This window comes from Jeongeupia chitinilytica, from assembly GCF_014652315.1.
Classification (GTDB): domain Bacteria; phylum Pseudomonadota; class Gammaproteobacteria; order Burkholderiales; family Chitinibacteraceae; genus Jeongeupia; species Jeongeupia chitinilytica.
Genome location: NZ_BMYO01000004.1, coordinates 164,624 through 221,066, shown reverse-complemented (window position 1 = coordinate 221,066; position 56,443 = coordinate 164,624). Strand labels below are relative to the sequence as shown.

Genomic DNA, 56,443 nt, shown 5'->3' with positions numbered 1-56,443 from the left:
GTAATCGAAACGATATTCGAGTGTTTGGAAAACGGTTTTCCGGATATGGAAAATGAACTCGACTGGAACGACCTGAAGTTCTTCCTCGCCGTCGCACGTGGCGGCGGGCTGACGCCGGCCGCGCAGGTTCTGGGGACCAGCGCATCGACGGTGTCGCGGCATGTCGACGCGCTCGAGGCACGGCTGGGCGTGCGCCTGTTCATGCGCCAGCAGCGCGGTTACCTGCTGACCGACGAAGGCAGTGCGTTGTTCGGGCAGGTGGCCGAGGTCGAGCGCGCGACACAGGCGGTCGAACGCCAGCGGGGCGGGCTGGGGGACGCGGTCTCGGGGCTGATCAAGGTGGCGACGTCGGAAACGCTGGGCAACCACCTGCTGGCACCGAACCTCGCCGGTTTTGCCGCACGGCATCCGCGGGCGCAGGTCGAGCTGGTGGTCAGCCGCCATCTCGCCGACCTGAGCCGGCGCGAAGCCGACCTGGCGCTGCGGATGATGGAGCCGGACGCTCCGGTCATCGGCACCGACTACATCGCCCATGCGCTCGGCAAGGTGTACTTCGGCCTGTATGCGGCGCCTGCGCTGCTGAGCGCACATCCGGACTGGCGCACCATGCCGTACATGACCTGGGACGAATCCTGGGCCCATTACTCGATGGGCAACTGGCTGGTCGGACAGTTCGGCGGCCGCGAACCGCTGCTGCGCGCCAACAACCTGCAGGCGCAGTACGCGGCGGCACGGTCCGGCCTCGGGCTGGTGATGCTGCCGCGGTTTCTCGGTGATGCCGATCCGTTGCTTCGGCCGGTACCCGGCACGCCGGTGCCGGCCGGGCGCGACCTCTGGCTCGTGTATCACCGCGACCTCAAGGCGAGCCGGCGGGTGCAGGCGATGCGGCGCTATATCGGGGAGCTGGTGGCAAGGCTCGCCGGCGCCGCACGACCGGGCCCGTGATCCGCGCGTTTGCCGTGCCGTCCGGCGCGCATTGCCGATACGCACAGTCCCGCTGTCATCGGCACATCCCGGTCGCGTGGCTTGCGGGCTAGAGTCGCAGGGAAATCCAAGTGGAGGCGACAATGAACATTCTGCCCTGCGTGCTGGGTCTGCTGCTGTCGGCCATGGTGCATGCCGCGCCGATTCCGGCCGATGAAAAACCGGTGCAGAAGGTGCGCACCGGTTTCATCGAGGGCTGGAACCAGGTGCCGCTGAAACGGCTGGAGGACCAGGCCGCACGCTATCGCGGCACGTATTACCTTGAAGGCCTGCACAACACCAGGCGCATCGCCCTGACCTTCGACGACGGCCCGAGCAGCTACACGACGGCCTTGCTCAAGGTGCTCGACAAGCATCAGGTCAAGGCGACGTTCTTCTTCCTCGGCGCCCAGGTCGAGACGGCGCCGGAGACCGCGCGCGCCGCGCTGAAGGCCGGTCACACGATCGCCAATCACAGTTACGACCATCCGTACCTGACCGGGCTGACCCCGGCGCAGCTGTGGGACGGGCAGTTCGGTCGCAGCCAGCGCATCTTCAAGGAGAAGCTCGGCGTCGTGCCGGCACTGCTGCGCCCACCCTACGGCTTCATCGACGACAGCCAGATCGCGCTGCTCGCCGCCAGGCGGCAGAAGCTGATCCTGTGGTCGATCGACACGCAGGACTGGTACGTCGCGCAGCGGCTCGGCGCCGCCAACGCGCTGTACAACACGGTGATGAACACGGTGCACCCGGAGGCCATCGTGCTGATGCACGACGGTGGCGGCAACCGGGCCGGCACGGTCGAGGCCGTCGACATGCTGATTCCGGCGCTGAAAAAACAGGGTTACGACTTCGTCACGGTCGACCGGCTGATCGGCACGCCGGCGTATCTGGCCACGACGCAATAGGTCGCAAGACGTCCCGGCCGGCGCCGACGTGTTGCGCTGACGGCGGGGCATCCGCTGCTTATGATCGGGGCATCCTGTTGCCGGAATCCGCTCAATGCCCGAAATCCACCTAAGCCAGCCGGTCGATGCCGATGTCCTTACGCCGCACTGGCTCACCGGGCAGGTGATCCATCCGGGGCTCCGGCTGGCGCTGGGGGTCGAGCATGCCGGCGCGTGGCGGGCGGCCGAGCCGGACGAGCCGCGCTTTGCGCTCAGCCTGATCGAGGCCGGCTCGGCGTTGATCGAGTGTGCCGGCGTATCGACACTGGTTTCTGCGCCGATGGTCGTCCTGCTCGACGAGCGGACCCGCCCGCGCGTGCAGCAGGCGCAGCAGCTGCGCTGCGTGACCGTGTATTTTCACCCGCTCGCGGTCAATGCCGCATTCGACCTGGCCACCGTGCGGGGCGAGACGGCCAGCCTGTCCGACAGTACCCGGCGCGATCTCTACCTGCTGGGGCCGTTCCTGGCCGGGGCGACGCTGCTGGCGCTGTCGCCGGCGGCCGCACTGCGGGTGCGCGACGGATTGCGCCAGCTCGAGCGCGAGGCGCGCACGCAGGACGAGTGGAACTGGCCGTGCCGGACGCGCGCCTTTCTGATCGAACTGCTGTTCGTGTTGCGGCTGCAGGCCGAAACTCCGACGCCGGCACTGGCGGGCGAGGCATCGCGGCTCGACCAGGCGCTGCTGCTGGTGCATGAGCGCTTTGCGAGTGCGTTTACGCTCGACGATCTGGCGCGCTGGGTCGGCAGCAATCGCACCTCGGTGAACCGGCATTTCCGCGAGCGGGTCGGCCAAAGCGTGCGCAGCTACGTGATCGCCTTGCGCATGGCGATGGCGACGCGGCTGCTGCGCGAAACGGCGCTGCCAGTGGCCGAGATCGTCGGCCGGGTCGGCTACGACAACCAGAGTCATTTCTCCCGCGCCTTCCGCGCCGGCACCGGCATGACGCCGACGCAGTACCGCGACACGTACGGCTGGCTGCGCTGATATTGCCGTTTTGCACAATCATCGTGCCGATCGGCGCTGTGACGCGGCTTGGGCCGCGCCTATCGTGGGGCCTCGTCCATCCGAGGGAGTAAACGTCATGCTGAAAAAAATCTGCTTGCCGGCCATGCTGGGCCTGATGCTGAGTTTGCCGGGGCATGCCGCCGACGCCGGCAAGCGCGTGCTGCTGGTCGTCGCGTCTTACAAGGTCAAGGCATCCGAGTACACCGACACGCGCGCGGCACTCGAGAAGGCCGGCAACAAGATCGTCGTTGCCAGTACCGGGCTCGACCCGGCGTGGACCGACACGTCGCTGCAGATCAAGCCCGACCTGAAAATCGCCGACGCCAAGGCTGGCGACTATGACGCGGTGGCGATCATTGGCGGCGAAGGCTCGGCGCTCGAATTGTGGGATGACGCGCCGCTGCACCAACTGGTGCAGAACGCCGCCAGGGCCGACAAGATTGTCGCGGCGATCTGCATGGCACCGGGTGCGCTCGCCAAGGCCGGGCTGCTCAAGGGCAAAAATGCCACCGCCTACCCGCTGCAATCGGCATTCGGCGTGCTGAAGGCGGGCGGTGCGACGTATCTGGAGCAACGGGTCGTCGTTGACGGCAAGATCGTCACCGGCCGCAACCCGGAAGCCGGCCCCGAGTTCGGCGCCACGCTCGCCGCGCTGCTGGCGTCGCGGTAAGCAGGGGCGGCGCAAGCCGCTCCTTCTATTTGAGCGTGTCGAACTCGACCAGCAGCGTGGTCTTTTCGTCGTTGAGCCAGAGCTGGCCGTCCTGGATCGTCACCTGCAGGCGCATCGTCCGTTCGGCCATGGCGCCGAGTGCGGCGAGCGTGTCGTTGTCGATGGCCAGCACGTGCAGGTTGTCGAACCGGGTAAAGCCGCCGGCCATCGGCGCCCACCAGGTGTCGGCGAAACGCGGGCCGCCGTAAGCGTAGACCCAGGCCTCGCCGGCGCGCTGTGCGGCGCGGCGGATGCGCTTTTCGTCGGGCTGGCCGAGCTCGATCATCACCTCGATCTCGTCGACGAGGTTCTTCTGCCACAGCGCCGGTTCCTCGTCGTCGCTGATGCCCTTGCCGAAGGCCAGCGTCTCGCTGGCGTGGCGTGCAAAGGCCACCAGACGCAGCATCAGCCGTTCCGGCGTTTCCGACGGATGCTGGGCCACGGTGAGGGCGTGGGTCTCGTAATAACCGCGATCCATGTCGGCGATATTGAGTTCGGCTTTGTAGATCGTGGCCTTGAGCGCCATGGCGGTTCCGTGTGGTGGAAAGGGGAAAAGGCGCGACAGTTTAGTCCAGCGCAAACGAATCGGCGAGAAAAGGGGCGTCGGGGAGCCGGGCGGCGGGTGCGGTTCCCCGAAAATCGGCATAAAATCGTGTTTTTTCACGGACGACGGTTGTCCGGTATCTCAACCCGTGGGGCAAGCAATGAATCTGGCGGATGTGCAGGCGAAGTATCAGGCGTTCAAGGAACTCGGTCTCAAACTCGACATGTCGCGCGGCAAGCCGGCACCGGAGCAGCTCGATCTGTCGCTGCCGCTGCTCGGCGCGCTCGACGGTTTCAAGACCGCTGACGGCACCGACACCCGCAACTACGGCGGCACCGTGGCCGAAGCGCGCGCGCTGTTCGCCAGCCTGCTCGAAGTCCCGGCCGGCCAGGTCGTCGTCGACGGCAGCGCCAGCCTGTCGCTGATGCACGATGTGCTGATCTACAGTGTGGTCTACGGCCAGCCCGGCCATGCGCCCTGGGCGGGCCAGAACCCGGCCTTCATCTGCCCGGTGCCGGGCTACGATCGTCACTTCGCGATCTGCGAAGCGCTCGGCATCCGCATGATCAACGTGCCGATGCTCGAGACCGGTCCGGACATGGACGAAGTCGAGCGTCTCGTCGCGTCGGATGCCAGCATCAAGGGCATGTGGAACGTGCCGAAGTACAGCAACCCGGGCGGTGTGGTGTACTCGGACGAAACCGTCCGCCGTCTGGCTGCCATGAAGACCGCTGCACCGGACTTCATCCTGATGTGGGACGATGCCTACCGCTTCCACCACCTGACGGCCGAAAACATCGTCAACGCCAACGTGATCGACGCTTGCGCCGCTGCCGGCAACGCCAACCGCGCGTGGGTCTTCGCGTCGACGTCGAAGGTCACTTTCGCCGGCGCCGGTCTGGCCGCCGTGGCCAGCTCGGCCGACAACATCGCCTGGTGGACCAAGAAGTCGGGCATCCGCAGCATCGGTCCGGACAAGGTCAACCAGCTGCGCCACGTGCGTTTCCTTCAGGACCGTGCCGGTCTGGAAGCGCTGATGGTCAAGCACCGCGACATCCTCACGCCGAAGTTCGACGCCGTGCTCGAGCGCTTCGAAGCCATCCTCGGCGGTATCGAAGGCGTGAGCTGGACCTACCCGAAGGGCGGCTACTTCATCGATCTGGTGACGCCGAACGGTTTCGCCAAGCAGACCGTCGAACTGGCCAAGGCCGCCGGCATCACGCTGACCCCGGCCGGAGCGGCCTTTCCGTACGGCAAGGACCCGAAGGATGCGCACATCCGCATCGCGCCGAGCTTCCCATCGCTGAAGGAAATCACCCAGGCGGCCGAAGGCATCGCGCTGGCGCTGCGCCTCGCGATCGGCCGCTGAGCGCCGTCTCTCGCTCGCAAACGCCGTCCTCCGGGACGGCGTTTTTTTTTTGCCGCCGTTGCGCTGTCGCCGAAATGCATGCCGCTGCCGTCGCCGATGCCGGGAGGGCGGATTATGCTTCCGGCATGGATGAATCCCCGCTCTGGACCGCCGGTTTCCGGCATTTTCTCGGCCCGAGGCTGATGCCGCTGGCCGTGCGCGACGGCCCGCCGCCACCGCCGGCCGACGTCGACCGTTTCGCCTTCTGCTTCGTCTCGGCCGGCTCGGCCCGGGTGAGCATCGGCGGCGCCAGCCAGCTGGTCGCCGCACCGGCGGCACTGCTGCTCGACGAAACGCTACGACCGGCATTCGACGCCGCCCGGGGCCTGCGTTGCGACAGCGTCGTGTTCCATCCCGGCGTGGTCAACGATGCCTTCGAGCCGGCGGCCCTGCGTGCCGGCACTTACGTCGGTACGGCGATGCAGGATGCCGACGTGCTCGATCCGTTCGTCTGCACTTCGCCGCTGCGCCGCTGCATGGCGCTGTCGCCGGCCATGGCCGCGCAGACGGCATCTACACTGGCGCAAATGCGCGCACTGCTCGCCAGCCAGGACGACCCGCGCTGGCCGTGCCGGACCCGTGCGGCGTGGATCGGGCTGCTGTTCGGCCTGCGCGCGAGCTGGGAGGCCAGCGATCCGGCGCCGCTGCTGCCCGCCGACGCGCGCATCGCCCGTGCGCTGCAGTGGGTGCACGACCATTACGCCGAAACCTTCACCGTCGACGCACTGGCCAGGATCACCGGCTGCAACCGCACGACGCTGAACGACGGTTTCCGTGCGCATACCGGCCACAGCGTGCGCGCCTATGTCGTCACGCTGCGGATGCGTGCGGCCTCGCAGCTGCTGCGCGATACGCTGATCCCGGTCGGCGACGTGATGGCGAGGGTCGGCTACGACAACCCCAGCCATTTCAGCCGGACATTCCGCACCGTCACCGGCATGTCACCGGGGGCCTACCGGCAGCGCGAGTGCTGGATGAACTGAACGGCTAGTCCGCGTACTGCGCGCGGTCGACGATGCGCTGGCCAAGGTCGCGGGCGCGGATGGCTGCCGCCGGATCGCCCTGCAGCGCTGCCGCCCGGTACCAGTGCCAGGCCTGGCCCAGATCGCGCGGCACGCCGTCGCCGCGCTCGTACAGCGTTGCAACGATGTACTGTGCGCCGATGTTGCCGCCTTCGGCCGCCCGCTCGTACCAGCGTGCGGCCCGGCGCATGTCGAGTGGCGCGCCCCGGCCGAGAAAGTACTGCGTCGCCAGATTGACCTGGGCATCGGTGTGGCCCTGCCGCGCCGCCCGCTCGAACCAGCGGGTGGCTTCGGTCAGCGACCGGGGCACGCCGCGGCCCTGTTCATACAGCCGGCCGAGCGCGAACTGGGCCGGCGCCGAGCCCGATTCGGCCGCAAATCGCAGCCAGCGTACTGCGGCCTCGTCGTCGCGGGCGATGCCTTCGCCGTTGAGCAGCAGCATCGCGACGTTGTACTGCGCTGTGGTGTCGCCGGCGCGTGCGCCGGCCTCGAAGCGGCGTGCCGCCTCCGGGTAGTCGCCATGGCGGTAGGCATCGACGCCGGAACCGGCGGCCGCGGCCAGCGCCGAGCAGAATGACAGCATCAGCAGGATACGCATCTCAACCCCCTACGCGGCAGGGTGCCGCGGCTGCCGGCAGGTCGCAGTGCGACGGCAAGGGCGGGAGGCAGCATTATCGGTTTCGAACTGGCGGTTGCCGGCCCTGCGCGACACCGCGGACACGTGCGGACCGGTCGGATCGGGGCTGGAGCGTGCGTGCTTGATTCAGTCTATGCAGCACCTTACAGCGGCTGCCGCGGTGTTTTCCGCTGCTTCGGCGAGACAAGACCGACGGTCGCGAAGGCCGGGTTTTGCCCCGTTTTGTCTGTCACTTCGCCATGGGCCGCCTGACCGGACTCTGGCCGGGTTTTGGCGCGTCGTCAGAGGCCGTCAATCTCCCGTCAAATGGCGCGGCGACACCGGACCGGTAGCGCTACGATGCCGGCGTTGCAATAGGGGAATCACCGCTTGTTGCGCCGCACCAGCGTCATGCCGCCGGCGTTATGATCGACGGATGAACCGAACGGAGACGGACGATGGCCCCGGACATCAGGCTCAACGAATACCCGCAGCGCCGCCTGCTGAACGACGAAGCCCATGCACGGCCGTTCGAGCCGGCAACCACGCCGGGGCAGGTCAGCTATATCGCCTACCTGAACCGCAACGTCTCGGCCGAGCAGGAGCGCTGGCTGGTCGGTGAACTGTGCGCCTGGTTCGGCGCTGCGGCGCCGGAGGCCGGCCAGGTGCACTTCTCGGTCGACCTGGGGCCGTTGCGCTTCAAGTGGGCGCGGCATACCGAGTTCTCGTCGTTCACGTTTTCGCGCTACGGCGCGACCGGCGAACCGTTTGCCGACAGTGCGCTCTCGCTATTGCCGGCCGACTGGCTGGCGCAACTGCCCGGCAACGTGCTGCTGGCGACGCATGCGGTGCTGCTGGCCGATGCCGATCTGCCGGTGCCGCTCGAAGAAATCGGCGCACGCTACTTCGGTGGTCACGACCTGATCGGTGCGCAGATCGGCGAGGGCAGCGGCACCGCATGCACCGATTTCCGCATCCATGCCGACGGCTTTGCCCGCTGCCTCGTCATCGACCACAGCATGGGCCGGCGCCAGGCCGGGAGGATGCTGCAGCGACTGTTCGAGATCGATACCTACCGGATGCTGGCGTTTCTGGCGCTGCCGGTCGCCAAGAGCATTTCGCCCGAACTGAACGACGCCGACCGTGAACTCGCCGAGCTGACCACGGCGATGTCGAGTGCGCGTCAGGATGATGAACCGGCCTTGCTCGACCGGCTGACCAAGCTTGCTGCGCGGATCGAAAGTGCACTGTCGCTGACCGACTACCGTTTTTCCGCGGCGCATGCCTACTACGAACTGGTACGCCGCCGGGTCGGCGAACTGCGTGAGCTGCGCATCCAGGGCGTGCAGCCTTTCCACGAATTCGTCGAGCGCCGGCTCGGCCCGGCCATGGAAACCTGCGAATCGGTTGCCCGCCGCCAGCGCGTGCTTGCGGCACGGGTTGCGCGGGCCTCGTCGCTGCTGCGCACCCGAGTCGACATCACCCACGAAAAGCAGAACCAGGCGCTGCTCGAATCGATGGACAAGCGCGCCCACCTGCAACTGCGGCTGCAGGAAACGGTGGAAGGATTGTCGGTCGCGGCGATCACCTATTACACGGTCGGCCTGGTCGGCTATGCCGCCAAGGGACTGAAGACGCTCGGCGTACACGTCAACCCGGAACTGGTGACCGGCATCGCGATTCCGGTCGTCGCCCTGCTGGTGGCGCTGGGATTGCGGCGGATGCGCAAGGCGCTGATGCACGAGGGGTGATCAGTTCACCAATCCGCTTCCCCCGCACTGGACATTGATCAGTGTGACGTCGGCATAGTTGAGGCGAACGCCCAGTGTATTGAGCAGGTTGGTGATGACCGGATCGAGCGCCATGGTCAGCGGGGAGAGGATCACACCGAGCAGGCCACCCACAACGCCACCCAATGCACCGAGGACGCTGCTCAGCGTACCGCTGAGAAACGACGACAAGGTCCCGAGACCTGCGCCGCCGTAGTAACTCATGGGTGGGTCGGTCGGCAGGTCGGCGTTGCTGCTCACATGGAAGCTCAGACTGCCGGCCGGGCCGCCAAGGCAGTTGCCGGCCCCTTGGCAGGCGACACTTGGTTTGACGCCGATGACGACATCCGCCGCGCCACCGCTGGTGCACTGGACCGATTCCAGCCATGCAGTTGCGCTTGCGACGGTCAGCGTTAACGGTACGTCGATTTGCGGCAGCAGTGCCGGTTTGATTCCCAGAACCAGACCGATCCGGGTTTGCGCAGTCTGCGCCTGGGTCCGCCAGTTGCCCTGACTGTCCTTGCCGGGTTGGCCAACGGCCAGCACCGGTGGTTCGATCAGCGTCAGGCCGAGGTCGGCAGTGACCGTAACGACGCCCAGCGGCAAATTGATCTGTTGTCCCAGATCCAGAAAATGGCTCTGACTCGATTGCTGAAGTGCAGTGTTGAGAAGATTCAGGACATTGATCTGGGCGTTCATGGCGGTCGTCTTGTCGGCGAGACCGAGGCTGAGCAACCCCGGTTGTGAGGGGGTGTCGATGAGTTTGAAGTTGCCGCCGCTACCGGAGAGGTTGAGCGTTTGAAGCAACGATGCGGTGGCAGGACTTTGGGTATTCAATGCGCTGATCGCGGCGAGTCGCAACTGTTCATAGCTGACCTGCGTGCCGACCAGCTGGTCGTAGCTGCCAACAGCAAGCGCGGTGGCCAGCTGACCTACCGAAAGACTGGCGTCGGCGAGAGTTTGGTAACTGGCGACCGACAATGAAATAGGCTTGCCGAGCAGCGTGGTGAACAGCGTGTTCAGCGCACTGCGTTTGGTGCTATCTATTTTTGCCAATCCGCTGCCTACGGAAAAGGCTGCACTGGCACTACTGATCGCCGTGGCCTCGGCATTGACCAACTGAGTACCGGGGATGAAAAACAGCTTGAATGCCGTATTGCTTACAACGACGCGGGCCGCGTCAACGGGGCTCGCCGGGAGTGCGCCGGTCTGACCGGGCTGCCAGTGTCCGGTGGTCAAGCTCAGTGTGCGGGTTGCATCCGGCGTAAAGCCGTTACCGTTGGCGCTCGCGAGCGCTGCCGCTTGCGGATTGCGGAACAACGATTGCGCTGCGGCCATCGCCGCCATATCTGCGACCTTTTGCAACTCTCTGCGTTCGGCATAGATCCGGCCGATGTCGATGGCACCGAGCGCGGCTACGGCCAGCATCAGCAGGCCGACAACGGCAATGATCATGCCGCCGCGTTCCTTGTACATCAGCGAGTCCCGCTAGTCTTTACATCGCTGACGTCGACACCCGGCATCGGTGTTTCGAAGCTCTTCTGGTAGCGCTGATAGGCCTTGACTGCCTCTTCGGAGCGCGCCGGCAGCGGCGATGCGGCAGTGCCGCTGACCTGAAGGGCGAGCCAGGCACGGGTGGCGTCACCGATACGGTATTCGGGCTCGTCGGCGAGTGCGCTTGCCGATGCGAGGAGGACGAACAGGGGCCAGTATTTCATCGTGTTCTCCTAAGGCGTGGGGCTCAGCGTCTGCGCCAGTTGCAGACCGTCGGCCGGCTGTTGCCACAACCGCGCTTCGCCCTGGATGCGCAGGGCGACCTCGGTGGGGATGTCCGGATCGACGGCGCCGGTGCTGAGCTGCCGGTACAGGGCGAGGTTGGCGCGGAAGCGCGGTTCGTTCGGCGCGAGTTCGACCGCGCGCGACAGTGCTTGCGCCGCGGTGTCCCAGTCACCGCGCATCAGCGCCAGATAGCCGAGGTCATTCCAGATGAAGGGATTGGTTGGCGCATCGTGGCTGGCGGCGTCGAAGTGGCGCCGGGCCTCGTCCCACTGCTGACGGCCGGCGTAGATCAGCGCAAGGCCGTGCTCGGCTGCGGCACGCTGCGGCCCCTGCAGCAGTTGTTCGTAGTGGCGCAGTGCGGCGTCGGTGTTGCCCGTGGCCCGCTCGGCCCGGGCGCGCAGCAGCTGTGTTTGCGGGTCGGTGCCGTATTTGCCTTCCAGCGCATCGAGGTGGGAAAGCGCGGCATAGTTCGAGTTCTGCTCGAGCAGCGTCGAGACCAGCGCGACATAGGTGCCGCGCGCGTCGGCCGTTTTGGCCGGTGGCTGCGTTGCCGCAAGCCGGGCCTGATTGTCGAGCATCTGCTGCTGCGCCTGTTGCGGATTCTGGGCGCACGCTGCGAGCGCGATGACAAGAAGCGGGGCGAGGGGGCGGATCATCAGCGGCCTCCGGCGTGTTGCAGGGTGTGGACGAGCGAGAGCATGCCGGGTCCGGCCAGGAGGATGAACAGCGCCGGAAACATGAACAGCACCATCACACCGGTCATCTTGACGGTGAGCTGGCCGATCAGCGTTTTCAACTGCATGCGCTGCTGTTCGAGCAGCCGCTCCCCGAATTTGGCCAGCGGCTCTTCGGCGGCTCCACCATAGCGTTCGAGCCGGTCCATCAGTTGCGCCAGCGCGGAGAAGTCGGCGGACGCGAACAGGGTGGCAAGCGGTTCGAGCGATTCGCGCCGGTCGCGGCCGCCCTGATAGCGCTGGTTGGCCAATGCGAGTTCCGGTGCCAGCACCGGCAGTACCAGGCGGAATTCGTCGGCAACGACCAGCAGCGACTGGCCGACGCCCATGCCCGACCCCTGCAGCATGCGCAGCAGGTCGATCAGCAGCAGCAGTTCCTTGCTGGCCGAGGTCACGCGCTGGCGGACCCGGATGCGCAACAGGCGCTCGGGCAACAGGACGCCGACGATGGTGGCGCCGGCCGCGCCCAGCAGCGTGAAATTGTGCTGCACGCCGAGCACGGCCACGACAAGCGCACCGAGCAGTACCGGCAGTGCGATGCGGAAAACGAGATAGTTGTAGTAGTCGGTTTCGTTCCGGAACCCCGCGGCGGACAGGAGCTTGCGGGTCGGCTGCATGTGGCGCAGTGCTTGCGGATCCTGCACCAGCCGACGGGCCAGCCTGCTGAGCCGCGAGCGCCGTTCGGACTGCACCGGGCTGGCGCGGAGTGGCAGGCGCTGGAACAGCTGGCGTTCGATGCGCAGGTCGCGGACCAGGACCAGTCCGGTCAGCACGACGGCCAGCAACAGGAAGATCCAGGCGAGCAGGAAAACGGCATTGAGCATGTCGGTCACTCCTAGACGCGCTTGGCCAGCCGGTAAAGGAAGAATGCGCCGAAGACCTGCAGGACCACGACGACCATCAGCATCCGCTGCCCGCTCGGATCGTTGAACAGCACGCTCATGTAATCGCGGTTCAGCATGCCCATCACCACGCCGATGGCCAGCGGTGCGAGACCGAGCACCCAGGCCGACAGCCGGACTTCCGAGGTCAGCGCCAGCAGCTCCTCGTGCGCTGCCTGTCGCGCGCGCAGCACCGTCGCGATGCGGTTGACCAGTTTTTCCGGCTGCCCGCCGTAGTGCATCGCCACCTTCATCGCGGCGGCCAGCAGGTTGAATTCGCTGATCCGGTACGACGTGGCCACTTGCCGCAGCGCCGCATCGAGTTCGATCCCGGCCGAGTGCAGCGCCTGCGCCCGCTGGAGCATCTTCGCGAGGGGGCTGGGCGTGTCGTCCAGAATCTTGCCGAAGGCCAGCGGCAGGCTCTGGCCGACGGAGGCGAGCCGGGCGAGTCCGTCGAGCAGTGCCGGCAGTTGCAGGATGGCGCGCTGGCGTTGCTGGGCCGCGCGATAGGCCTGCAGCCCGACCAGCAGCGCCAGTGCCAGGGCGGCAGCGATGAGCCCGGCCGGACCGGCCAAAAGGTGCTGGGCGATCAGGCCGGACAACGGCAACAGCAGCAGCCACGCGGCCCAGTAGCGCGGCAGCTCGTCCTGTCGCGCCAGCAGCCAGAGCTGCCAGCGGGCCCGGACGCTGCGGGTCGGCAGTGCCGGGTCGCCCGTCTGGCCGCGACGGGCCAGACGCCGCTGCAGCACGCGCTCGCGCCGGTCGATCAGCCAGAGGCAGGCTGCGGCACCACCGAGGCAGAGGATGCCGGCGAGCACGAGCAGGCTAAGCATGGATGCGCTCCCAGGCGAGCAGCTTGCCGTTGTGGATGCGCGCGTCGGTGCGCTCCCAGTGCGGCGCCGGCGACGCCGAATAGCGGAACAGTTCCTGCATCGCCACCATGTCCTGATTCATGCCGGTGACCTCGGTGACCGCGAGCATGCGCCGGCGACCGTCGGCCAGCCGGCCGACCTGGACGATCAGGTCGACGGCACTGGCCACCTGGCGCCGCAGGCTCAGATCGCTGCCGGTGAAACCGGCAAAACCGGCGAGCATTTCCAGCCGGTACAGCGCGTCGAGCGCCGAGCTGGCATGCAGCGTGCCCATCGAACCGTCGTGGCCGGTGCTCATGGCCTGAAGCATTTCCAGGACCTCGGCGCCGCGGACTTCGCCGACGACGATGCGGTCGGGGCGCATGCGCAGGCTGTTGCGCACCAGATCGCGAATCGTCACCTGTCCGGCACCTTCATAGCCGCCAGGCCGGCTTTCGAGCTTCACGACGTGCGGGTGCTGCAGGTCGAGCTCGGCGGTGTCCTCGATCGTGATGACGCGCTCGCCGGCCGGGATGTAATTCGACAGCACGTTCAGCATCGACGTCTTGCCGCTGCTGGTTCCGCCGATCACCAGCAGGTTGCAGCGCTGGCGGACGGCATAGGCGAGGAAGTCGAGCAATTCGGGCGACAGTGCGCCGGCCTCGACCATCCGCTCGCCGGTGTAGAAGCCGCTGTGGAACTTGCGGATCGAGACTGCAGCACCATCGACGGCAAGCGGCGGGATGATGGCATTGAGGCGGCCGCCGCTGGGCAGGCGGGCATCGACCATCGGGCTCGATTCGTCGAGCCGCCGGCCGAGCGGCGCCAGCAGGCGACGCAGGAAGCCGACCAGATGCTCGTTGTCGCGGAAGCGCACCGCCTCCTTGGTCAGCACGCCGCGGCGCGAGACGACGACCGAGTGCGGGCCGTTGATGAGGATGTCCTCGACCGAGTCGTCGTTGAGCAGGTCCTCGATGGGGCCGTAGCCGATCAGCTCCTTGATCAGCGCATCGGCAATGGCGGTGACTTCGCGCTCGTTGATCGCCACCTGCCGGCTGGCGACGAAGAGGCTGACCTCCTGCCGCACCACCCGGATCAAGCGGTCTCGCGGCCAGTCGGCAAAGCTGCTGCCGAGCTCGGTGATCCGGTCGATCAGGAAATCGTGCGCCGCGTACTGGATGCGCTCGAACTCGGGGCTGCCGAGAAAGCCGCTGGTCGATGCGGTCATGCCGTTTCCGTTTTCACGAACAGCCGGGACAGGCGCAAGCTCAGCGATTCGGCGTGCTTGCCACCACCACCGAGCCCGAGTTCGGCGAGTAGCTGTGTTGCCAGGGAATCCAGCTCCCGCCCGAGTTTACCCTGCGACGACAGCGGCTTGCCGAAACTCTGCGCATCGTTGAGCGCGGCCGCATCGTGCGGTAGCACGGCGGCCAGTGGCAGGCCGAAGCGGTGGGCCAGGTGTTCGGCGTTGACGGCGCGATCGCCGGCATAGCGGTTGATGACCACCCGCCAGTTCGACGTGCCGAAACCGGCCGCCTCGCACTGGCTCAGGTAGTCGAGGCTGGCCTTGAGGCCGCTGATGCCCTGTTCGCACACCAGCAGCACGGAATCGGCGCTGCGCACCAGATGCTGCGCGAGCAAGGGATCGGGGCTGAAGCCGAGGTCGACGACGACGACACGGAAGTACGAACGCAGGATCCGGAACAGCCGCAAGGCGTCGGCGGTTCCGATCTCGTTGCGTTCCTCGATGCCGGCAGGCAGCGGCAGGACGGCGAGCCCCTGTGCATGGCGGGAAAACGCCGTCTGCAGCATCATCCGGTCGAAGCGGGCCAGATTGTGTACGGCGCCGAGCATGTCGAGTTCCGGCTCGAGGCCGAGGTAAAGGCTGCAATCGCGTACCGGCGCACCGCAATCGAGCAGCAGCACTTCATCGTCACCGAGCCTGGCCTTCATGCGCAGAGCCAGCTCGGTCGCCACACTGCTGGTGCCCATGCCCTGACGTGCGCCGACGAGGGCAATCAGCGGGCAGCCGTTCTGCTGCGGCTGGCCGTCGTCGTGCTGGCACAGCGTGTCGTAGACGATGCTGCTGGCCAGCGCGAGGTTGCCGACATCGATGAACTCCTCGACCCCGGCCTTGAGTGCCGAGTGCATCGCGGCTTCGGTCGGTGTGCCGACGCCGATCAGCGCGAGCGAGGGATAGAACTCGGCCAGCTGCTTGGCGACGTCGTGCGATTGCGTGCTGTGCTCGTCGAACACCAGCAGCACCGCATCCGGGCCGAGCAGGCTGACTTCGCGGATCAGGTCGCCGATATCGCCATGGCGCGACAGCACGACGCCGATTGCCGTCAGGGCACGGTCGAGCCGGTCGGCCAGCAGCGTGTCGTCCGAATACAGCAGGAAGGTGTAGGCGCCACTGCCGATGGCGGAGCCGAGCGGTGTCTGGGCCATGTTCATTGCGAGAACCCCGTGAGTTGCCGATCCTTGCCGAGGCCGACCAGCCAGAGCTGCCAGATCGAAGTGGTGATGCCGCTGTTTTCGCCGGGCAGCGGCGGCTTGCTGGCGTCGCGGGCGATCGGCGAAACGAGATGGGGGGTGACAACGATCAGCAGTTCGCGATCCTCGCGCTCGTCCTCGAGCCGTTTGAAGAAGGCGCCGAGAATCGGGATGTCGCCAAGGCCGGGGACCTTGTCGACGTTCTTGCGCAGGTTGCGCGACACCAGTCCGCCAATGACGAAGCTCTCGCCGTCGCCGAGTTCGACCGTGGTGTCGGCGCGCCGCGTGACCACCGACGGTACGGCGGTGCCGTTGAGCAGGATGGCGCGCGAATAGTCGAGCTCGCTGGCTTCCGGTGCGACCTTGAGGGCGATGCGCTGCTTGTTGATCACCGTCGGCGAGAAGGCGAGGCCGATACCGAACTTCTTCCATTCGATCGACACCGTCCCCAGTGTCTGCGCGACCGGGATCGGCAGTTCGCCGCCGGCGAGAAAGGTGGCCGTCTGGCCGGACAGCGCGACCAGGCTCGGCTCGGCCAGCACCTGCACGTAGCCGTTCGATTCGAGCAGGCTGAGCGCGCCGCTGATGTCCCAGTTGCCGGTGACCTTGCGGGCGATGAGGTTGAAGGCCGAGGCAATCGGCGCCGAGCTGTCGAAGTTCAGCAGATCGCCGTTCTGCGTTACCTTGTTGAGCGAACCCGGCGTGAACGAACCGAACGAGAAGCCCGAGCTGGTCTTGAGTACGCTGAGGTTGAGCCCGACCGCGGCCAGCGTGTGCCGCGAGAACTCGACGACACGGATGTCGACCTGTACCGCGCCGCCGGAGGGCAGCACGGTCCGGTCGTTGATGTCCTTGCCGAGCCCGCCGACAAACTGGCTGTGCCGGGCAACGTCGTCGATCTCGCCGTCAAGCATCTGGCGACTGCCGTCGCTGTGCCAGTTCACGCCGGGGCTGGTGTCGCTCGGCGCGCGCGCACTGACCTTGACGTTGATGCGCCGCGGCTGAGACTGACCCTGCTGCCAGAGCAGAATGGTGGTTTCACCGGGCGTTCGCCCCTCGACCAGCAGGCTGTCCCGCTGTTTGGGGGTGAGCACATCGGCGATGTTCGGGTTGGCGACGGCGACCCGCTGCAGCTTCTGGATCGGCACAACCTGCATGTCGCCGACGTGGATGCTCAGCGTGCCCTCGTCGGCGTGTGCGACCGCGGCAACCAGCATCAGTCCGGTGCAGGCCAGCATCAGGCCGTTATGGTTGTCCCTTGCCACGGATCACCTCCACGCCGGATTCGTTGTTGTTCTGTGCTGCCTGGACAGGCGCGGCGCGCTCGGCCGTGGCAACCTGCCGGACCGGCGGGGGGGCGACCGTGCGCAGCGGCAAGGCGCGCGTCGGCGAGCCGGCGAGCTCGGCCACGGTGCGTACGGCTGCGGTATCGGTTGTCGCACCGGGCGCCCGCAATACCAGCGTCAGCTGGCCATGCTGCTGGCCGAGAATCAGGTCGCCGACCGAGCCCGCCGGAACGGCCAGTACCGCAGAACGGGCCTTGTCGTTCTGCCCGCCATCATTGCCGGCGGGGAGCGCCGGCTCGTTCCTGGCGCCGACGGCCTTGGGGCCGAAGGCAAGCACGCGGATGTCGGACAGCAGCCGGTTGGCCTCGCTGTGCAGTACTTCCTGGTCGTCGCGTCGCAGCGCCACGTAAACATCGACACGATCGCCCGGCTGGAGCCGGTTGCCGACCGCCTTGACCTCGTCGACCGCCAGCGCCAGCGCGCGCTCTTCCGGCCCGAGCATTTCGGCAAAACCGGGCACCGAAAAGTCGCCTTCCGTGAGCACGGCACCGGCGCTGATGCTGTGTGCAGGCAGGCGGCCGATCGCGGCTTCGGCCGTGGTCAGGGCTCCGGGCATTGCGACGGGCTGCTGGCTTGTCCGCACCTGTTCGACGGTCACGGGCTGACCGGGAATCAGGTTGGCGCTGGCCTGCACGACGGCATAGTGCTGTGCTGGCGGGGGGGCCGGCTGGTGCGATGCCGACCAGCGCGCCCCCATTGCAAAGCCCATGAGCGCGAGGCCGGCGGTCCCCAGACCGTATGCGGTGCGTTTGAGTCGGGTCGACATGAGCGCACTCCCTCAGTTGAGCACCAGCTGGTCAAGCTGGACGGCGGCCTGGCTGCTGAGCGTGGTCGGATAGGGCAGGCCGAACATTGACGGCAGGATCGGCTGCGCGGCATACGGATAGGTGACGACGATGGCAAGGCAGGTCAGATTGGCAGGGCATGCACCGCCTGCAGGTCGTATCTGAACATTGACGAGGTTTTGCCTTGCGGTTGGCCAACCGCTGACGCCTTGCCGGATTGCGGCGGTGATTGCCGAGTCGCGTGCAGTAGTCGAGCTGGCAAAGCGCATCGCCGCGCGACCGCCTTCGGCTGCGGCCAGCGTCAGCTGCTGCTGCAAAACGAACAACATCGAATAAGCGGCCAAGCCGTAGATCAGTATGAGCAGCAGCGGTAGTGTCAATGCGAACTCAAGTGCAGCGGCGCCGCGTTGGGGTGAGGCGGGTATCGGCATGGTGTATTCCCTGCCTGAATGTCGATCGATTTTTATCGACGTATGGCGGCGCCTGGTCGGCCAACCCTTCCTACGTCCGGCGAACTTGTATGGCTGGGATATCAAGGGCGTTGCATCGCCAATGCCGGGAACAACAGTTGGTTAGCGAGCCCGGCAGTGGCGCGAATCAAATGCTGACCTCAAGTGCATGCGCCACCGCTGAGGCAGGTCGTGATCCGGGTGAATACCGCTGTGATTTGTGTCCCGAGCGTAGTCGCGGCTACGGCGATGACGATGGCAATCAAGGCCGCGACAAGTGCGTACTCGATCGCCGTGGCTCCGCGTTGTTGACGGGGAAGTGCAAGACGAAATTTCATGACATCTCTCCTGGCAATTTATGGCTATGCCACTGACCAAATAATTTCTTATTCGGTCAGTTTCAGTTGCAGCTTAGGAGGGCAATACATGACAAGCCGGTTTGGCTGACGAACGGCTTGAACTTGAAAAATCGGCGGAATTTGACTGGCTTTCGGTTTAGTACCTGGCTTGCCGGCCTGTTTTCAGCGCTCTGGATCGCTGGGCAAGGACGTAGGGCGCGCAGCTCGTTCAACCAGCTCATTGATGCTGTATGTAATCTGCCGCGTTTCCTGATGAACGGCGCGGGCGATGGCCTGGTGGAAGCCGGGGTGGCGCAGCCAGTGTGCAGAGCGTGTCAGTACGGGTGAAAAGCCGCGGGCGAGTTTGTGTTCGCCCTGGGCGCCGCCTTCGAAGACCGGTAGTGCCTGTTCGAGGGCAAATTCGATGCCTTGGTAGTAGCACAACTCGAAGTGCAGTGCCGGAACGAAACCGGCGTCGTCCCACTGCGCGCCCCAGTAGCGGCCGTAAAGCCTGTCGCCGTCGACCAGATCTAGCGCAGCGGCAACAGGACGGCCGTTCCGGTAGGCAAGGATCAGCAGGCAGCTCTCGGGCAGGGATCGCCAGAGCCGCAGGAAGAAGTCGAGGTTCAGGTACGGGCTGCTGCGATGCTCGTCGTAGGTATTGGCGTAGCAGGCCGTGAAGAAGCGCCAGTCCGCTTCGGTGATCGCCGCGCCGCGCTTGCGGACGATCTCGATGCCGGCGTCCATGACCTTGCGCCGCTCCTGGCGGATTTTCTTGCGTTTGTCGCGCTTAAGCGCGTCGAGGAAGTCGTCGAAATCGCGCCAGTCCGGTTGTCGTTGCCAGTGGAACTGGATCTGGCTGCGCAGGAAGAAGCCGGCGGCTTCCAGCGCACGGCCGTCGTCGTCGTCGTGGAACAGCACGTGGACCGAGCCGGCGCCGAGCGATTCGGCGGCTGCCTGCAGTCCGTGCGCCAGTTGCTGGCGCTGTGCATCGGTTGATGCCAGCAGGCGGGGGCCCGGCACCGGTGTGAACGGTACCGCGGCGACGAGTTTCGGGTAGTAGTCGAGGCCGTGCTGTTCGTAGGCGCGCGCCCACGACCAGTCGAACACGTACTCGCCGAACGAGTGTGCTTTCAGGTACAGCGGGATTGCTGCGGCGAGTCCGTCCAGCGCCAGGTGGCACGGCTGCCAGCCGGTTTGGGCGAGCACGCTGCCGCTCTGTTCGAGCGCATCGAGGAAGGCATGCTGCAGCACCGTCTGGCTGCCGGCCAGCGTGTTCCAGCGTGCGGCGTCGAGCGACGCGATACGAGAATGAAGCTGGATGTCCATGAACCGTTCCGTGGCGTTGCAGCTAGGGTAAAGCCCGAGCGACAGCAACGGCAAGGCGGCGTAGAAAGGGGCGGTTGAAAGGGAGCCGCACGGTGAAGAAACAACTACAGGTGGGTCTGATCGGCTACGGGCATGCCGGCAAGACCTTCCATGCGCCGCTGATTGCCGCGACGCCGGGATTGAAGCTGGCTGCGATCGCATCGAGCCGGCCGCTGGCGGTCGGTGCCGACTGGCCGGATGTCGGGGTCGAACCCGATGCCGAGGCGCTGATCGCCCGGCGCGACCTCGATCTGGTGGTGATTGCAACGCCGAACGACAGTCACGCACCGCTGGCCCGTGCCGCGCTGCTGGCCGGCCGCAATGTCGTCGTCGACAAGCCGTTCACGCTGACCGCCGCCGAAGCCGAGGGGCTGGCGGCATTGGCCGCGCAGAACGGCCGCTTGCTGTCGGTGTTCCACAATGCGCGCTGGCATGCCGATTTCATTGCCGTGCGCGCTGCGATTGCCGCAGGGCGGATCGGCGCGGTCAGACAGTTCGAAAGCCGGATCGACCGCTTCCGCCCCGAGGTGAGGCCGCGCTGGCGCGAAGGCGCGCAAGCCGGTGCCGGGCTGTGGTACGACTTCGGCCCGCATCTCGTCGACCAAGCGCTGCAGCTCTTTGGCGTGCCGCAAACGGTCTGGGCCGATCTGGCACTGCGGCGTGACGGTGCGCTGTCCGACGACGACGTGCATGTCGTGCTCGGCTACCGCGAGCTGCGCGTCGTGCTCGGCGTCAGCAATCTGGTTGTCGGTGGTGGCCACCGCTTTCTCGTGCACGGCAGCAGCGGCAGTCTGGTTGTCGACGGGGTCGACAGCCAGGCCGAGCAGCTGCGTGCCGGCATGCGGCCGGGGCATCCGGCGTGGGCGTTCGATGCGCGGCAGATGACGCTGTACACCGGGACCGACGGCGAGCCACGCAAGCAGCACGTCGACCTGCCGCGCGGCGAATACACCGCCTACTACGCCGGCATCCGCGATGCGCTGCTCGGCGTCGGTCCGAACCCGGTGATGCCGTCCGACGCCGTTGCGGTGATGCGGGTCATCGAGGCGGCGATCTCCAGCAGCAAGAGCGGCCAGCGCATCGGCCTCTGAGCGTCACGCCCCGCGGGCGTTGGCGACCAGCTCGCGCACCAGCGTCGCGTCGGTGTCGACGATCGCGTATTCGTCCTGACCCGGTGCACCCATCTTGACCACGGCGTTGCGGTAGCGCATCGCGCTGTCGCGCGGTGCGCGGCCCGAGCTGTGGTACTCGCGGCAGCCGGTCAGCCTGACCAGTTCGGCAATGTTGTGACCGCGCACGCCGGCCCCGGGCATCACGACCAGCCGGTCGCCGGCGATCTCGTTCAGCCGTTTGAGCATCGCGGCACCTTCGAGCGCACTCGGTGCCTGGCCGCTGGTGAGCAGCCGGTTGCAGCCGGTGGCGATCACGTCCTCGAGCGCCTTGAGCGGGTCGCGGGCGACGTCGAAGGCACGGTGGAAGCTCACCTGCATCGGCGCGGCGAGTTCGACGAGCTCGCGGGTCCGGGCGACGTCGACGTCACCGTCGGCGGTCAGCAGGCCGATCACCACGCCGTCGGCGCCGATCTTCTTGCAGGCGAGAATGTCGCGCTTCATCACCTCGAACTCGATCTCGTCGTAAAGGAAGTCGCCGCCACGAGGACGGATGATGACGTTCAGCGTGATCCACAGCCGGTCGCGTGCGACGGCGATCGCGCCGTGCGACGGCGTGGTGCCGCCCTCGAGCAGGTTGTCGCAGAACTCGACGCGTGCGGCGCCGCCTTCCTGCGCGGCCAGACACGAGTAAACCGAGCCGGCGCAGATTTCCAGCTGGACTTGTTCGGATGCGGACATGGTATTCCTCCGTGGGCAATGCCGGAGATGGTAGCGCTGCCGGCCGCCGTACCCAAACAAAAAGCCGCGCAGTGGCGCGGCTTTTTGCTCCGGATCAAGCGGGACCGGGCTCAGGCGGCACGGCCCTCGCGGACCATGCCGGCGTTCAGCACCGTGAACACCGCGCGCTGGCGCTCGTTCAGCTCGGCCAGCTGTTGGGCGAGCTGGCGGTCGATGTCCTCGAGCTCCTCGATCCGGCCTTCGAGCGTGTCGGTGGCCTTGTGGATGCGCTTGATGCTCTCGAGCCGGCGGCGCAGCTGCAGCTGGTGTTCCTTGACCTGCGTTTCCATCGGCGCCATCACTGCCTTGAGCCAGTGCTCGACGTCGCGGTTCGCAACTTCGAACACGTAGACGACCCGGCTGGCGACGGTCTCGAAGAACTTGTGCGTCAGGCGGCCCTGGCTGGTCGTCAGCAGCTTGCCGACGGTATTGAAGTGCTCGCGGAACGACTTCTCCAGCCGTGCCAGCTCCTTGTGGTACTTGAGCGTCGAGAACGGCGGCGGGGTGACCTGGCCGAGACCGTGTTCCTCGCTGAACTTCTTGTACATCGCCGCCATCATCGCCTGCACTTCGGCGACCTGTTCGGCGGCCTTGCTGATGTTGTCGTTCACGTCCCTGAAGAAGCGGTCCATGATCGCGCGCAGACCGGATTCGCCGAACGAGAACAGGCTGCGTTCCATTTCGGCGCGGATGCCGGCGATCTGAGCCTTCAGCGCGTCCATGCCCAACAGTGTCAGCAGCTGGTTCTGCTGCTGCGAGAAGATCGAGCGCAGTGCCTGGAAGCGCACCAGTCCCTGTTCGAACTCGCGCTTGTCGGCCTGGACCTTGTCCATCATCTGCGCGACGACGTCCTGGTTCTTGCCGCGCAGTCCGGTCAGCTCGAACAGCTGTTCGGTCACGCCGTCACGCCGCGCCGAGAGGATGCCGCGCGTGGCCATGACGATGTCTTCGACCTCGGTCACCGTCGCGTCGCGGACGATGTCGAGCTTGGCCGGCAGCAGCTCTTCGGACAGTGCGGTTTCCAGCGCGGTCAGGCGGGCACGTTCGAGCAGCGCGGGGTTGTCCTGCACCTTGGCGACCAGCGCCTTCTGTGCGGAGACCGGATAGACCTGCCGGGTAGAGATGCCGAGCAGCTGCGCGGTGCTGTCGACCTGGCGGGCAATTTCGGCATCCGTTTCGGCCGGCGATTTCAGTTCGTCCCACAGCGTATCGATCTTGTTGAGCACGACCAGCCGGCCGCGACCGCTACCCTGCGATTTGCCGATGTGGTTGCGCCACACGTCGATATCGCTCTTGGTGACGCCGGTCTCGGCGGCAAGGATGAACAGGATGGCGTGCGCGTTCGGCAGCAGGTTCAGCGTCAGCTCGGGCTCGGTACCGATGGCGTTCAGCCCCGGCGTATCGAGGATGACCAGCCCCTGTTCGAGCAGCGGGTGCGGGAAGTTGATGATGGCGTGGCGCCAGCACGGAATCTCGATCGTGCCGTCGGCGCCGACCACCAGTTGCTGGTCTGCATCGCTGGCGTCGTACAGCCCGTACTTCTGCGCTTCGGCCAGCGAAACCCGGCGGGTTTCGCCGACGCGGCGGAAGGCCGCAAGCAACTGGTCCGGGTTGTCGAGGTCGAGGGCGATCGTCGTCCACTCTTCCGGATAGCGGCGGTATTCGCTGGTGGTGACGTTCGCGCCGCGGGTTTCGATCGGCAGCAGCTTGATCGCCGGGAATTCGCTGGCGTCGTACAGCAGCTCGGTCGGACACATCGTCGTCCGTCCCGCCGACGAGGGCAGCACGCGCTTGCCGTAGTGGGCGAAGAAGATGGCGTTGATCAGTTCGGACTTGCCGCGCGAGAACTCGGCGACAAAGGCGATGTTGAGCTTGTCGTCGCGCAGCTTGCCCTGCAGCGCGTTGATGCGCAGCTGGGTCTGCGCGTCGTCGAGGTCCTGTTCGGTGAGCCAGCGCGACAGTTGCGCCACCGACTGCGTCAGCGTCGCGCGCCACTGGCTGTAGGCCTGGAAGTCGCCGACGAGGCGATCGCCTGCGTCGGTCGGATCGTTGACGGCGACATCGTCGCGATGCAGGTAATCGGTGCTCATGGGCTCACGGCCTCGTATTGTAAATATTGCCGCTGTTATCACCCGCGCGCGCGACGGTTGTCAACGCTGGCAGTGGGGGCAGTAGTAGCTTGTCCGCTGGCCGATACGGATTTGCCGGATGAGCGTGCCGCAAACGCGGCAGGGTGTGTCATTCCGGCCATAGACGAAGGCGTTGAGCTGGAAGTAGCCGGGCTTGCCTTCGGAGTCGACGAAGTCGCGCAGCGTACTGCCGCCGGCGGTGATCGCCTCCGCCAGCGTCGCCTTGATCGCCTCGGTCAGCATCGCGGTTTCGGCGGCACTCAGCGTGCTGGCCGGCCGCTCCGGATGGACGCCGGCGCGGAACAGCGACTCGGACGCGTAGATGTTGCCGACGCCGACGACGACATGGTTGTCCATGATCACCAGCTTCACCGCGCGGCGCGTACGCGCCAGCGCTGCGGCGAGATGGGCGGCGTCGAAGGCGCCGGACAGCGGCTCCGGCCCCAGCGCGGCAATCAGCGGGTGGTCGCTGCCATCGCCGTCGGCCCACAGCAGTGCGCCGAAGCGGCGCGGATCGCGGTAGCGCAGCCGCACGCCCGAAGTCAGGACCAGGTCGAAATGATCGTGCTTTTCGGGCGGGTAGGCCTCGGTCAGTACGCGCAGGCTGCCGCTCATGCCGAGGTGGAGGATGGCCGTGCCGCTGTCGAACCCGATCAGCAAATATTTGGCGCGGCGCCGCAACGAGCGTATCGGCTGTCCGGCCAGCAAGTCCGGCAGTCCGGCCGGAATCGGCCAGCGCAGCCTCGCCTCGCGGACGATCAGCGACTGCACGACGGCGTCATCAAGATAGGGGGCGACGCCGCGACGCGTAGTTTCGACTTCGGGAAGTTCGGGCATGGTCTTTACTGGTAAAGCGTGCCGGCGTTTGGACGCCGTCACGCCGATTCATTAAGATCAGTCTGTCTAACATAAAACAGGCCAAGCCGTCGCCATGACCAATCCGCCCGCCGTTCGTACCCTGCTGTCGGCCCTGTTGCTCGCACTCGGGCTCTCGGCCTGCGCGTCGATGGGCGGCGCACCGGCCCCGTCGGGCAACGCCAGCGAACCGGCTGCCGAAACTGCGCCGGGGCTCGACGAGGATGCGATTCCCGACGACAAGCTGCCCAAGGTACCGCTGACCAGCGAACTGCTGCTGCGCTTCCTCGTCGGCGACATCGCACTGCAGCGCGACCGGCCGCAGCTGGCGGCGCAGACCTGGCACGATCTGGCGCAGCGGACCAACGATCCGCGCGTCGCGCGACGCGCGACCGAAGTGGCGATCGGCAGCGGCCAGCTGTCGATCGCCCGTGACGACGCGCAGCGCTGGATCGACGCGGTACCCGATTCGGCTGCGGCGCGTCAGGTGATGCTCAGCCTGCTGATCCGTGCCAACCGCCTCGATGAGGCCAAGCCGCACATCCAGGCGCTGCTTGCCGCCCAGCCGCAGGAAATCGCGCCGTTCTTCCTGCAGATGCACATGCTCTGGGACAAGAACACCGACCGTGAAGCGGCACTCCGGCTCACCGAGGAGCTGACGACGCCGTACCCGCAGCTCGCCGAGGCGCACTTTGCCCGTGCCGTGGCGCTGGCCAACGTCGGTCGCATCGACGAAGCGCTGAAGGAGCTCGACGAAGCAAACCGGCTCAAGGCCAACTGGGAGCCGGCGATCCTTTACCGCGCCCAGCTGATGGGCAAGTCGTCGTCGCCCGAGGCGCGCATCGACTACCTGCAGTCGGCCGAGCGCAGCCTGCCCAAGTCGATGGCGCTGCGGTCGGCGCTCGCGCGCGAGTACGTCGAGGCCAACCGCCTCGACGCGGCGCTCAAGGTCTACAACGAAATGCTTGCCTTGCAGCCGAACAACCTCGAGGCGCTGACCGGCAGCGGTCTGGTTGCGCTGCAGCTGCACGACCTCGACACGGCCGAACAGCGCCTGACGCGCGCGACCGAACTGGCACCGCAGCAGACCGGCAACCTGCGCTATTACCTCGGCCAGATTGCCGAAGAGCGCTACCGTTTCGTCGAAGCGCGCGACTGGTACGAAGGTGTCGACGGCGAATTCAAGCTGTCGGCCGACAAGCGCCTTGTGCGCGTGCTGGCCCGGCTGGGCGACCTCGATGGCGCGCAGGCGACCGTCAAGGCGATTCCGGCACCGAACGACGAGGCGAAGATCGAGAAGATCCAGCTCGAAGCGTCGATCTGGCGCGAGGTCAAGCAGTACCGCAAGGGTTATGACGTGCTGAGCGAAGGGCTCAAACGCTATCCGGCCAGTGCCGACCTGATGTACGACCGATCGCTGTTTGCCGACCTGATGGGCAGGCAGGACGAGGCCGAGGCCGAGCTGCGGCGTTATCTGGCACTCGAACCCGACAGCGCCATCGGCATGAATGCGCTCGGCTACACGCTGGCCAACCGCTCGAAACCGACCGATACGGCCCGCCTGGCCGAGTCGCAGAAGCTGCTCGATGCCGCGCTGGCCAAGGAGCCCGACAATCCGACCGTGCTCGACAGCATGGGCTGGCTGCGTTATCGCCAGGGCCGGCTGGCCGATGCGAAAACGCTGCTCGAGAAGGCCTACGCGCGGATGCCCGACCCCGAAATCGGGGCTCATCTGGCCGAGGTGCTCTGGCAGCTCGGTGACAAGGGCGGCGCACGCAAGCTGTTCGACGCGGCCATCAAGCTCGATCCGGGCAACGAGATCGTTCAGGAGACGGTACAGCGGCTGGGCGCCAAGTGAGGCGCCGGTTCGCTTCGGCGCTGCTCGGTGCAGCGCTGCTGGCCGGCTGCGCCAGCGTTCCGCCGCCGCCGGCTGCCGGCGATCTGGTCGCACTCGGGCGCGTCAGCATCAAGCGCCCGCAAGGCAACGACTACGCCAACTTCGTCTGGACCTGGCATGCCGCCGAGAGCCGGCTGGCGCTGAACAACCCGCTGGGGCAGACGCTGGCCGAGCTGACGATGACCGCCAGTGGCGCCAGCTATCGCGACGCCGAGGGACGGGTCCTCAGTGCTGCCGACGCCGATGCGCTGTTGCTGGATGGCCTCGGCTGGTCTGTACCGGTCAACGGCCTCGTGCACTGGCTGAAGGGCGAAGCGGACCCGGCCAGTCCGGCGACGGTCAGTGATGCCGACGGCAAGCGCACCATCGTGCAGGCCGGCTGGCGGATCGAGCTGTCCGAGTGGCTGCCGCGCACAGCCGGCCAGCCGCTGCCGCGCCGCCTGCATCTGACCCGGCCCGATCTCGACCTGCGCATTGCGATTTCCGAATGGCAACCCTGAACGACTTTCTGCCCGACCATGACGGCTGGCGCGCCTTCCCGGCGCCGGCCAAGCTCAACCTCTTCCTGCACGTCACCGGACGCCGCGACGACGGCTATCACCTGCTGCAATCGGTGTTCCAGCTGATCGACCTGGCCGACACGATCCGGTTGCGGCTGCGCGATGACGGCGAGATCGTCCGCACCGGGCTAATCCCCGGCGTTCCGGCCGACACCGACCTGACCGTCCGCGCCGCGCGCCTGCTGCAGCAGGAGACCGGCTGTCGCAGCGGCGTCGACATCGCGATCGACAAGCGCCTGCCCATGGGCGGCGGCGTCGGTGGCGGCAGCTCGGACGCCGCGACGGTACTGCTGGCATTGAACCGGCTGTGGCGGCTCGACCTGAGTCGCGAACGGCTGATGCAGCTCGGTGCTTCGCTGGGCGCCGACGTGCCGTTTTTCGTCTTCGGCGAAACGGCCTTTGTCGAAGGCATCGGTGAGCGGATGCGTGCCGTTGCCAGTACCGACGGGTACTTCGTCGTGCTGCATCCGCCGGTCCACGTGCCGACCCCGGAGATTTTTCGCGATCAGGGCTTGACGCGGGATACACCGTCGCTTAATATGCGCGACCTCAACACAGCAACTACCCGCAACGATTTGCAGGCGGTGGCTGTGAGGAAGCATCCTCTGGTCGGGCAGTACATCGCTTGGCTGAGCCGGTTTTCTCCGGCCAGGATGACCGGTTCCGGAAGCTGTGTTTTTGCACTTTTTGCTTCACAAGCCGGCGCGGATGCAGTAGTATCCCAGCTTCCTCGGGACATGACCGGATGGACGGCGAAAGCAGTCGATCGGCATCCGTTGAAAGAATTTGCCGGATGATCGGCAAGTGCCGCTAGGGGAGTCGCCAAGTTGGTTAAGGCATCGGATTTTGATTCCGACATGCGAAGGTTCGAATCCTTCTTCCCCTGCCAAATTCGAAAAGAAAAGCGTGTAACCCGGGTTACACGCTTTTCGTTTTTCTAGGGTTTGAAAATGGCTTACGACAGCCTCATGGTCTTTACCGGCAACGCTAACCCCAAGCTTGCCGATCGTGTTGTCAATCATCTCGACATCTCGCTGGGCCGGGCAACCGTCGGCCGTTTCTCCGATGGCGAAGTCACCGTCGAGCTGCTGGAAAACGTTCGCGGCCGCGACGTTTTCGTTCTGCAGTCGACCTGTGTGCCGACCAACGACAACCTGATGGAAATGATCCTGATCGTCGATGCGCTCAAGCGCGCCTCGGCCGGCCGGATCACCGCGGCGATTCCGTATTTCGGCTACGCCCGCCAGGACCGCCGCCCGCGTTCGGCGCGCGTGCCGATCTCGGCCAAGGTCGTTGCCAACATGCTGCAGGCCGCCGGCGTCGACCGCCTGCTGACCGTCGACGTGCATGCCGACCAGATCCAGGGCTTCTTCGACATTCCGGTCGACAACATCTATTCGACGCCGGTGCTGTTCGCCGACATCCGCGCGCAGAACTACGAAAACCTGATGGTCGTGTCGCCGGACGTCGGCGGCGTACTGCGTGCCCGTGCGATGGCCAAGCAGCTCGGTACCGACATGGCGATCATCGACAAGCGCCGTCCGAAGGCCAACGTGGCCGAAGTGATGCACATCATCGGTGACGTGAAGGACCGGACCTGCCTGATCGTCGACGACATGATCGATACCGCCAACACCCTGTGCAAGGCCGCCGCCGCGCTGAAGGCGCACGGTGCCAAGCGCGTGCTGGCGTATGCCACGCACCCGGTGTTCTCCGGTGCCGCCGTCGAGCGCATCCTGCAGTCGGATCTCGACGAAGTCGTCGTGACCGACACCATTCCGCTGTCGGACACTGCCGAACTGTCGGGCCGCATCCGCTGCGTGTCGATCGCCGGCCTGCTGGCCGAGACGATGCGCCGCATCAACAACGAAGAGTCGGTCTCGTCGCTGTTCGTTGACTAATTCAGGGGAGTTTTCCCCGGAATCGGCAGCCTTCCTGGTCGCGGGAGGCTGTTGCTTTTAATGCTATGGAGCAAACCATGACTTACGAAATTCAAGCTGCAGCCCGTGCTGCACAGGGTACCGGTGCGAGCCGCCGCCTGCGCAAGACTGGCAAACTGCCGGGTATCGTCTACGGCGGCAGCGCTGCCCCGCTGGCGATCGAACTCGATCACAACAGCATGTACTACACCCTGCAGGAAGAAGCGTTCCACACCGCGCTGATCAAGCTCGCCGTGGATGGCAAGACCGAACAGGTGCTGCTGCGCTCGGTGAACTACCACCCGTTCAAGCAGCAAGTGCTGCACGTGGACTTCCAGCGCGTTGAAGCCGGTACCACCGTTGAAGTGCGCGTTCCGCTGCACTTCGTCGGCGCCGATACCTGCGAAGGCGTGAAGCTGCAAGGCGGTTCGATCCGTTACATCCTGAATGATGTGAAGGTTCGCTGCCTGGCCGACAAGATCCCGGAATTCCTCAACGTGGATCTGTCGAAGATGGCCGTTGGCAACACCATCGCCCACTTGGCCGACATCCAGCTGCCGGAAGGCGTGGAGCTGATGGCTCTGGTTCGTGGCGAAGACCTCGCTGTGGCCAGCCTGAACGGCGCCAAGGCCGGTTAATCCAGCCTGTTCCGTCCGAAACCCGCCGTGGCGCAAGCCCGGCGGGTTTTTTGTTTGCCCGGTTTGCCGGATCGCTGACGGACAGCGCGTGCATGGCCGGGCTGGGCTACGATGACCGCATCATTCCGGCAGATGGACTTGCATGTATTCGAACGAACAACCGGAAGGGCAGGACGTCCATCGCCGGCACGTGGCCAGTCCGCTCGAATGGCTGGCTAACCTGCCGGTGATTCCACCACGGCATCGCACCAAGGTCCGGATGGTTGGCCTGCTGCTCGGTGCGGTATTGCTGATGTACTGGCTGGTACCGCGCTGGGGCGTGTCGCCCTTCCATTCGCGCCAGGACGGTCTCGACTACTATCCGTACTTCACCGACGTTCAGTCGCCCCGATTCCAGTCGTCGGCACCTGCGCGGATGCCGGATACCGTCGTCGCCGTCGGCTGGCCGGGCTGGCGGCTGGAACAGTACGCCAAACGGGACGGCGAGGCCAATGGCTGGCTGGTGCTGCGCAATGCGGACGGCAGCGTACGCTGGCAGCAGGTCGCCGACAACGGCAACTGGCTCGGCGATTACCGGCTCAAGCCCGGTTCGGCCCACTGGGCCTGGTTCGGCGGCTGGGTGGTCGAGCTGCAATCGCCGCAGGTCGATGCGGCACGCCTGTATCTGGCGCCGGACGGTTCGCCCCGGCTGATCCGCCAGTGGCCGAACGCGCAGGCCAGAGCGACCCTCAAGGCGCTGGGCGCCTAGCGGCTGCGACTCGCGTTATCATGGTGGCCTTGCCTGCCACGGGCGGGCCATCCGCATTCTTTCCGATGTCCTCTATCAAACTGATCGTCGGCCTGGGCAACCCCGGGGCCGAATACGCTGCGACCCGGCACAACGCCGGTTTCTGGTGGGTCGACCAGCTGGCGCGCGATGCTGGCGTTTCCCTGCGTCACGACGCCAAGTTTCACGGTCTCGCCGGCCGGGCCCGGCTGGACGGGCGCGAGGTGTGGTTGCTCGAACCGCAGACCTACATGAACAAGAGCGGGCTGTCGGTCGTCGCGCTGGCGCAGTTCTACAAGATACTGCCGAACGAGATCCTCGTGGTTCACGACGAGCTCGACCTGCCGGCCGGGCAGATCAAGCTCAAGCAGGGCGGTGGCCACGGTGGCCACAACGGCCTGCGCGACATCCAGGCCCATTTGTCGACGCCGGCGTTCTGGCGGCTGCGGGTCGGGGTCGGCCATCCCGGCAACCGCAATGAGGTAGTGAGCTTCGTCCTCAAGCCGCCGCGCAAGGAAGAGCAGGACGCGATCGACGATGCGCTGACACGGGCGCACCACATCCTGCCGATGCTGCTCGCCGGTGAAACCGGCGCGGCAATGCAGAAGCTGCATACCGACGACAGCAAGACCCGGCCGCACAAGCCGGCCCCGGGCGCCTGACATGCAGACGATTCTGGTGGCCAATCCCAAGGGGGGCAGCGGCAAGACAACGGTGGCGATCCAGCTCGCAACGTGGTTTGCCTGGCAACGCCGCCCGGTGATGCTGGCCGACCTGGATCGGCAACAATCGGCATTGCGCTGGCTGGCGCAGCGCCCCGATACCTTTCCGGTGATTCGCGGGCGTGACGGGATCGTCGACCGCCTGCCGGCCGATGCCGTGCAGGTCGTCGACAGTCCGGCCGGACTGCACGGCAAACTGTTCGACGCCGCCCTGCAGGCCGCCGATCGCATCGTCGTGCCGATGCAACCGGCAGCATTCGACCGCTGGGCCAGTGCCGACTTCTTTACCCGTCTCGCCGACGAAAAGCGTGTCCGCAAGGGCAAGGTCGACGTTGCGCTGCTCGGGATGCGTGTCAACGCACGGACGCAGACGGCGCGCGACTTTGCCGCGTTCGTCGATGATGCGGCGCTGCCACTGCTGGGGACGATCCGCGACACACAACTTTATGTACAACTGCAGCCGCGCGGTCTCGCGCTGTTCGACCTGCCCCGGCCGCGTTTCGAACGCGACTATGGCCAGTGGCAGGTTCTGCTGAACTGGGTTTCCCGACCATGACTCCAAATGCACCGATTCCGGTCAACCTTGTCACCGGTTTCCTCGGTGTCGGCAAAACCACCGCACTGACCCGGCTGCTGGCGGACAAGCCCGCCGGCGAGTACTGGGCGGTGATCGTCAACGAGTTCGGCGAGGTGGGGATCGACGGCGCGACGCTGTCGTCGAGTGGCGACGAGTTGAACGTCGCCGAAGTACCCGGCGGCTGCATCTGTTGCACGACGAGTCCGATGTTGCGGACAACGCTGACGCGCTTGGCGCGTGGCCGGCGTCCCGATCGCCTGCTGATCGAGCCGTCGGGCCTTGGGCATCCGGCCGGCATCATCGACCTGCTGCGCGACCCCTTCCTCGCCAAGGCCTATCAGGTCCGGGCGGTCGTGACGCTGGTCGACCCGCGCCATCTCGACGACGCGCGCTATACCACGCACGAAACCTGGCGTGACCAGATCGAGCTTGCAGACGTGCTGGTGCTGAACAAGACCGACCTCGCCGACGTCGATCAGCTGGCACGCGCGACGCGTTTCGCTGCGGCGCTCTATCCGCCGAAGCTGGCCGTGGTCGAAGCGAGGCAGGGCGCGTTCGACCCGGACCTGCTCGATCTGGCCTTGCAGGCCGATCGCTGGCCCGTGCAGGAGCAGGCCGGCACCCCTGCACATGCTCTGGCGCCGCGCCGGACGCCGGTATCCGTTAACCCGGCGCCGATGTTCTGGCCGTCGCGGAACATGCAGAACAGCCTGGGGGCGGAGAGCTGCGGCTGGGTGTTCCCAGCCGAGACGCAGTTCGATTCGGCACTGGTGGCCGAGCTGTTCGAGGAGGCGGCCCTGCTGCTGCCGGGGCTGACGCGCGCGAAGGGCGTGTTCAGCACCGAGCGCGACTGGTACCGGCTCGACTGGGTCGATGGCATGAGCGGTGCTGCGGTATCGGCTTACCGGCGCGATTCGCGTGTCGAGTTCATCGTCGCGGGCGACGCACCGCCGGACTGGGCCGCCGTCGAGGCCAGGCTCGCGGCGGCGATGATCAGCGGCGCAGAATCGCGCTGATCTGCTGCAGGTAGCTTTGTGCCACTTCACCGTGGCCGCGATGGGTCATCAGCGATTCCCAATGCTGCAGGCACTGGTGCAGGCCGGCGTGATCGGCACACTGGCCGAGGACGCGATCGATCCATTCGTCCAGTTCGCCGCGCAGGTGGGTGTTGTTGCTGATGTAAACGATCTGGCGGATCTGCGCGAGCTGTTTGCTGCCCAGCGCAGCCGGGCTGGGCGCGGGCAGGCTGGCGGCAGCGGGGGACGGCGCCGGCACCGGGCCGATCTGGCCGGCGATCTTCTCGACCATGCCGTCCCATTCGAGTTCAAGCAGTGCCTGCAGCAGTTCACGACCGCTCAGGGTCGTGATCAGCTGGTCGGTGGTCTTGATGCCGTCGATCTGGATCAGCAGCTGGCGCGATTTGGCCGGCAGCCCGCTCGAACGGTTGACCATCTCGGCGAGTCCTTGCTGGGTTTTGCGATACACCACGCCTTGCATGCCGACTGCCCCTGGCTGAAATTCTGACGAATATATTACAACGTTGCCGCCATCACTGCTGGTCGAGCGGCCGGCGCATCAGAACGGGGGCGTGGCTGATCCGATTGATTGTTGACTTTGATGGAAAGAATCAAGCCAGCACGGAACGGATTTCGCGCAGTACCCGATCCGCGATGCTGCGGTGGCCGGAGCGGCGCAGCGCCGTTTGCCAGTCCTCGAGCAGCTGTTCGAGGGCGCCGGTTCCGCCGAGGGTGGCGAAGGCCGCATCGAATCGGGCCAGCCAGTTTTCACCGAGGTAGTTGCGGCTGCTTTCCTGCACCAGCGCGTGAACCCGCGCCAGCCGTTCCGCGGCCGGCAGGTCATGACCGCCGGCGGCACGTGCGGGCGCGGTCAGCGGGGCGCCGGTTTGTTCGGCGATCAGCGCCAGTTCGCGCAGGCGCGCCAGCGTGGCATCGACGTCGGTGGCCGGCGCAAGCTGTCGCAGCGCGGCGACGTCGCGCTGGCCGTCGATCATGATCAGCACCTGCCGCGCCTTGAAGCTGAGCAGGTCGCTGCGCGTCGCCAGTTCCTGCTGGGCCTTGGCGGTCTTGTGGTAAATCGTCGTGTCCATGTGTCCTCCCCCGGCCTGCATCGCGGTGAAAGTCGCGCGGCCGGTTCGGGCCCGGATCGCGCATTTTCGTAGCATAGGCTTACGGACTACATGCGTGTGAACGTGCTCGCGCAGTGTTGTATCGAGCGCAAGAAAAAGCCCGCGCATGGCGCGGGCTTCTCGGCGGGGCGACGGTTTACAGGCCGCCGTACGAGTGCAACCCCGAGAGGAACATGTTGACGCCGAGGAAGGCAAAGGTGGTGACCAGCAGACCGATGACCGACCACCACGCCAGCACGTTGCCGCGCCAGCCCTTGACCAAGCGGACGTGCAGCCAGGCGGCGTAGTTCAGCCAGACGATCAGCGCCCAGGTTTCCTTCGGGTCCCAGCTCCAGTAGCCGCCCCAAGCATCGGCAGCCCACATGGCGCCGAGGATGGTGGCGATCGTGAAGAACAGGAAGCCGATGGCGATGGCCTTGTAGGACACTTCGCCCAGGGTGTCGTAGCTTGGCAGCCTGCTGGCCAGTATCCCGCGTGAAACCAGCAGCTGGGCAAGGCCGAGCATGGCGGCAATGGCGAAGGCGCCGTAGCCGACGAAGTTGGCCGGCACGTGGATCTTCATCCACCACGACTGCAGCGCCGGAATCAGCGGCTGGATTTCGTGGGCGCCACGGTCGAACGAATACCAGAGAATGAAGCCGACCGCGGCGCTGATCACCAGCAGCACGAACGCACCCATGCTGCGTGCGGCGAAGCGCGCTTCGTAGTACAGGTACATCAGCGCGGTGATCAGGCAGAACAGCACGAAGACTTCGTACAGGTTCGACACCGGAATGTGACCGACGTCCGGGCCGATCAGATAGCCCTCGTACCAGCGCACCAGGCTCGAACTCAGCGACGCGGTTGCGGCGGCCCAGGTCAGGCCGGAGGCGATCGAGAGGCTGCTGGCGCTGCGACGCAACAGGCCGATCCAGTACATCAGCGTGGCCAGGAAGAACAGCACGCACATCCACATCACCAGCGACTGGCTGGTGAGCAGGTACTTGAGGAAGAAGTTGCTGCCGCCGCGTGCGAGATTGCGGTCGTACAGTTCGATGGCGGCGAGCGCGATCGCGCCGCAGAGCGGCAGGAAGCGCTGCATCGCCGGCCAGAAGCGGCCGAACCAGATCAGGCCGGCGGCGCAGGCGAACAGGATGCCCTGCTCGTAATAGTCCATGGCACCGCGATAGCGGCTGAAGCTGATCATCGCGGCGACCAGCACCAGTGCGGTGAACGCGATGGCGCCGACCGGGCGTTTGGCGGGGAGGGTGGTCATGTCGGTTCTCCGTCCGGCGTTGCCGCCGGCTTGGGCTTGGGCATCGCGCCGGGCGCGGACTCGGGTAGAAGCGCTGCGCGGTGCGCAGCAAAGGCATGGTCAAGATCGGCGTTGCGGCGGTTGCTGGTCATCGCGATCAGCGTCCTGCCGGCTTCGAGCCGGACCCACAGCCGCTCCTCGCGGATGTAGAACATGCAGAAGATGCCCATCACCAGCAGGACCGAGCCGAGGTAGACGACGGTCTTGCCCGGCGAGCGCGTCAGCTGGAAGCCGCTGGCCTGGACCTGGGTGAAGCCGGTCGGCTGCAGGTACACCGCCGGGCCGTAATCGAACAGATTGCTGGTTGCGACGAGACTGTCCATCAGGAAGCGGTAGTTGGTCTCGTCCATCGGTAGCGGCGCCAGGCCGGCCTGACGTTGGGCCTGTGCAAAGGCCTCGACCGCCGCACCCTGAAGAATCTTCAGATAGGTCTGCGCAACGGTCTGGCGCTGTTCGGCCGGCACCTTGCCGTCGAGGAAGCGCTCGAGCGCCGGGAAGCCGCCGCTGCCGAACTGGGTCAGTACGCTCCGGGTGACTTCGGCGAACTGGGCACGGTTCGTCGCCGAGAATGCACCGTCGCGGAAGGCCGCGTCGGCGGTGGCCTTGGCGATGGCCGGATACTGCTGCGGATCGAGCAGCGCATGGTGCACGCGCATGAAGGTGTCGACCTTGCCTTCCGTGTCGAGCGGCATGCGGATGAACGTGAATGGCTGTGCCACTTCGCGGCGCATGCCGGTGACCAGGTACAGGTGGTCGTCCAGCGGCTGCGGCGCCAGATAGTTCAGGTACTCGACCGCCTGGCCGGTGGCATCGCGCAGCTTGAACTGTACCGAAGGGCCGAGGTTGCGCAGGTTGTGTTCGCCCTTGACGCTGGCGGCCTGCGACAGCGCCTGTTCGAACTTGTTGACCGTGACCGCCGATTGCTGCGATTCGGTCTTGCCGAGGTTCTCGATGTTGAAGACACGCAGGTCGCCGGTTTCGAGCGTGTACGGCTGGCCGGCGATGGTCAACGCACTGCTGGCCTGCGAGCGGGCATCAAGCGGTGCCGCACTGCCGTTGCCGAGATCCCAGCGGGCGAAGCTCAGCGGCGAACCGCCGTCGCCGAAGCTGGCCTGATAGATCGCGACGCCGTCGACGACCATCGGTTTGTTGACCTCGACGGTGCCGCTCTGGCGGATCTTGCCGCTCTGGCGGTCGAGAATGTCGATGTCCGAGGCGAAGCGCTTGGGCTGGCCGGTGGTGTAGTAGTCGACGTGGAAAGCCTTGAGCCGGATCGCGAACGGCAGCTCCTGGACGAAATAGCCCTTGCCGGCGTTCAGGAACACCACGTCGGCCGCCGCGCCTTCGGGAACGGTCACGTTGCCGCGGAACGACAGGTTGGACGCGCTGAGGCGGCTGATCTCGGGCACCTGGCCCTGCGGCATGTCGCGGGTCTCGGGGGCCTTGTAGCCGGCGAGCTCCATCAGCTTGAGCGGCAGGTTGCCGTCGAGCAGACCGCCGATACAGATCACCACGATGGCCGCGTGGGCGAACAGGTAGCCGAGCTTCTGCCAGGCGCCGCGCTTGGCGGCGACCTGCCAGACCCGGTCGTGTTCGCGGATCCGGAAGCGGAAGCCGCTCTGCGTCAGGTGGGCAAGGACGTGCTCACGGTTGGCTTCACCGTCCGCCTCGGCGTGATGCGCCATCAGCCGCAAGGAACTGCGCCCGGCCTTTTCGCGCCAGCCGCGGATGTCGCGCAGCATGCCGGGTACGTGGCGCCAGATGCACAGCGACGTCGACAGCATGAGGAAGGCGAGCAGCAGCAGAAACCAGCTGGTGTGGTAGACGTCGAACAGCCCCAGCGGCTCGAAGATGCGGAACCAGAAGTCGCCGAATTCGAAGCGGTAATTGACGTAGGGTTCGTTCTGCTTCAGCACAGTGCCGATGACCGACGCGATCGACAGCACGGTCAGCAGGCTGATGGCGAAGCGCATCGACGAGAACAGCTCGAAGAGCGCCCGGCCGAACGGGGCCGGATGGTGACGGGGGGATTTTTTCGTAGTCATAAAGCAAAAAAGGGGCGATGGCCGCCCCTCTTGGTGAGTGAATGCCGGTAAAGGTTCACCGGCTGCGCACTCAGTTCAGTGCCTGCATGTACTGGGCGACGGCCTTGATCTCGTCGTCGCTCATCTTCTTGGCAACCTGGGTCATCACGCTGTTGTTCTTGCGCTCGCCGGAACGGAAGGCCTTCAGCTGGGCCTCGATGTAGGCGCCATGCTGGCTCGAGACCCGCGGGTACTGAACCGGAATGCCCGAGCCGGCCGGGCCGTGGCAGGCCATACAGGCCGGCAGCCCGGTCTGGGCGACGCCGCCGCGATAGATCTTCTTGCCGGCTTCGATCTGGGTCTTGTCCGACGCGCCGAGCGCCTTCGGCTGCTGGCTGGCATAGTAGGCGGCGACATTGCGCATGTCGGCGTCGGTCAGCGTCGCGGTCATGCCGAGCATCACCGGGTTGTTGCGCTTGCCGGTCTTGAACTCGGTCAACTGTTTGTACAAATACTGCTCGTGCTGGCCGGCCAGGCGCGGGTAGGTCGACGCCACGCTGTTGCCGTCGACACCGTGACAGGCGGCACAGACCGTTTCGGCCTTCTGTTTGCCCGCGGCGATATCGACCTTGGGTTGATCTGCATAGGCAGCCGGTGTGGCCAACCACAATGCTGCTGCAACGAATGCTGCGACAGGCGCGCTGCGCATAGCTCTGCTCCCTCAAGCGATAGCGGTCCCCGGCTCTTGGCGCCGGTTTGAAACCAAATCCTGCTATTCTATAACAAGACTTTTTACCAAACAAAATACCTATGTCGCTGTTCCGCGGTTTGCAGTTCCTCACCACCGTCAACGATCTGTCCGCGCTGCCCCAGGAGGGGCTCGAAGTCGCGTTCGCCGGCCGATCCAATGCCGGTAAATCCAGCGCGATCAACACGCTGGCCAATCATACCCGGCTGGCCTTTGTCTCCAAGACCCCGGGCCGTACCCAGCACATCAATTATTTCGATTTCGGCAACGAAAGGCGTCTGGTCGACCTGCCCGGCTACGGTTATGCCGAGGTGCCGGCCAATGTCCGGGCCCACTGGGAAAAGCTGCTTGGCCACTACCTGGTCAACCGGGACAACCTGATCGGCTTGGTGCTGATCATGGATGCGCGCCGGCCGCTGACCGAGCGCGACCGGCGCATGCTCGACTGGTTCCTGCCGACCGGCAAGCCGGTGCATTGCTTGCTGACCAAGTCGGACAAGCTGAGCAACCAGGAGAAAATCAAGACGCTGCGAACGGTCGAGGCCGAGTTCAAGGGCGACCCGCGCGTCACCGTCCAGCTGTTCTCCAGCTTGAAGAAGCAGGGGGTGGAGCAGGTCGAACAGATTGTCGGTACGTGGTTTGCCGCGGCGCAGCAGGATGTGGCGGCCGGGGATGACCATGCCGGTGGCATTGGATCGACGGACGGCGTCTGAATCGCCTTGCGCTTTAGGGTTACCTTTCTATCTTGAAAGCTAGGTGCGCCCCTGCACCTCCCGCTTTTCCTCCCTGAGCGGGTGCCCCGGCTTCGCGCCGGGGCGTATGTATACCCCGGTCATTCTCCCCTTGGGCCGGGGTTTCTTTTTTGCTGCTGCGCCGGCGGGGGCGTCCGCCGCAGTCTCCCCGCAAAATCAGGGTTGTCTGATTTAAACGTCGGCTTTCCGGCTTTTTCCGGCCGGGCTTGGTGCATGCAAAACTCCGCCGGTATGATCGTGCGTACGAAATTCCGTGCGCGTCGTTCGCCGGAGCGAATAAAAAGGGTCGCCGCGCACGCGCGGCCCGCAGGGAGGAGCACCATGTCGGAACTCGCCGGGGTCAAGGTGATGGTGATTGATGACAGCAACACCATCCGCCGCAGTGCCGAAATCTTTCTCGGCCAGGCCGGGTGCGAAGTCATCCTCGCCGAAGACGGGTTCGATGCGCTGGCCAAGATCAGCGATCACCAGCCGCAGCTGATTTTCGTCGACGTGATGATGCCCCGCCTCGACGGTTACCAGACCTGCTCGCTGATCAAGAAGAATCCGCGCTACAAGGCCACGCCGGTGATCATGCTGTCGAGCAAGGACGGCCTGTTCGACCGTGCACGCGGCCGCATGGTTGGCTCCGACGAGTACCTGACCAAACCGTTTACCAAGGACAGCCTGCTGGCCGCCGTCGGCGAGCACGTGCAGCAGCGCTGATTTCCTCCTTTCCCTTATCCGTCATACAAAAGCGAACCCCAACGCCATGGCCATCAAAAAAATCCTGATCGTCGACGACTCGCCGACCGAACGCCATTTTCTCGGTGAACTGCTGACCAAAAACGGTTTCACCATCGTGACCGCCGAATCGGGCGAAGACGCGGTGGCGCGGGTCAAGGAACTGATGCCCGACCTGATCCTGATGGACGTGGTCATGCCCGGCATGAACGGCTTTCAGGCCACGCGCACGATTACCCGCGACGCCGAGACCAGCCACATTCCGGTGATCATGTGCACGTCGAAGAACCAGGAAACCGACAAGGTCTGGGGCAAGCGTCAGGGCGCGGCCGAGTACGTGGTCAAGCCGGTCGATCCGCAAGAACTGCTCGGCAAGATCGCCGCGCTGTAAACGGAGTCGGTCATGGCCAAGCGGATCAGCCTGCGCGAGTATCAGGAAGGGGTGGTAGCCCGGCTCAAGAGCGCCGCGGCGACCGCCCAGGTCAACACCCGTCTGGGGATCCGCATCGGCCAGGACAACTGGCTGGTCGATCTCGCCGACGTTGCAGAGGTCATGCCGGTACCGCCGGTATCGCCGCTGCCGCTGTCACAGCCCTGGTTCAAGGGCGTCGCCAACATGCGCGGCAATCTGGTCAGCGTGTCCGACCTGTCGGCCTTTTTCGGCGGCGCGGCGCTGATCGCTTCGCCGCTGGCCCGCCTCGTGCTGCTACACCCCAAACACATCCTGCATTCGGCAGTGCTGGTCGAGCGCATGCTCGGCCTCAAGCATCTGTCTGACCTGAGTGTGGACGACACGTCGCATCCGCGTGCGTCCACCGTTTACCGAGATGCCGCCGGACAGCGCTGGCTCGCGCTTGACGTGGCTGCCCTCGCCAGCGATCCCGGCTTCCTGCAGGCCGGGCAATAACAGATAACGATCGGAATACGGGAAGAGACGCGCATCATGGCCTTGAAACTGGATCGCCTGAAAAACCTGTTTGGCAAGAAGACCGGGGCGCAGGCCGGCAAGGGATACGAGTCGCTGAAAACGACGTGGATCCTCGAAAAAATCCGTCTGCCCGACGTTGACGAGGCGCGCGTGCTCAAGCCGGTGCCGCTGGTCGGCCACCTGCCAAGCCGGCAGCAAATGGCGATCTTCCTGCTGGCGCTGATCGGTTCGGTCGGCCTGTTCGCGATCGTCGCCTTCCTGTCGTTCCAGTCGTCGAGCCGCGACGCGGAACGCCGTTCGGTTGCGACCGAAATGCAGATGCTGTCGCAGCGGATCGCCCGGGCATCGACCCAGGCGGTTCAGGGCAACGCCGATGCGTTTACGGTGCTGGCCGATTCGTACAAGAAATTCGGTGACAACCTCGATACGCTCAAGCGGGGAGGCGCGTTCTTCGGCCTGTTCGGCGCGGGCCCGAGCGACCTGCTCGACAGCATCGACAAGACCTGGGTGGCGACCTACGCACCGGGCCAGAGCCATCCGAGCGTCGATACCATCCTCAAGCAGAAGGGCGCGCTGATCTCCGTCGGCAAGAGCGTCAACGGCATCAATACCAACGACGCCAAACTGCTCGAACTGACGCAGCAGTTCACGTCGATGCTGGGCGAAACCGGTGGCAACATCCGCGAGCTCGACTACGCGAACCAGCTGTCGATGCTGAGCCAGCGGATGGCCAAGAACGCCAATGCGATGCTGGCCGGCGAGCTGATCAATCCGGAGGTGGTGTTCCTGCTCGGCAAGGACGTGTCGACGTTCTCGGACATCCTCAAGGGTTTCAATGACGGCAGCGACGAGCTGCAGATTCGCGCGGTTTCGAGCTCGGCGCTCGTCGACAAGCTCGGCGAAATCCGTGCGCTGTTCCACGACTTCGAGATCGTCGTGAGCGCATTCTCGAAGAACATGCAGCCGCTGGTGAATACCCGTCTGGCCAACCAGGCGATCGTCCGCGATTCGGAACCGCTGCTGAAGGACACCGTTGCACTGGCCGACGCGTATGAAAACAAGGTCGGCGGCGTGCTGACCTCGGTGCTGGAACTGGCCCTGATCGGCGTGGCGCTGCTGTCGCTGTACCTGCTGGTCCGCGTATTCAACCAGGAAGCCGTTCGCCGCCGTGTCGCATCGGAAGGCGAGAACAAGCGGAACCAGGAGGCGATTCTGCGGCTGCTGAACGAAATGGCCGACCTCGCCGACGGTGACCTGACAGTCCGTGCATCGGTGACCGAAGACCTGACCGGCGCGATCGCCGACTCGGTCAACTACACGATCGAAGAGCTGCGGGCGCTGATTACCGAGATCAACCGCGCTACCGAGCAGGTTACCAGCGCGACCAACGATGCGCAGGGCGTGACCAGCGGACTGCTGGCCGCGGCCGAGCGCCAGTCGAATGAAATTGCCGATACCACCGGCACCGTCGAACAGATGGTCCGCTCGATCCAGGGCGTGTCGGGCAACGCCGCCGAATCGGCCGACGTGGCGCAGGCTTCGCTGCTTGCGGCGGAAAAGGGCTCGGATGCGGTACAGAACCAGATCAAGGGCATGAACGAAATCCGCGAGCAGATCCAGGAAACCGCGAAGCGGATCAAGCGGCTGGGTGAGAGTTCGCAGGAGATCGGTGAAATCGTTGAACTGATTTCGGACATTACCGAACAGACCAACGTGCTGGCGCTGAATGCGGCGATCCAGGCTGCAGCCGCAGGTGAAGCAGGCCGCGGTTTCTCGGTCGTGGCCGAGGAAGTCCAGCGACTTGCGGAACGTTCGGCCGAAGCAACCAAGCAGATCGGTGCGATCGTGAAGACCATTCAGACCGACACGCATGACGCCGTGGCGGCCATGGAAGTGTCGACGCAGGGCGTGGTCGAAGGCGCCAAGCTGTCCGACGCCGCCGGTGCCGCGCTGTCGGAAATCCGCCGAGTGACCGGCGAACTGGCCCGACTGATCGAGTCGATCGCACACGAGACCGAAGACCAGACCGGTCTGGCGGCGCGCGTGAACGCCTCGATGCGCGACATTCTTGCCATCACCGAACAGACCTCCACCGGTACGCAGCAATCGGCGCAAATCGTCGGCCAGCTGTCCGGCCTTGCGCAGGACCTGAAGGACTCCGTATCCGGCTTCAAGCTCGCCTGATCGCCCCTGCCTGACACGGGGGCCGGTCGGCCCCCGCCCCTGCCCGATTCGCCGGGCCAAGACGAAGAGAACCCGCCATGAGCGTTCATACCGAATTTGACCGCGGCTCGCTGGTCTGGGTGAAGAGCGAAATCGACCAGACGCTGTCGCGCGCGGCCGACGCTCTCAGCCAGTTCCGCTCCGAGCCCGACGCGGCGCTGCTCAAGCATGCCCAAACCCACCTGCACCAGTGTTTCGGCGCGCTGCAGATGGTCGAACTCGACGGGCTGGCCCGTTTTTGCGAAGAAATCGAACAGCTGATTGCCAAAGTCGCTGCGGGTGAAGCCGGAGACGACGCGTTGCCGCTGGCCCAGTCGGCGATCCAGGAAGCCGTGCGCTTCCTCGAGCGCCTTGCCGCTGGCGCTGCCAACGTACCGCTATATCTGGCTCCGCGGTTTGCCGAACTCGCGGCGGTACGCGGCGGGGCAGCGGGCGGCGTCGACCTGTTTTACCCACGGCTGGGCGAACTGGCCCTGCCGGACGGTCTGCCGCAGCGCAGCCTTGCGGTTGCCGAGCGTGATGCCTTCGTGCGGCAGCAGCGCAGCCGTTACGAATCGGGCTTGCTGCGCTGGATTCGGGGCGATGCTGCCGCGACATCGCAAATGGGCCGCGCCCTTGCCGAACTCGCCGGTGTACAACCCGGCGGTCTGGCGCGGGTGTTCTGGTGGAGTGCCGCAGCGGTGACCGAGTCGTTGCCGGCGGGTAGCGATGTCGACGTCAAGCAGCTGCTGATGCGGCTGAACCTGCAGCTCCGGCGACTGGCCGACGGCTCGACCAAGGTTGCCGAGCGGCTGTTCCGCGACCTGCTGTATGTGCTGGCCGTCGCGGATGCACCGAGTCCGCTGGCCCGGCGCCTGCAACAGGCCTTCGAGCTTGGCGCGCTGCTGCCGGACGACAATGCCGGGCTCTCGCCGGAGGGCGAAGCCCTGATCGGGCTGGCCGGTTCGCTGCGCGACGAGCTCGGCACGGCGCGCGAAATCTGGTCGCGTACCGCCGCCGGGCAGCAGGAGCGCCTGCCGGCGCTGCAGGCCGAACTGACACGACTGGCGGCGGCGAGCGTACCGCTGCAGATCGACGGGCTGGCCACGCTGTGGGACGCCATGCTCGCCGCGTGCCGGCACTATGCGCAAGCCGGCGTGATCGAGGCCGATGCGCTGGAAATGGCGACGGCGCTGCTGCTGGTCGACAATGCGCTGGCCAACTATCCGCGTCAGGCCGGCGACTTTGCCGAGCAGGTTGCGGCCATGGTAGCGCGACTGGCCGAGCCGGGCCGCGACGGCGAAGTGCCGCATCTGGACACCATCAGCCAGCAGGCGCAGGAACGCCTGTTGCGTGCACAGCTGGCGCAGGAAATGCGCAGCAATCTTCGCCATGTCGAGGAAGTGCTCGACGCCTATTTCCGTGCCCCGCAGCAGCACGATGGCCTGGCGGCGCTTGAGCCAAGCCTGCGCCAGACGCTGGGCGCGCTGGCGATGCTCGAATGCGACAAGGCGGTCCGGCTGCTCGAAGTGTGTCGTCAGCGCATCGGCGATTACGCACTCGGTGAACACGTTCCGGAACCGCAGGCCCTCGAAGAGCTGGCCGAGGCGTTCTCCAGTCTTGGTTTCTATATCGATGCGATCGAAGCAGGCCGCCCGGATCCGGACCGGCTGATCGCCGCGTCGCTGGCCCGACTTTGTGGCGATGTACCGCTGGAGGAGGCGCCGGTCGAGCAGGTGCTCGAGGTCGAACTGCCGCTGGTCGCCGCTGCCGCCGCGCCGGCGTCCGAGCCGGCCGAAGTCCGCTCGCTGCCGCAGACCGACGATGCGATCGACGCCGAGTTGCTCGACGTCTACCTCGAAGAGGCTGTCGAAGTTCTCGCGACGATTGCCGGCCAGCTCGAACGCTGCCGCGCCTTCCCGGGCGACCGTGATGCGATGACGGTGATCCGCCGTGGTTTCCACACGCTCAAGGGCAGCGGGCGCATGGTCGGGCTGACGAATCTGGGCGACGTTGCCTGGGCCGTCGAACAGGTCATGAACAAGTGGCTGCAGGACGAAGTTCCCGCTTCGCCGGCGTTGCTGGCGCTGGTCGCCGACGCGCATGACGCGTTTGCCGGCTGGGTGCGCGAACTCGGCGAAACCGGCTCCGCGCGTGTCGATGCGGCAGGCCTGATCGCTGCTGCCGACGCATTGCGCCTTGGCGCGGCCGAAGCGGTCGTGCCGGAAGCTGCTGTCGTCGAAATCCAGACCGACGAAACCGACGACGTGCGCATCGGCGACGTTACGGTATCGGCCTCCCTGTTCGCGCTGTTCCGCGACGAGGCACAGCGCTACATGGAAACGCTGAGCGAGGGTCAGGCGACACTGCGTCGTGGCGAGCCGCTGGGCGCCAACGTCGAACTTGCCGCACATACGCTGGGCGGCATCGCTTCGACCGCCGGGCTGCGGCCGATGGGCGAGCTGGCCTACGCGATCGAAAACGCCCTGCAGTCGCTCGATTTGCAGCTGTCGTACCATGCCGATGCGATCGACGGCGCGATCGACTTTCTCGGCGAGATGCTCGCGGCCGTGGTAGCGCTTGCGCCACCTGCCGATCCGGCCACGCCGCTGGCGACGCTTGCCGCGTTGCGCGACGAGCTGCTCACGGTCAACTTCGATTTCGCTCCGCCCGGGGCCGTCGCGGCCGACGAAGCGCTGAACGAGTTGCCGCTGCTCGACGGCGAAGGCGTGACGGTCGAAGCCCCGACCGACGACGAACAGATCGAATTGCTCTTGCTCGACGACGAACCCGCGGTGCCTGTGGTCGATACTGCAGCCGAAGCCGAAGCCGAAGCCGAAGCCGAAGCCGAAGCCGAAGCCGAAGCCGAAGCCGAAGCCGAAGCCGAAGCCGAAGCCGGAGCCGAAGCCGAAGCCGAAGCCGAAGCCATTCTCGTGGCGGCGACACGGGATGGGGGGGACGATGAAATACTTGCGCTGGACGCCGCACCCGCAGACGAAGTGTTGCCTGTCGACGACGGGTTTACGCTCGACCTCGACGGTCTGCTCGATCACGGTATCGCCACCCTGCCCGAGCTGGCTCCGGTCATCGCGGACGACGAACACTTCGAGTTGACGCTGCCGGCATTCGACGACGTTCACGACGTTGCCGCCGGCTCGCCTGTCGAGGCACTGCCGGCGCTTGACGCCAGCGGAACGGCCGTTGCACCGGACGATTCGGTGACATTCGACGTGATCGGTGCTGGCGACGAAATGCCTGAAGTGGCCGCCAGCGCGACATTCGACCCACTGCCTGCTCCTGAAGGTGAAGTACTAGTCGAGGCTGAACCGGAAACGCTTGCGCCGGACGCCGACGACGTCCGGTTCGATGCGGATCTGGCGGTGACGATCGACGCCGAGCTGGCCGAAGAGATCTACAGCGACGGGCTGGCGGTACCGGCCCAAGACGCCGTTGCCGATTCGCCGTTTGCCGCGCTGCTGGCGACGCAACCCGAGCGGCGTGACGAACTTGATATCGGTGTCGTCGACGATATCGACGACCAGTTGCTGCCGATCTTCATCGAGGAGGCCGACGAGCTGTTGCCGCAACTCGAGGCGCGACTGCGCGGCCTGCGGGAGCAACCGGACGACGTCGAAGCCGACGCCGCGCTCAAGCGCGTGCTGCATACGCTCAAGGGCAGTGCGCGGATGTCGGGCGCGATGCGCCTGGGCGAGGCCGCACACCGGATGGAAAGCCGTCTGCTGGCTGCGACCGGCACACCGGGTGTGGCGCTGCTCGACGAGCTTGATACCGACTACGACGCCATCGTGTCGCTGTACGACACGCTGTGCGGTCGCGGACAGCCACAGGCCGTTGCCGAGCAGGCACAGCCGGCCGCCGCGCCGCAATTCCTGCTGGGCGCAACCGAGCCCGACGCAAAGACGACGATCCGGGTGAAGTCCGAACTCGTCGACCAGCTCGTCAACCAGGCCGGCGAAGTGGCGATCGCGCGCTCGCGGATCGAGGCCGAAATGCTGTCGCTGAAGGGCTCGCTGCTGGAACTGACCGAAAACGTCGGCCGGCTGCGCGGCCAGCTGCGCGAACTGGAAATCCAGGCCGAAAGCCAGATGCAGGCCCGCTCGCGCGAAATCGAGGACAGCCACGGCAACTTCGACCCGCTCGAGTTCGACCGCTTTACCCGGCTGCAGGAAGTCACCCGTTTCATCGCCGAAAGCGTCAACGACGTTGCGACGATCCAGCACAGCCTGCTGAAGAACCTCGACGACTCGGCCGGTGCGCTGACCGCGCAGGGCCGGATGACGCGCGAGCTGCAGCAGAGCCTGATGCGCGTGCGCATGGTGCCGTTCGCCAGCGTCTCGGACCGGCTGTACCGGCTGACGCGGCAGACCGGCAAGGAAGTCGGCAAGAAGGTCAACCTCGAACTCAAGGGCGGCCGCGTCGAAATCGACCGCGGCGTGCTCGAGAAAATGATCTCGCCGTTCGAGCACATGCTGCGCAACGCGATCGACCACGGCCTCGAGGACAGCGACGCCCGCCTCGCCGCCGGCAAGTCCGAGTTCGGCGAAGTGCTGGTCGAAGTCCGTCAGGAAGGCAACGAGCTGGTGCTGACGCTGAAGGACGACGGCAAGGGACTCGATTACGGCCGCATCCGCAGCAAGGGCGAAACGCTGGGCTTGGTTACGCCGGGCAGTGATGTCTCGGAAACCACGCTGGCGCAGCTGATTTTCGAACCGGGCTTCTCGACAGCCAGCAACGTGACGCAGCTGTCGGGCCGCGGCATCGGCATGGACGTCGTCAAGAACGAGATCGGCAACCTTGGCGGCAGCATCGAAGTCGCCAGCACGCCGGGTGCGGGGACGACGTTCACGATCCACCTGCCGCTGACGCTGGCGGTGACGCAGGTGCTGCTGGTCAAGGCCGGCGAGCGCCAGTTCGCGATCCCGTCGGTGATGATCGAGCAGGTGCAGGAACTCAAGCAGGCACCGCTGGCCGAGCTGTATGCGGCCCGGGTGCAGCACTGGATGGGCGGAAGTTACCCGTTCGCCTACTTCCCGCGCCTGCTCGGCGATGCCGAAACCGTGCCGGAGCAGAAGCGCTTCTCGACCGTGCTGCTGCTGCGTGCCGGTGCGGCGCGGATGGCACTGCACGTCGACGCGCTGATCAAGAACCAGGAAGTCGTCGTCAAGGCGATCGGCCCGCAGCTGGCGCGGATCCCCGGTGTGGCGGGGGCGACGGTGCTCGGCAACGGCGACATCGTGCCGATCATGAATCCGATCGCACTGCTGGCGCGCGGCGAGGTTGCCGCGGCCGGCGTGCGCGTCGAAGCGGCGCCGGCGCAGCTCGAAACCACGCCGGTGGTGATGGTCGTCGACGATTCGCTCACCGTGCGCAAGATCACTTCGCGCCTGCTGGCGCGCGAAGGCTTCCAGGTCGTGACCGCCAAGGACGGTGTCGACGCACTGCAGCAGCTGCAGGACGTGACCCCGGCGGTGATGCTGGTCGACGTCGAAATGCCGCGCATGGACGGCTTCGAGCTGACGCGCAACGTGCGCAACAACGAAGGCACGCGCAACACGCCGATCGTGATGATCACGTCGCGTACCGCCGACAAGCACAAGAACTACGCGTTCGAACTGGGCGTCAACGTCTTCCTCGGCAAGCCGTATCAGGAAGACGAGCTGCTCGGCCACATTCGTCGGCTGATCGCCACCGCGACGATCTGATTCGCGGTGCGGTCCACACAAAGGGCACGGTTTTCCGTGCCCTTTGTCATTGCGGCGGGCGATCAGGGGCCGATCGGCGCGGATGACCGCAATTTTGCGTGCTTTGTGCACGAAGGCCGCGCACCGACGGTGCGACTGCCTTTATCATTGCGGGTGAATGCGCGCCGGCGTGACCGGCGCGCGCGTCTTTTCCGGCCCGCCAGCGCGCGTGCCGCACGCCAGGAAGAAACGATGTCCACGCAAGCTTTGATCCAGCAACTGCAAGAACGCGGGCTGATTGCCCAGGTGACCGATACCGACGCGCTGGGCGCGCTGCTCGAACAGGGCCCGGTAACGCTGTACTGCGGCTTCGACCCGACCGCCGACAGCCTGCACCTCGGCCATCTGGTACCGGTGCTGGTGCTCAAGCGTTTCCAGCTCGCCGGCCACAAGCCGATCGCCCTTGTCGGCGGCGCCACCGGCATGATCGGTGACCCGAGCTTCAAGGCGACCGAACGCAAGCTCAATACCCCCGACGTGATCGCCGGCTGGGTCGAGAACATCCGCAAGCAGGTCGAACCGTTCCTGTCGTTCGACGGCAGCAATGCCGCGATCATGGCCAACAACCACGACTGGTTCGGCCAGATGAATGTGCTCGATTTCCTGCGCGACATCGGCAAGCACTTCTCGGTCAACGCGATGATCAAGAAGGAATCGGTGCAGCAGCGGATCGACCGCGACGAGAGCGGCATTTCGTTCACCGAGTTCAGCTACAGCCTGCTGCAGGGCTACGACTTCGTCGAGCTGAACAGCCGCCATGGCTGCCGGCTGCAGATCGGTGGCTCTGACCAGTGGGGCAACATCACGGCAGGCATCGACCTGACCCGCCGCCGCAACCAGCAGCAGGTGTTCGGCCTGACGCTGCCGCTGGTGACCAAGTCCGACGGCACCAAGTTCGGCAAGACCGAAGGCGGCGCGGTGTGGCTCGATCCGAAAAAAACGTCGCCGTACAAGTTCTACCAGTTCTGGCTTGGCACCGCCGATGCCGACGTCTACAAGTTCCTGCGCTACTTCACCTTCCTGAGCATGGACGAGATCGCCGCGATCGAAGCGGCCGACAAGGCGCGTGACGGCAAGCCCGAAGCACAACGCATCCTCGCCGAGGCGGCGACCGCGCTGGTGCACGGCGACGACGCGGTGGTCGCGGCCAAGCGGATTTCGCAATCGCTGTTCAGCGACAGCCTGGCGTCGCTGACGCAGGATGACTTCGAGCAGCTGGCGCTCGACGGCATGCCGACGGTGAGCCTGCCGAAAGAGACCGGCCTGATCGACGCCGTCGTTGCCGGCGAGCTGGCCAAATCGAAGAGCGAGGCGCGCACCTTCATCACCAGCGGCGCGGTCGCGATCAACGGCGCCAAGGCGGAGTCGATCGAGCATGCCTTCGCCGATGGCGAGCGCCTGTTCGGCCGCTATACGCTGCTGCGCCGCGGCAAGAAGAACTACAGCCTGATCGTCTGGCAGGACTGAAACCGGCTTATTCGGCGGCTGCGCCTGCGCATTTTGCGCCCGTCCGATGCTCGGAATCCTCATGGACTCGTGTCCATTCCGGTTCCTTTGCTTCGGGCGGACACAAACTGCTTTGGCTCGCTCACCGACTGAACGGGTTTTATCACGAGTTGACGCGAATAAGGCCCGGCTTCCAAGGCCGGGTTTTTGCATTGCGGGAGTCCCCATGAAACACGTCCTGAGCATCCAGTCCCACGTCGTCTACGGCCACGCCGGCAACAGCGCGGCGGTGTTTCCGATGCGCCGGCTGGGGGTCGAGGTCTGGCCGGTCAACACGGTGCAGTTCTCCAACCACACCCAGTACGGCCGCTGGGCCGGACAGCCGCTCGAGCCGTCACAGATCACCGCACTGGTCGACGGCATTGCCGCGATCGGCGAGCTGCAGCGCTGCGACGCGGTGCTGTCGGGCTACCTCGGCGCGCCGGAACAGGCGGCCTACGTGATCGAGGCGGTGCGCAAGGTCAGGGCCGCGAATCCGCAGGCGGTCTACCTGTGTGATCCGGTGATGGGCCATCCGGAGAAGGGCTGCGTCGTTCAGCCCGGCATCCAGCAGTATCTGGTCGAGCACATGCCGGCGGTGGCCGACATCATGGCGCCGAACCATCTCGAGCTCGAGAAGCTCGCCGGTCGCGAGATCGACAGCCTGGCCGACGCGCTTGCCGCCTGCCGCGACCTGATCGCGCGCGGGCCGAAGCTGGTGCTGGTCAAGCACCTCGACTACGCCGGCAAGCCGGCCGACCAGTTCGAGATGCTGGTGGTATCGGCAAATGAAGCGTGGCTCGGCCGCCGGCCGCTGTATCCGTTCGACCGGCAGCCGGTCGGCGTCGGCGACCTGACCTCGGGCGTTTTCCTCGCGCGTACCTTGTCCGGTGACGATGTGAAAACGGCGTTCGAGCACACCCTTGCCGCCGTCGACGCGGTGATGGCGGCGACGCATGCCGCCGGCGAATACGAGTTGCAGCTCGTGGCCGCACAGGACGAGATCGCCCGACCACAGCGCCGTTTCGACGCGATCGCAGTCTGAACAGGCGTGGAGTGAAAATGCCGGCTTGCATGCCGGCATTGTTCGGATATGATTGATGTATTGAAAATGCTTCTTTAGAGAGCCGTGCGCAATCCATTCGCCACCGACGCGGTCGGATTCGATACCCCGATCGCGATGCTGATCGCCTGCCACGACCGGGTCCGGCATTACGCCGGCCTGCTGCCGAAGCTGGCCGGCCATGTCGCGATCCACGGTGCCGATGCCGAAGCGGCACGCGCTGCCGCGTCCATCCTGCGCTACTTCGACGTCGCCGCACCCTTGCACCATCAGGATGAGGACGACGACCTGTTTCCGCGGCTGCGTGAACGTGGCGACGAGGTGCTGCGGGGGCGTGTCGATGCCATTGCCGCCGAGCACGATGTGCTCGGGTTGCAATGGCAGGCCTTGCGCCCTGCACTGCAAGCGCTGGCGGCGGGCAGGGCGGTGGTGCTGGATGCGGATCAGGTGAACGCTTTCGCCCGCGACTACCCGGCGCACGCGGCGCGCGAGGAGCGCGAACTCTATCCGCATGCAACACGGCTGATCGGTGCCGACGAGATGGCCGGGATCGGCCGGACCATGGCCGCGCGCCGCACACACAAGGACTGACGATGAACCGACTCTGGGACGCGCCGCACCGCGCGGCATTCTTCTTCGGCGGCCTCGGTGCCGTACTGGCGCTGGCGTGGTGGGCGGCCGAGATGGTCATGCGCCTGCACGGCGGTTCGACCCACAGCGCGATTCCGGTGATGTGGCTGCACGCCGACCTGATGCTGTTCGGCTTCTTTCCGCTGTTCATGCTCGGCTTCATCTATACCGCCGGGCCCAAATGGCTGAACGTGGCGCCGCCGCCGCTGAACGCGTGGGCGCCGGCAATCCTCGGCTACACCACCGGCACCGTGTTGCAGCTGATCGCACTGCGCTGGCCGGTCGCCTGGTCGCTCGGCGATGCGATGCACTGGATCGCCTGGGTCGGCGCGACGATCCTGTGGATCGGCCGAATCCGCGCCAGCCGTGCGCCGGACAAGAAGCATGCGACTGCGGTGGCGTTCGCTTTCGGCCTCGGCGCGGTAGCGCTGATGACCATGGTCGGCGTGTCGTGGTTCGGCATTGCCGAAGCCTTCCAGCCCGCGGTGACGCTGGGCGTCTGGGGCTTTCTGCTGCCGGTGTTCCTCGCCGTCTGCCACCGGATGGTGCCGTTCTTTTCGGCCAACGTGATTGCGGGCTACACCGCGTGGCGACCGGGCTGGCTGCTCGGCGCCTTTGTCGTGCTGTCGTGGGCGCACGGCGGTTTCGTGCTGATGCAGTTCAACCCGGTCGCGGTCGATATGCTGTTCGCCGGCCTGCTGCTGTACACCAGCTGGCGCTGGCGGCTGTTCGCGTCGTTCAGCAACCGGCTGCTGGCGATGCTTCACGCGTCGTTCGCCTGGGCCGGCGTCGCCATGCTGCTGTTCGTCGTGCAGGACATCGCCGACGCGCTGGGCCGGCCGCTGTTCGCGTTCGCGCCGCTGCATGCGCTGACGATCGGCTTCTTCGCCACCATGCTGCTCGGCTTCGTCACCCGGGTGACGATGGGGCATTCGGGCCGCCCGCTCGCGGCCGGTGCGGTGACGTGGACCGCGTACTGGCTGCTGCATGGGGTTGCACTGGCGCGCGTCGCCAGCGAAGTCTGGCCGCAGGCGCAGTTCGCGCTGCACGCCGCCGCCGGCCTCGGTGCGCTGCTGGCCTTCGTGGTCTGGGCGGCGCAGGCGCTGCCGATCTATCTGAAGGCGCGGGCCGACGGCCAGCCGGGTTGAGCCGCCGGTCTCGAACCTAGTCCGAAAGGACTAGCCGGGCCGGTCCATTCGACAGGCCGGCCCAGAACCGATGGCGAATGGTCCGATTGCAGGGTCAGGTCTACATTGCGTGCAATGGCTCCTTTGCCGGAGCACATGTACTACCGTTCAAAACATGTGGCGCGCCGGCGCCCGCCAACGGGGATAACGCAATGTCCAATGCCTTGATCAAACGCTGGGAGCCCGAGGATCCGGTCTTCTGGCAGGAAACCGGGTCGCGGATCGCCAAGCGCAATCTGTGGATCTCGATTCCGTGCCTGCTGCTCGCATTTTCGTGTTCGATCGTCTGGAGCATCGTGGTGCTGAAGATGCCGCTGGTGGGCTTCTCGTACACCAAGGACCAGCTCTTCCTGCTGACTGCACTGCCGTCGCTGTCGGGCGCCACGCTGCGGATCTTCTACAGCTTCCTGCCGTCCATGATCGGCGGGCGCAAGTGGACGACGATCTCGACCGCCTCCTTGCTGATTCCGGCCATCTGGCTCGGCTATGCGGTGCAGGATCCGACCACGCCGTATCCGGTGATGCTGATCATCGCGCTGCTGACCGGCTTCGGCGGCGGCAACTTCGCCAGCTCGATGGCCAACATCGCCTACTTCTTCCCGAAGTCGCAGAAGGGCTACGCCAACGGCATGAACGCCGGTCTCGGCAACCTCGGCGTGTCGATTGCGCAGTTCGTGATGCCGCTGGCGATCACCGTCGGCATGTTCGGTGCCTTCGGCGGCAACCCGCAGTCGCTGCCCAACGGCGGCGAGATCTGGCTGCAGAACGCCGCCTTCGTCTGGGTGCCCTTCGTCGTCGCCGCGACGCTGGCTGCATGGTTCGGCATGAACGACCTGGCATCGGCCAAGGCCTCGTTCGCCGAGCAGGCGGTGATCTTCAAGCGCAAGCACAACTGGCTGATGTGCTGGCTCTATCTCGGCACCTTCGGCAGCTTCATCGGCTTCTCGGCCGGCTTCATGCTGCTGTCCAAGACCCAGTTCCCCGAAGTCGATCCGACCAGGGTCGCCTTCATCGGCCCCTTGATCGGCGCGCTGATCCGCCCCATCGGCGGCATGGTGTCGGACAAGGTCGGCGGCGCGCGCGTCACGCTCGGCATCTTCGTCGGCATGGTGGTCGCGGTGTTCGGCGTGCTGTCCTTCCTGCCGGGCGCCAGCGGCGCCGGCAGCTTCATGGGCTTCTTCCTGTGCTTCCTCGCGCTGTTCCTGCTGGCCGGGATCGGCAACGGGTCGACGTACCGGATGATCCCGACGATCTTCTCGACACTGGCGATGCGCGAAGCCAAGGGTCGCGATGCCGCGTCGATCAAGGAAGCCGAAGCCGACGGTGCTCGCGAGTCGGCGGCGGCCGGCGGTTTCATCAGCGCGATCGGCGCCTACGGCGGCTTCATCATTCCGCAGACCTTCGGCTTCTCGATGAAGGCGACCGGTGCGGCCGAGGCGGCGCTGTACGTGTTCATCGCCTTCTACGTGTCGTGTGCGGCGATCACCTGGTGGTATTTCGCACGCAAGAACGCCGAAATGCCCTGCTGATCGGTCGACTTCGACAACAGAACCCCGCTTCGGCGGGGTTCTCTCGTTTCAGGGGACGGTGTCGAGCAGTGCGCGGTAACGCTCGGCAAACGGATCGATGACGGCCAGCGGGGCCTCGCCGACGTCGAGCAGCAGCGGCTCGGCCCAGTGCATCCCGCACAGGCGGGCGGTTTCGATCAGTGGCCGCAGCAGCACCGACGGCACCGACTCGCCCCAGCGCGGGCTGGCGTAGCTGGCGACGACCTGCAGGGTCCTGCCGGCCAGCGGCTTCGGCTCGGCCAGTGCCCACGCCGGGTCGAGCACGGCATCGAGCCAGACCTTGAGCGAGGCCGGCGGCGCGAACCAGTACAGCGGGAACTGCAGCACCAGCCGGCTTGCATGCGTGCAGGCTTCGCGCTCCTCGTCGACGTCGAGCGCGCCCTCAGAGATCAGCGTGTCGGCGTGGTGCAGCGAGACGTCGCCGGTTTCGGCGAGCATTTCGGCCAGCCGGGCGTGGACGACCGAGCCGCCGAGGTGGGGGTGGGCGAGGATCACGAGGTTGCGCATCACTTCCTCCGTCTTGCCCCTAGTCACTTCGGACTAGGGGCGCTAAGCCGATTGCGCCGCGCCGGCTGATCGTGCGGCGAATGTTGCGTCTGGCATCAGGCTCGTAAGCTCGGTTCATTCACACGAGCGCCCGCGTGCTCGAGCAGAACCGCAACCGGAGGCAGCATGAGCCATTTCCTGGACCGACTGAAGTTCCTCTCCAAGACCCGCGATACCTTCGCCGACGGCCACGGCGCCGTGGTGAACGAAGACCGCCAGTGGGAGAACGGCTACCGCAACCGCTGGACCCACGACAAGGTCGTGCGGTCGACCCACGGCGTCAACTGCACCGGCTCCTGTAGCTGGCGCATCTTCGTCAAGAACGGGCTGATCACCTGGGAACTGCAGCAGACCGACTACCCGCGCACCCGGCCGGACCTGCCGAACCACGAACCGCGCGGCTGCCCGCGCGGTGCCTCCTATTCGTGGTACGTCTACTCGGCACAGCGCGTCAAGCACCCGATGATCCGCGGCCGGCTGGCACGCATGTGGCGCGAGGCCCGCAAGACCATGGACCCGATCGCCGCATGGGCAAGCATCGTCGAAGATCCGGTCAAGTCGGCATCGTACAAGTCGGTGCGCGGCCTGGGCGGCTTCGTGCGCACCGGCTGGGACGAGGTCACCGAACTGATCGCCGCGTCGAACGCCTACACGATCAAGCACTACGGTCCGGACCGCGTGATCGGCTTCTCGCCGATTCCGGCCATGTCGATGGTCAGCTACGCCGCCGGCGCGCGTTACCTCGGCCTGATCGGCGGCGTGCCGCTGTCGTTCTACGACTGGTACTGCGACCTGCCGCCGGCCAGCCCGCAAGTCTGGGGCGAGCAGACCGACGTGCCCGAATCGGCCGACTGGTACAACTCGACCTATCTGATGGTGTGGGGCTCGAACGTGCCGATGACGCGCACGCCGGACGCCCACTTCTATACCGAGGTCCGCTACAAGGGCACCAAGACCGTCGCCGTCTCGAGCGACTTCGGCGAAATGGTCAAGTTCGGCGACCTGTGGATGGCACCGAAGCAGGGCACCGACGCGGCACTGGCAATGGCGATGGGCCACGTGGTGCTGAGCGAATTCCACAAGACCGGCGCGTCGGACTACTTCCGCGACTACGGCAAGCAGTACACCGACTTCCCGATGCTGGTGACCTTGCGCGCCAAGGGTGACGGCTTCGTCGCCGACCACTTCCTGCGCGCGTCGCAACTGCCGGACAACCTTGGCGAAGCGAAGAACCCGGACTGGAAGACGGTGCTGATCGACGCCCAGACCGGCGCGCTGACGGTGCCGAACGGCACGATCGGCTCGCGCTGGAACGAGTCCGAAGGCCGCAAGGGCAAGTGGAACCTCGAAATGAAGAACGTCGCCGACGGCGCCGAAATCGATCCGCTGCTGTCGCTCAAGGGCGCGCACGACGAGGTCGCCTCG

The 56,443-nt window shown here is 65.9% G+C and carries 52 protein-coding genes and 1 tRNA gene (1 of these 53 only partly in view); 30 read left to right on the top strand and 23 right to left on the bottom strand.

The genetic code is table 11. The annotated features are described in order from the left end of the window. The first annotated feature begins 45 nt into the window (after window positions 1-45). The 4 genes from IE097_RS08920 (at window position 46) to IE097_RS08905 (ending at window position 3,586) form a co-directional block, all read left to right on the top strand. Window positions 46-945, top strand: coding sequence for a LysR family transcriptional regulator (locus tag IE097_RS08920; RefSeq protein WP_189459930.1), 900 nt, complete (start codon window positions 46-48; stop codon window positions 943-945). 122 nt (window positions 946-1,067) lie between these two features. Next, window positions 1,068-1,871 carry a polysaccharide deacetylase family protein gene (locus tag IE097_RS08915; RefSeq protein ID WP_189459929.1) on the top strand — a complete coding sequence of 268 codons (804 nt, stop codon included), beginning with the start codon at window positions 1,068-1,070 and terminating at the stop codon, window positions 1,869-1,871. Window positions 1,872-1,965: 94 nt separating this feature from the next. Continuing rightward, a complete protein-coding gene (locus IE097_RS08910) occupies window positions 1,966-2,895 on the top strand; it encodes a helix-turn-helix domain-containing protein (protein ID WP_189459928.1) in 930 nt (309 codons plus the stop codon). A gap of 97 nt (window positions 2,896-2,992) precedes the next feature. Continuing rightward, window positions 2,993-3,586 (top strand): DJ-1/PfpI family protein, encoded by a 594-nt coding sequence (locus tag IE097_RS08905; RefSeq protein WP_189459927.1) that lies wholly within the window; start codon window positions 2,993-2,995, stop codon window positions 3,584-3,586. Between the two features lie 25 nt (window positions 3,587-3,611). On the opposite strand, the gene IE097_RS08900 is transcribed toward IE097_RS08905, so the two are convergent. Continuing rightward, a complete protein-coding gene (locus tag IE097_RS08900) occupies window positions 3,612-4,151 on the bottom strand; it encodes a YaeQ family protein (RefSeq protein WP_189459926.1) in 540 nt (179 codons plus the stop codon). Between the two features lie 178 nt (window positions 4,152-4,329). Between IE097_RS08900 and IE097_RS08895 the strand changes: the two genes are divergently transcribed. Together IE097_RS08895 and IE097_RS08890 are read left to right on the top strand one after the other, a co-directional pair. After that, window positions 4,330-5,538 (top strand): aspartate aminotransferase type Ic, encoded by a 1,209-nt coding sequence (locus IE097_RS08895; protein ID WP_189459925.1) that lies wholly within the window; start codon window positions 4,330-4,332, stop codon window positions 5,536-5,538. A gap of 125 nt (window positions 5,539-5,663) precedes the next feature. Continuing rightward, complete coding sequence (locus IE097_RS08890; RefSeq protein ID WP_189459924.1) at window positions 5,664-6,560, top strand: helix-turn-helix domain-containing protein; 897 nt, start codon at window positions 5,664-5,666, stop codon at window positions 6,558-6,560. Between the two features lie 4 nt (window positions 6,561-6,564). Here the strand turns inward: IE097_RS08890 and IE097_RS08885 are convergent, their stop codons facing one another. Then, the gene (locus tag IE097_RS08885) at window positions 6,565-7,197 is read right to left on the bottom strand and encodes a tetratricopeptide repeat protein (RefSeq protein ID WP_189459923.1); all 633 of its coding nucleotides are present in this window, start codon (window positions 7,195-7,197) and stop codon (window positions 6,565-6,567) included. 476 nt (window positions 7,198-7,673) lie between these two features. Here IE097_RS08885 and IE097_RS08880 point away from each other — a divergent pair, with 476 nt between their 5' ends. Then, window positions 7,674-8,966, top strand: a complete 1,293-nt coding sequence (locus tag IE097_RS08880) for a DUF3422 family protein (protein ID WP_189459922.1) — start codon at window positions 7,674-7,676, stop codon at window positions 8,964-8,966. Here IE097_RS08880 and IE097_RS08875 read toward each other — a convergent pair whose 3' ends face one another. The 12 genes from IE097_RS08875 to IE097_RS08820 all read right to left on the bottom strand — a co-directional run bounded on the left by IE097_RS08875 (window position 8,967) and on the right by IE097_RS08820 (window position 19,969). Beyond that, window positions 8,967-10,460, bottom strand: a complete 1,494-nt coding sequence (locus tag IE097_RS08875; RefSeq protein WP_189459921.1) for a pilus assembly protein TadG-related protein — start codon at window positions 10,458-10,460, stop codon at window positions 8,967-8,969. Further along, a complete protein-coding gene (locus tag IE097_RS08870) occupies window positions 10,460-10,702 on the bottom strand; it encodes a DUF3613 domain-containing protein (protein WP_189459920.1) in 243 nt (80 codons plus the stop codon). The genes IE097_RS08875 and IE097_RS08870 overlap by 1 nt, the downstream gene beginning before the upstream one ends. A gap of 9 nt (window positions 10,703-10,711) precedes the next feature. Further along, a complete protein-coding gene (locus IE097_RS08865; protein WP_189459919.1) occupies window positions 10,712-11,419 on the bottom strand; it encodes a tetratricopeptide repeat protein in 708 nt (235 codons plus the stop codon). After that, the gene (locus tag IE097_RS08860) at window positions 11,419-12,321 is read right to left on the bottom strand and encodes a type II secretion system F family protein (protein ID WP_189459918.1); all 903 of its coding nucleotides are present in this window, start codon (window positions 12,319-12,321) and stop codon (window positions 11,419-11,421) included. Before IE097_RS08860 ends, IE097_RS08865 begins: the two co-directional genes overlap by 1 nt. An 11-nt stretch (window positions 12,322-12,332) precedes the next feature. Beyond that, window positions 12,333-13,211, bottom strand: a complete 879-nt coding sequence (locus tag IE097_RS08855) for a type II secretion system F family protein (RefSeq protein WP_189459917.1) — start codon at window positions 13,209-13,211, stop codon at window positions 12,333-12,335. Next, on the bottom strand, window positions 13,204-14,457 hold the full coding sequence (locus IE097_RS08850; protein WP_189459916.1) for a TadA family conjugal transfer-associated ATPase: 1,254 nt from the start codon (window positions 14,455-14,457) through the stop codon (window positions 13,204-13,206). Before IE097_RS08850 ends, IE097_RS08855 begins: the two co-directional genes overlap by 8 nt. Continuing rightward, window positions 14,454-15,683, bottom strand: coding sequence for a CpaE/TadZ family protein (locus IE097_RS08845; protein WP_189459915.1), 1,230 nt, complete (start codon window positions 15,681-15,683; stop codon window positions 14,454-14,456). Before IE097_RS08845 ends, IE097_RS08850 begins: the two co-directional genes overlap by 4 nt. Beyond that, window positions 15,680-16,987 (bottom strand): type II and III secretion system protein family protein, encoded by a 1,308-nt coding sequence (locus IE097_RS08840; protein WP_229797502.1) that lies wholly within the window; start codon window positions 16,985-16,987, stop codon window positions 15,680-15,682. The genes IE097_RS08845 and IE097_RS08840 overlap by 4 nt, the downstream gene beginning before the upstream one ends. Next, on the bottom strand, window positions 16,968-17,834 hold the full coding sequence (cpaB, locus tag IE097_RS08835; RefSeq protein WP_189459914.1) for a Flp pilus assembly protein CpaB: 867 nt from the start codon (window positions 17,832-17,834) through the stop codon (window positions 16,968-16,970). Before cpaB ends, IE097_RS08840 begins: the two co-directional genes overlap by 20 nt. 12 nt (window positions 17,835-17,846) lie before the next feature. Next, a complete protein-coding gene (locus IE097_RS08830) occupies window positions 17,847-18,284 on the bottom strand; it encodes a TadE/TadG family type IV pilus assembly protein (RefSeq protein ID WP_189459913.1) in 438 nt (145 codons plus the stop codon). Between the two features lie 179 nt (window positions 18,285-18,463). Further along, window positions 18,464-18,640 (bottom strand): Flp family type IVb pilin, encoded by a 177-nt coding sequence (locus tag IE097_RS08825; RefSeq protein ID WP_189459912.1) that lies wholly within the window; start codon window positions 18,638-18,640, stop codon window positions 18,464-18,466. Between the two features lie 183 nt (window positions 18,641-18,823). Further along, complete coding sequence (locus tag IE097_RS08820) at window positions 18,824-19,969, bottom strand: GNAT family N-acetyltransferase (protein ID WP_189459911.1); 1,146 nt, start codon at window positions 19,967-19,969, stop codon at window positions 18,824-18,826. A gap of 92 nt (window positions 19,970-20,061) precedes the next feature. Here IE097_RS08820 and IE097_RS08815 point away from each other — a divergent pair, with 92 nt between their 5' ends. Continuing rightward, window positions 20,062-21,099, top strand: coding sequence for an oxidoreductase (locus IE097_RS08815; RefSeq protein ID WP_189459910.1), 1,038 nt, complete (start codon window positions 20,062-20,064; stop codon window positions 21,097-21,099). Between the two features lie 3 nt (window positions 21,100-21,102). Here the strand turns inward: IE097_RS08815 and IE097_RS08810 are convergent, their stop codons facing one another. The 3 genes from IE097_RS08810 to mutM all read right to left on the bottom strand — a co-directional run bounded on the left by IE097_RS08810 (window position 21,103) and on the right by mutM (window position 24,863). Beyond that, a complete protein-coding gene (locus IE097_RS08810) occupies window positions 21,103-21,858 on the bottom strand; it encodes a copper homeostasis protein CutC (RefSeq protein ID WP_189459909.1) in 756 nt (251 codons plus the stop codon). 110 nt (window positions 21,859-21,968) lie between these two features. Next, window positions 21,969-23,987, bottom strand: a complete 2,019-nt coding sequence (locus tag IE097_RS08805; RefSeq protein WP_189459908.1) for a dynamin family protein — start codon at window positions 23,985-23,987, stop codon at window positions 21,969-21,971. A gap of 60 nt (window positions 23,988-24,047) precedes the next feature. Then, window positions 24,048-24,863 carry a bifunctional DNA-formamidopyrimidine glycosylase/DNA-(apurinic or apyrimidinic site) lyase gene (gene mutM / locus IE097_RS08800; RefSeq protein WP_189459907.1) on the bottom strand — a complete coding sequence of 272 codons (816 nt, stop codon included), beginning with the start codon at window positions 24,861-24,863 and terminating at the stop codon, window positions 24,048-24,050. Window positions 24,864-24,957: 94 nt separating this feature from the next. Here mutM and IE097_RS08795 point away from each other — a divergent pair, with 94 nt between their 5' ends. From IE097_RS08795 to IE097_RS08750, 10 genes are all read left to right on the top strand, one after another. Continuing rightward, complete coding sequence (locus IE097_RS08795) at window positions 24,958-26,739, top strand: tetratricopeptide repeat protein (protein ID WP_189459906.1); 1,782 nt, start codon at window positions 24,958-24,960, stop codon at window positions 26,737-26,739. Next, window positions 26,736-27,278 (top strand): lipoprotein insertase outer membrane protein LolB, encoded by a 543-nt coding sequence (gene lolB / locus IE097_RS08790; protein ID WP_189459905.1) that lies wholly within the window; start codon window positions 26,736-26,738, stop codon window positions 27,276-27,278. The genes IE097_RS08795 and lolB overlap by 4 nt, the downstream gene beginning before the upstream one ends. Further along, on the top strand, window positions 27,266-28,135 hold the full coding sequence (gene ispE / locus IE097_RS08785; protein ID WP_189459904.1) for a 4-(cytidine 5'-diphospho)-2-C-methyl-D-erythritol kinase: 870 nt from the start codon (window positions 27,266-27,268) through the stop codon (window positions 28,133-28,135). Before lolB ends, ispE begins: the two co-directional genes overlap by 13 nt. 15 nt (window positions 28,136-28,150) lie before the next feature. Continuing rightward, window positions 28,151-28,227 (top strand) — tRNA-Gln (locus tag IE097_RS08780). Between the two features lie 61 nt (window positions 28,228-28,288). After that, on the top strand, window positions 28,289-29,239 hold the full coding sequence (locus tag IE097_RS08775; protein WP_189459903.1) for a ribose-phosphate pyrophosphokinase: 951 nt from the start codon (window positions 28,289-28,291) through the stop codon (window positions 29,237-29,239). A 77-nt stretch (window positions 29,240-29,316) separates the two neighbouring features. Next, on the top strand, window positions 29,317-29,895 hold the full coding sequence (locus IE097_RS08770; RefSeq protein ID WP_189459902.1) for a 50S ribosomal protein L25/general stress protein Ctc: 579 nt from the start codon (window positions 29,317-29,319) through the stop codon (window positions 29,893-29,895). 142 nt (window positions 29,896-30,037) lie between these two features. After that, entirely contained in the window at window positions 30,038-30,643 is a 606-nt protein-coding gene (locus IE097_RS08765; protein ID WP_189459901.1) for a hypothetical protein, read from the top strand. Between the two features lie 65 nt (window positions 30,644-30,708). Then, window positions 30,709-31,323, top strand: coding sequence for an aminoacyl-tRNA hydrolase (pth, locus tag IE097_RS08760; RefSeq protein WP_189459900.1), 615 nt, complete (start codon window positions 30,709-30,711; stop codon window positions 31,321-31,323). Between the two features lies 1 nt (window position 31,324). Next, the gene (locus IE097_RS08755; protein WP_189459899.1) at window positions 31,325-31,939 is read left to right on the top strand and encodes an AAA family ATPase; all 615 of its coding nucleotides are present in this window, start codon (window positions 31,325-31,327) and stop codon (window positions 31,937-31,939) included. Further along, on the top strand, window positions 31,936-32,976 hold the full coding sequence (locus IE097_RS08750) for a CobW family GTP-binding protein (protein ID WP_189459898.1): 1,041 nt from the start codon (window positions 31,936-31,938) through the stop codon (window positions 32,974-32,976). Before IE097_RS08755 ends, IE097_RS08750 begins: the two co-directional genes overlap by 4 nt. Here IE097_RS08750 and IE097_RS08745 read toward each other — a convergent pair. The 5 genes from IE097_RS08745 to IE097_RS08725 form a co-directional block, all read right to left on the bottom strand. After that, on the bottom strand, window positions 32,954-33,457 hold the full coding sequence (locus tag IE097_RS08745; protein WP_189459897.1) for a hypothetical protein: 504 nt from the start codon (window positions 33,455-33,457) through the stop codon (window positions 32,954-32,956). The two genes, IE097_RS08750 and IE097_RS08745, sit on opposite strands and share 23 nt — an antisense overlap. Before the next feature lie 130 nt (window positions 33,458-33,587). Next, complete coding sequence (locus tag IE097_RS08740) at window positions 33,588-34,067, bottom strand: hypothetical protein (RefSeq protein WP_189459896.1); 480 nt, start codon at window positions 34,065-34,067, stop codon at window positions 33,588-33,590. Window positions 34,068-34,242: 175 nt separating this feature from the next. Then, window positions 34,243-35,361: a c-type cytochrome biogenesis protein CcsB gene (ccsB, locus tag IE097_RS08735; RefSeq protein WP_189459895.1), complete on the bottom strand. Its 1,119-nt coding sequence runs from the start codon at window positions 35,359-35,361 to the stop codon at window positions 34,243-34,245. After that, a complete protein-coding gene (locus IE097_RS08730; protein ID WP_189459894.1) occupies window positions 35,358-37,445 on the bottom strand; it encodes a cytochrome c biogenesis protein ResB in 2,088 nt (695 codons plus the stop codon). Before IE097_RS08730 ends, ccsB begins: the two co-directional genes overlap by 4 nt. A 70-nt stretch (window positions 37,446-37,515) precedes the next feature. After that, window positions 37,516-38,133: a c-type cytochrome gene (locus IE097_RS08725; protein WP_189459893.1), complete on the bottom strand. Its 618-nt coding sequence runs from the start codon at window positions 38,131-38,133 to the stop codon at window positions 37,516-37,518. Window positions 38,134-38,234: 101 nt separating this feature from the next. On the opposite strand from IE097_RS08725, the gene yihA reads away from it, so the two are divergent. The 11 genes from yihA to IE097_RS08670 all read left to right on the top strand — a co-directional run bounded on the left by yihA (window position 38,235) and on the right by IE097_RS08670 (window position 54,433). Beyond that, window positions 38,235-38,885: a ribosome biogenesis GTP-binding protein YihA/YsxC gene (yihA, locus tag IE097_RS08720; RefSeq protein WP_189459892.1), complete on the top strand. Its 651-nt coding sequence runs from the start codon at window positions 38,235-38,237 to the stop codon at window positions 38,883-38,885. 360 nt (window positions 38,886-39,245) lie between these two features. Continuing rightward, entirely contained in the window at window positions 39,246-39,629 is a 384-nt protein-coding gene (locus tag IE097_RS08715) for a response regulator (protein WP_189459891.1), read from the top strand. 46 nt (window positions 39,630-39,675) lie between these two features. Continuing rightward, complete coding sequence (locus IE097_RS08710) at window positions 39,676-40,038, top strand: response regulator transcription factor (RefSeq protein WP_189459890.1); 363 nt, start codon at window positions 39,676-39,678, stop codon at window positions 40,036-40,038. 12 nt (window positions 40,039-40,050) lie between these two features. Next, a complete protein-coding gene (locus IE097_RS08705; RefSeq protein WP_189459889.1) occupies window positions 40,051-40,554 on the top strand; it encodes a chemotaxis protein CheW in 504 nt (167 codons plus the stop codon). A 36-nt stretch (window positions 40,555-40,590) separates the two neighbouring features. Beyond that, window positions 40,591-42,759, top strand: a complete 2,169-nt coding sequence (locus IE097_RS08700; protein WP_189459888.1) for a methyl-accepting chemotaxis protein — start codon at window positions 40,591-40,593, stop codon at window positions 42,757-42,759. Between the two features lie 77 nt (window positions 42,760-42,836). Further along, a complete protein-coding gene (locus tag IE097_RS08695; RefSeq protein WP_189459887.1) occupies window positions 42,837-48,500 on the top strand; it encodes a hybrid sensor histidine kinase/response regulator in 5,664 nt (1,887 codons plus the stop codon). Window positions 48,501-48,731: 231 nt separating this feature from the next. Beyond that, complete coding sequence (tyrS, locus tag IE097_RS08690; protein WP_189459886.1) at window positions 48,732-50,006, top strand: tyrosine--tRNA ligase; 1,275 nt, start codon at window positions 48,732-48,734, stop codon at window positions 50,004-50,006. A 205-nt stretch (window positions 50,007-50,211) separates the two neighbouring features. After that, the gene (gene pdxY / locus IE097_RS08685) at window positions 50,212-51,069 is read left to right on the top strand and encodes a pyridoxal kinase PdxY (protein ID WP_189459885.1); all 858 of its coding nucleotides are present in this window, start codon (window positions 50,212-50,214) and stop codon (window positions 51,067-51,069) included. Window positions 51,070-51,153: 84 nt separating this feature from the next. Beyond that, complete coding sequence (locus IE097_RS08680; RefSeq protein WP_229797501.1) at window positions 51,154-51,678, top strand: hemerythrin domain-containing protein; 525 nt, start codon at window positions 51,154-51,156, stop codon at window positions 51,676-51,678. Window positions 51,679-51,680: 2 nt separating this feature from the next. After that, a complete protein-coding gene (locus tag IE097_RS08675) occupies window positions 51,681-52,865 on the top strand; it encodes an NnrS family protein (protein ID WP_189459884.1) in 1,185 nt (394 codons plus the stop codon). 191 nt (window positions 52,866-53,056) lie between these two features. After that, window positions 53,057-54,433, top strand: coding sequence for a NarK family nitrate/nitrite MFS transporter (locus tag IE097_RS08670; protein ID WP_189459883.1), 1,377 nt, complete (start codon window positions 53,057-53,059; stop codon window positions 54,431-54,433). Window positions 54,434-54,481: 48 nt separating this feature from the next. Here the strand turns inward: IE097_RS08670 and IE097_RS08665 are convergent, their stop codons facing one another. Continuing rightward, a complete protein-coding gene (locus IE097_RS08665; protein ID WP_189459882.1) occupies window positions 54,482-54,979 on the bottom strand; it encodes an NAD(P)H-dependent oxidoreductase in 498 nt (165 codons plus the stop codon). Window positions 54,980-55,144: 165 nt separating this feature from the next. Between IE097_RS08665 and IE097_RS08660 the strand changes: the two genes are divergently transcribed. Beyond that, window positions 55,145-56,443: the 5' portion of a nitrate reductase subunit alpha gene (locus tag IE097_RS08660; protein ID WP_189459881.1), read on the top strand. It continues 2,397 nt past the right edge of the window; the window shows 1,299 of its 3,696 coding nt (coding positions 1-1,299); its start codon is at window positions 55,145-55,147; its stop codon lies beyond the right edge, outside the window.

Bases quoted from the DNA above. Each gene is read 5' to 3' on its own strand.
- IE097_RS08920 (WP_189459930.1), top strand. From the start codon at position 46: ATGGAAAATGAACTCGACTGGAACGACCTGAAGTTCTTCCTCGCCGTC.
- IE097_RS08915 (WP_189459929.1), top strand. From the start codon at position 1,068: ATGAACATTCTGCCCTGCGTGCTGGGTCTGCTGCTGTCGGCCATGGTG.
- IE097_RS08910 (WP_189459928.1), top strand. From the start codon at position 1,966: ATGCCCGAAATCCACCTAAGCCAGCCGGTCGATGCCGATGTCCTTACG.
- IE097_RS08905 (WP_189459927.1), top strand. From the start codon at position 2,993: ATGCTGAAAAAAATCTGCTTGCCGGCCATGCTGGGCCTGATGCTGAGT.
- IE097_RS08900 (WP_189459926.1), bottom strand. From the start codon at position 4,151: ATGGCGCTCAAGGCCACGATCTACAAAGCCGAACTCAATATCGCCGAC.
- IE097_RS08895 (WP_189459925.1), top strand. From the start codon at position 4,330: ATGAATCTGGCGGATGTGCAGGCGAAGTATCAGGCGTTCAAGGAACTC.
- IE097_RS08890 (WP_189459924.1), top strand. From the start codon at position 5,664: ATGGATGAATCCCCGCTCTGGACCGCCGGTTTCCGGCATTTTCTCGGC.
- IE097_RS08885 (WP_189459923.1), bottom strand. From the start codon at position 7,197: ATGCGTATCCTGCTGATGCTGTCATTCTGCTCGGCGCTGGCCGCGGCC.
- IE097_RS08880 (WP_189459922.1), top strand. From the start codon at position 7,674: ATGGCCCCGGACATCAGGCTCAACGAATACCCGCAGCGCCGCCTGCTG.
- IE097_RS08875 (WP_189459921.1), bottom strand. From the start codon at position 10,460: ATGTACAAGGAACGCGGCGGCATGATCATTGCCGTTGTCGGCCTGCTG.
- IE097_RS08870 (WP_189459920.1), bottom strand. From the start codon at position 10,702: ATGAAATACTGGCCCCTGTTCGTCCTCCTCGCATCGGCAAGCGCACTC.
- IE097_RS08865 (WP_189459919.1), bottom strand. From the start codon at position 11,419: ATGATCCGCCCCCTCGCCCCGCTTCTTGTCATCGCGCTCGCAGCGTGC.
- IE097_RS08860 (WP_189459918.1), bottom strand. From the start codon at position 12,321: ATGCTCAATGCCGTTTTCCTGCTCGCCTGGATCTTCCTGTTGCTGGCC.
- IE097_RS08855 (WP_189459917.1), bottom strand. From the start codon at position 13,211: ATGCTTAGCCTGCTCGTGCTCGCCGGCATCCTCTGCCTCGGTGGTGCC.
- IE097_RS08850 (WP_189459916.1), bottom strand. From the start codon at position 14,457: ATGACCGCATCGACCAGCGGCTTTCTCGGCAGCCCCGAGTTCGAGCGC.
- IE097_RS08845 (WP_189459915.1), bottom strand. From the start codon at position 15,683: ATGAACATGGCCCAGACACCGCTCGGCTCCGCCATCGGCAGTGGCGCC.
- cpaB (WP_189459914.1), bottom strand. From the start codon at position 17,834: ATGTCGACCCGACTCAAACGCACCGCATACGGTCTGGGGACCGCCGGC.
- IE097_RS08830 (WP_189459913.1), bottom strand. From the start codon at position 18,284: ATGCCGATACCCGCCTCACCCCAACGCGGCGCCGCTGCACTTGAGTTC.
- IE097_RS08825 (WP_189459912.1), bottom strand. From the start codon at position 18,640: ATGAAATTTCGTCTTGCACTTCCCCGTCAACAACGCGGAGCCACGGCG.
- IE097_RS08820 (WP_189459911.1), bottom strand. From the start codon at position 19,969: ATGGACATCCAGCTTCATTCTCGTATCGCGTCGCTCGACGCCGCACGC.
- IE097_RS08810 (WP_189459909.1), bottom strand. From the start codon at position 21,858: ATGTCCGCATCCGAACAAGTCCAGCTGGAAATCTGCGCCGGCTCGGTT.
- IE097_RS08805 (WP_189459908.1), bottom strand. From the start codon at position 23,987: ATGAGCACCGATTACCTGCATCGCGACGATGTCGCCGTCAACGATCCG.
- mutM (WP_189459907.1), bottom strand. From the start codon at position 24,863: ATGCCCGAACTTCCCGAAGTCGAAACTACGCGTCGCGGCGTCGCCCCC.
- IE097_RS08795 (WP_189459906.1), top strand. From the start codon at position 24,958: ATGACCAATCCGCCCGCCGTTCGTACCCTGCTGTCGGCCCTGTTGCTC.
- ispE (WP_189459904.1), top strand. From the start codon at position 27,266: ATGGCAACCCTGAACGACTTTCTGCCCGACCATGACGGCTGGCGCGCC.
- IE097_RS08775 (WP_189459903.1), top strand. From the start codon at position 28,289: ATGGCTTACGACAGCCTCATGGTCTTTACCGGCAACGCTAACCCCAAG.
- IE097_RS08770 (WP_189459902.1), top strand. From the start codon at position 29,317: ATGACTTACGAAATTCAAGCTGCAGCCCGTGCTGCACAGGGTACCGGT.
- IE097_RS08765 (WP_189459901.1), top strand. From the start codon at position 30,038: ATGTATTCGAACGAACAACCGGAAGGGCAGGACGTCCATCGCCGGCAC.
- pth (WP_189459900.1), top strand. From the start codon at position 30,709: ATGTCCTCTATCAAACTGATCGTCGGCCTGGGCAACCCCGGGGCCGAA.
- IE097_RS08755 (WP_189459899.1), top strand. From the start codon at position 31,325: ATGCAGACGATTCTGGTGGCCAATCCCAAGGGGGGCAGCGGCAAGACA.
- IE097_RS08750 (WP_189459898.1), top strand. From the start codon at position 31,936: ATGACTCCAAATGCACCGATTCCGGTCAACCTTGTCACCGGTTTCCTC.
- IE097_RS08745 (WP_189459897.1), bottom strand. From the start codon at position 33,457: ATGCAAGGCGTGGTGTATCGCAAAACCCAGCAAGGACTCGCCGAGATG.
- IE097_RS08740 (WP_189459896.1), bottom strand. From the start codon at position 34,067: ATGGACACGACGATTTACCACAAGACCGCCAAGGCCCAGCAGGAACTG.
- ccsB (WP_189459895.1), bottom strand. From the start codon at position 35,361: ATGACCACCCTCCCCGCCAAACGCCCGGTCGGCGCCATCGCGTTCACC.
- IE097_RS08730 (WP_189459894.1), bottom strand. From the start codon at position 37,445: ATGACTACGAAAAAATCCCCCCGTCACCATCCGGCCCCGTTCGGCCGG.
- IE097_RS08725 (WP_189459893.1), bottom strand. From the start codon at position 38,133: ATGCGCAGCGCGCCTGTCGCAGCATTCGTTGCAGCAGCATTGTGGTTG.
- yihA (WP_189459892.1), top strand. From the start codon at position 38,235: ATGTCGCTGTTCCGCGGTTTGCAGTTCCTCACCACCGTCAACGATCTG.
- IE097_RS08715 (WP_189459891.1), top strand. From the start codon at position 39,246: ATGTCGGAACTCGCCGGGGTCAAGGTGATGGTGATTGATGACAGCAAC.
- IE097_RS08710 (WP_189459890.1), top strand. From the start codon at position 39,676: ATGGCCATCAAAAAAATCCTGATCGTCGACGACTCGCCGACCGAACGC.
- IE097_RS08705 (WP_189459889.1), top strand. From the start codon at position 40,051: ATGGCCAAGCGGATCAGCCTGCGCGAGTATCAGGAAGGGGTGGTAGCC.
- IE097_RS08700 (WP_189459888.1), top strand. From the start codon at position 40,591: ATGGCCTTGAAACTGGATCGCCTGAAAAACCTGTTTGGCAAGAAGACC.
- IE097_RS08695 (WP_189459887.1), top strand. From the start codon at position 42,837: ATGAGCGTTCATACCGAATTTGACCGCGGCTCGCTGGTCTGGGTGAAG.
- tyrS (WP_189459886.1), top strand. From the start codon at position 48,732: ATGTCCACGCAAGCTTTGATCCAGCAACTGCAAGAACGCGGGCTGATT.
- pdxY (WP_189459885.1), top strand. From the start codon at position 50,212: ATGAAACACGTCCTGAGCATCCAGTCCCACGTCGTCTACGGCCACGCC.
- IE097_RS08675 (WP_189459884.1), top strand. From the start codon at position 51,681: ATGAACCGACTCTGGGACGCGCCGCACCGCGCGGCATTCTTCTTCGGC.
- IE097_RS08670 (WP_189459883.1), top strand. From the start codon at position 53,057: ATGTCCAATGCCTTGATCAAACGCTGGGAGCCCGAGGATCCGGTCTTC.
- IE097_RS08665 (WP_189459882.1), bottom strand. From the start codon at position 54,979: ATGCGCAACCTCGTGATCCTCGCCCACCCCCACCTCGGCGGCTCGGTC.